This window comes from Aggregatibacter actinomycetemcomitans DSM 8324, assembly GCF_000372365.1.
GTDB lineage: Bacteria > Pseudomonadota > Gammaproteobacteria > Enterobacterales > Pasteurellaceae > Aggregatibacter > Aggregatibacter actinomycetemcomitans.
In genome coordinates this window covers 1-57,671 of sequence record NZ_AQUU01000012.1, presented here as the reverse complement: position 1 = coordinate 57,671, position 57,671 = coordinate 1, and the positions used below count along the sequence as shown (strand labels likewise).

General features: G+C 44.2%; 48 protein-coding genes, 3 tRNA genes and 2 rRNA genes (1 of these 53 running past the window's edge). 36 read left to right on the top strand and 17 right to left on the bottom strand.

The window, feature by feature from the left end:
• A protein-coding gene (locus A3CS_RS0107875; RefSeq protein WP_005541015.1) for a TerC family protein crosses the window boundary here: on the top strand, positions 1–110 show its 3' portion. Its footprint begins 616 nt before the window's first position; only the last 110 of its 726 coding nucleotides appear in the window; its start codon lies off the left edge, out of view; it ends in the stop codon at positions 108–110.
• A 108-nt stretch (positions 111–218) separates the two neighbouring features.
• Here the strand turns inward: A3CS_RS0107875 and glnA are convergent, their stop codons facing one another.
• Positions 219–1,628, bottom strand: a complete 1,410-nt coding sequence (gene glnA, locus A3CS_RS0107870) for a type I glutamate--ammonia ligase (RefSeq protein ID WP_005548387.1) — start codon at positions 1,626–1,628, stop codon at positions 219–221.
• Positions 1,629–2,014: 386 nt separating this feature from the next.
• Here glnA and typA point away from each other — a divergent pair, with 386 nt between their 5' ends.
• Both typA and A3CS_RS1000000112095 read left to right on the top strand, forming a co-directional pair.
• Positions 2,015–3,868: a translational GTPase TypA gene (gene typA / locus A3CS_RS0107865; RefSeq protein WP_005548389.1), complete on the top strand. Its 1,854-nt coding sequence runs from the start codon at positions 2,015–2,017 to the stop codon at positions 3,866–3,868.
• A 225-nt stretch (positions 3,869–4,093) separates the two neighbouring features.
• A complete protein-coding gene (locus A3CS_RS1000000112095; protein ID WP_012821039.1) occupies positions 4,094–6,604 on the top strand; it encodes an autotransporter adhesin in 2,511 nt (836 codons plus the stop codon).
• A gap of 63 nt (positions 6,605–6,667) precedes the next feature.
• Here A3CS_RS1000000112095 and bcp read toward each other — a convergent pair whose 3' ends face one another.
• Complete coding sequence (bcp, locus tag A3CS_RS0107850) at positions 6,668–7,132, bottom strand: thioredoxin-dependent thiol peroxidase (protein ID WP_005538088.1); 465 nt, start codon at positions 7,130–7,132, stop codon at positions 6,668–6,670.
• Between the two features lie 157 nt (positions 7,133–7,289).
• Between bcp and dapA the strand changes: the two genes are divergently transcribed.
• The 4 genes from dapA to A3CS_RS0107830 all read left to right on the top strand — a co-directional run bounded on the left by dapA (position 7,290) and on the right by A3CS_RS0107830 (position 12,097).
• Positions 7,290–8,183 carry a 4-hydroxy-tetrahydrodipicolinate synthase gene (gene dapA, locus A3CS_RS0107845; protein ID WP_005538090.1) on the top strand — a complete coding sequence of 298 codons (894 nt, stop codon included), beginning with the start codon at positions 7,290–7,292 and terminating at the stop codon, positions 8,181–8,183.
• A gap of 112 nt (positions 8,184–8,295) precedes the next feature.
• The gene (gene bamC, locus A3CS_RS0107840; RefSeq protein WP_019518387.1) at positions 8,296–9,300 is read left to right on the top strand and encodes an outer membrane protein assembly factor BamC; all 1,005 of its coding nucleotides are present in this window, start codon (positions 8,296–8,298) and stop codon (positions 9,298–9,300) included.
• Positions 9,301–9,434: 134 nt separating this feature from the next.
• Positions 9,435–10,946, top strand: coding sequence for an ABC transporter permease/substrate-binding protein (locus A3CS_RS0107835; RefSeq protein WP_005538097.1), 1,512 nt, complete (start codon positions 9,435–9,437; stop codon positions 10,944–10,946).
• Positions 10,947–11,260: 314 nt separating this feature from the next.
• A complete protein-coding gene (locus A3CS_RS0107830) occupies positions 11,261–12,097 on the top strand; it encodes an ABC transporter ATP-binding protein (RefSeq protein ID WP_005548400.1) in 837 nt (278 codons plus the stop codon).
• A 52-nt stretch (positions 12,098–12,149) separates the two neighbouring features.
• Here the strand turns inward: A3CS_RS0107830 and A3CS_RS0107825 are convergent, their stop codons facing one another.
• Positions 12,150–12,845, bottom strand: coding sequence for a YggS family pyridoxal phosphate-dependent enzyme (locus A3CS_RS0107825; protein WP_005548402.1), 696 nt, complete (start codon positions 12,843–12,845; stop codon positions 12,150–12,152).
• Positions 12,838–14,226 carry a nicotinate phosphoribosyltransferase gene (locus A3CS_RS0107820; RefSeq protein ID WP_019518386.1) on the bottom strand — a complete coding sequence of 463 codons (1,389 nt, stop codon included), beginning with the start codon at positions 14,224–14,226 and terminating at the stop codon, positions 12,838–12,840. The genes A3CS_RS0107825 and A3CS_RS0107820 overlap by 8 nt, the downstream gene beginning before the upstream one ends.
• Positions 14,227–14,584: 358 nt before the next feature.
• On the opposite strand from A3CS_RS0107820, the gene thrA reads away from it, so the two are divergent.
• The 21 genes from thrA to A3CS_RS0107715 all read left to right on the top strand — a co-directional run bounded on the left by thrA (position 14,585) and on the right by A3CS_RS0107715 (position 36,481).
• Positions 14,585–17,032: a bifunctional aspartate kinase/homoserine dehydrogenase I gene (gene thrA, locus A3CS_RS0107815; RefSeq protein WP_005538110.1), complete on the top strand. Its 2,448-nt coding sequence runs from the start codon at positions 14,585–14,587 to the stop codon at positions 17,030–17,032.
• Positions 17,033–17,044: 12 nt separating this feature from the next.
• Positions 17,045–17,989, top strand: coding sequence for a homoserine kinase (gene thrB / locus A3CS_RS0107810; protein ID WP_005538111.1), 945 nt, complete (start codon positions 17,045–17,047; stop codon positions 17,987–17,989).
• A 27-nt stretch (positions 17,990–18,016) separates the two neighbouring features.
• A complete protein-coding gene (locus A3CS_RS0107805) occupies positions 18,017–18,457 on the top strand; it encodes a hypothetical protein (protein ID WP_005538113.1) in 441 nt (146 codons plus the stop codon).
• Positions 18,458–18,512: 55 nt separating this feature from the next.
• Positions 18,513–19,787: a threonine synthase gene (gene thrC, locus A3CS_RS0107800; protein ID WP_019518385.1), complete on the top strand. Its 1,275-nt coding sequence runs from the start codon at positions 18,513–18,515 to the stop codon at positions 19,785–19,787.
• Positions 19,788–19,845: 58 nt separating this feature from the next.
• Positions 19,846–20,565, top strand: a complete 720-nt coding sequence (locus A3CS_RS0107795; RefSeq protein WP_005548412.1) for a 4'-phosphopantetheinyl transferase family protein — start codon at positions 19,846–19,848, stop codon at positions 20,563–20,565.
• 95 nt (positions 20,566–20,660) lie between these two features.
• Positions 20,661–21,914, top strand: a complete 1,254-nt coding sequence (gene hflK / locus A3CS_RS0107790) for an FtsH protease activity modulator HflK (protein WP_005548415.1) — start codon at positions 20,661–20,663, stop codon at positions 21,912–21,914.
• The gene (gene hflC / locus A3CS_RS0107785) at positions 21,914–22,801 is read left to right on the top strand and encodes a protease modulator HflC (protein ID WP_005548417.1); all 888 of its coding nucleotides are present in this window, start codon (positions 21,914–21,916) and stop codon (positions 22,799–22,801) included. The genes hflK and hflC overlap by 1 nt, the downstream gene beginning before the upstream one ends.
• A gap of 289 nt (positions 22,802–23,090) precedes the next feature.
• Positions 23,091–23,420, top strand: coding sequence for a ComEA family DNA-binding protein (locus A3CS_RS0107780; RefSeq protein ID WP_005548420.1), 330 nt, complete (start codon positions 23,091–23,093; stop codon positions 23,418–23,420).
• 112 nt (positions 23,421–23,532) lie between these two features.
• Entirely contained in the window at positions 23,533–24,126 is a 594-nt protein-coding gene (locus A3CS_RS0107775; protein ID WP_005548422.1) for an XTP/dITP diphosphatase, read from the top strand.
• A gap of 38 nt (positions 24,127–24,164) precedes the next feature.
• Entirely contained in the window at positions 24,165–24,488 is a 324-nt protein-coding gene (locus A3CS_RS0107770) for a YbjQ family protein (RefSeq protein WP_005548424.1), read from the top strand.
• Positions 24,488–25,657 carry a radical SAM family heme chaperone HemW gene (hemW, locus tag A3CS_RS0107765; RefSeq protein WP_005573619.1) on the top strand — a complete coding sequence of 390 codons (1,170 nt, stop codon included), beginning with the start codon at positions 24,488–24,490 and terminating at the stop codon, positions 25,655–25,657. The genes A3CS_RS0107770 and hemW overlap by 1 nt, the downstream gene beginning before the upstream one ends.
• 98 nt (positions 25,658–25,755) lie before the next feature.
• Positions 25,756–26,412, top strand: a complete 657-nt coding sequence (gene rpiA, locus A3CS_RS0107760; protein WP_005548427.1) for a ribose-5-phosphate isomerase RpiA — start codon at positions 25,756–25,758, stop codon at positions 26,410–26,412.
• Between the two features lie 19 nt (positions 26,413–26,431).
• The gene (gene serA, locus A3CS_RS0107755) at positions 26,432–27,664 is read left to right on the top strand and encodes a phosphoglycerate dehydrogenase (protein WP_005573617.1); all 1,233 of its coding nucleotides are present in this window, start codon (positions 26,432–26,434) and stop codon (positions 27,662–27,664) included.
• Positions 27,665–27,973: 309 nt separating this feature from the next.
• Positions 27,974–29,020 (top strand): ABC transporter substrate-binding protein, encoded by a 1,047-nt coding sequence (locus A3CS_RS0107750; RefSeq protein WP_005568412.1) that lies wholly within the window; start codon positions 27,974–27,976, stop codon positions 29,018–29,020.
• Positions 29,021–29,119: 99 nt separating this feature from the next.
• The gene (locus tag A3CS_RS0107745; RefSeq protein WP_026161189.1) at positions 29,120–30,193 is read left to right on the top strand and encodes a TRAP transporter large permease; all 1,074 of its coding nucleotides are present in this window, start codon (positions 29,120–29,122) and stop codon (positions 30,191–30,193) included.
• A gap of 23 nt (positions 30,194–30,216) precedes the next feature.
• Entirely contained in the window at positions 30,217–32,592 is a 2,376-nt protein-coding gene (locus tag A3CS_RS0107740; RefSeq protein ID WP_019518383.1) for a glycoside hydrolase family 31 protein, read from the top strand.
• 14 nt (positions 32,593–32,606) lie between these two features.
• Entirely contained in the window at positions 32,607–33,362 is a 756-nt protein-coding gene (locus tag A3CS_RS0107735; RefSeq protein ID WP_019518382.1) for an FCD domain-containing protein, read from the top strand.
• A 19-nt stretch (positions 33,363–33,381) separates the two neighbouring features.
• Entirely contained in the window at positions 33,382–34,566 is a 1,185-nt protein-coding gene (uxuA, locus tag A3CS_RS0107730; protein WP_019518381.1) for a mannonate dehydratase, read from the top strand.
• A 37-nt stretch (positions 34,567–34,603) separates the two neighbouring features.
• Positions 34,604–35,161, top strand: coding sequence for a hypothetical protein (locus tag A3CS_RS1000000112295; protein WP_005568396.1), 558 nt, complete (start codon positions 34,604–34,606; stop codon positions 35,159–35,161).
• Between the two features lie 49 nt (positions 35,162–35,210).
• Entirely contained in the window at positions 35,211–35,534 is a 324-nt protein-coding gene (locus tag A3CS_RS1000000112290) for a hypothetical protein (RefSeq protein ID WP_005588308.1), read from the top strand.
• Positions 35,535–35,590: 56 nt separating this feature from the next.
• Positions 35,591–36,481, top strand: a complete 891-nt coding sequence (locus A3CS_RS0107715; RefSeq protein WP_012821044.1) for a DMT family transporter — start codon at positions 35,591–35,593, stop codon at positions 36,479–36,481.
• A gap of 25 nt (positions 36,482–36,506) precedes the next feature.
• Here the strand turns inward: A3CS_RS0107715 and dauA are convergent, their stop codons facing one another.
• Entirely contained in the window at positions 36,507–38,261 is a 1,755-nt protein-coding gene (gene dauA / locus A3CS_RS0107710; protein ID WP_005548445.1) for a C4-dicarboxylic acid transporter DauA, read from the bottom strand.
• 154 nt (positions 38,262–38,415) lie between these two features.
• Between dauA and A3CS_RS0107705 the strand changes: the two genes are divergently transcribed.
• Positions 38,416–38,505: transfer RNA gene (locus tag A3CS_RS0107705), tRNA-Ser, on the top strand.
• A 189-nt stretch (positions 38,506–38,694) separates the two neighbouring features.
• Complete coding sequence (lon, locus tag A3CS_RS0107700) at positions 38,695–41,109, top strand: endopeptidase La (protein ID WP_032998420.1); 2,415 nt, start codon at positions 38,695–38,697, stop codon at positions 41,107–41,109.
• A 61-nt stretch (positions 41,110–41,170) separates the two neighbouring features.
• On the opposite strand, the gene rpoD is transcribed toward lon, so the two are convergent.
• The 3 genes from rpoD to rpsU all read right to left on the bottom strand — a co-directional run bounded on the left by rpoD (position 41,171) and on the right by rpsU (position 45,191).
• Complete coding sequence (gene rpoD / locus A3CS_RS0107695; RefSeq protein ID WP_005548449.1) at positions 41,171–43,021, bottom strand: RNA polymerase sigma factor RpoD; 1,851 nt, start codon at positions 43,019–43,021, stop codon at positions 41,171–41,173.
• A gap of 75 nt (positions 43,022–43,096) precedes the next feature.
• Entirely contained in the window at positions 43,097–44,854 is a 1,758-nt protein-coding gene (dnaG, locus tag A3CS_RS0107690; RefSeq protein ID WP_019518380.1) for a DNA primase, read from the bottom strand.
• A 121-nt stretch (positions 44,855–44,975) separates the two neighbouring features.
• On the bottom strand, positions 44,976–45,191 hold the full coding sequence (gene rpsU, locus A3CS_RS0107685; RefSeq protein WP_005537983.1) for a 30S ribosomal protein S21: 216 nt from the start codon (positions 45,189–45,191) through the stop codon (positions 44,976–44,978).
• Positions 45,192–45,415: 224 nt separating this feature from the next.
• Between rpsU and tsaD the strand changes: the two genes are divergently transcribed.
• From tsaD to A3CS_RS0107665, 3 genes are all read left to right on the top strand, one after another.
• Positions 45,416–46,444 (top strand): tRNA (adenosine(37)-N6)-threonylcarbamoyltransferase complex transferase subunit TsaD, encoded by a 1,029-nt coding sequence (tsaD, locus tag A3CS_RS0107675; RefSeq protein ID WP_005548458.1) that lies wholly within the window; start codon positions 45,416–45,418, stop codon positions 46,442–46,444.
• A gap of 64 nt (positions 46,445–46,508) precedes the next feature.
• Entirely contained in the window at positions 46,509–46,742 is a 234-nt protein-coding gene (locus A3CS_RS0107670; RefSeq protein WP_005548460.1) for a hypothetical protein, read from the top strand.
• 2 nt (positions 46,743–46,744) lie between these two features.
• Positions 46,745–47,323 carry a thymidine kinase gene (locus tag A3CS_RS0107665; protein WP_005548462.1) on the top strand — a complete coding sequence of 193 codons (579 nt, stop codon included), beginning with the start codon at positions 46,745–46,747 and terminating at the stop codon, positions 47,321–47,323.
• Positions 47,324–47,390: 67 nt separating this feature from the next.
• Here the strand turns inward: A3CS_RS0107665 and ligA are convergent, their stop codons facing one another.
• Both ligA and zipA read right to left on the bottom strand, forming a co-directional pair.
• Positions 47,391–49,403, bottom strand: coding sequence for an NAD-dependent DNA ligase LigA (gene ligA / locus A3CS_RS0107660; protein WP_005548464.1), 2,013 nt, complete (start codon positions 49,401–49,403; stop codon positions 47,391–47,393).
• 101 nt (positions 49,404–49,504) lie between these two features.
• Positions 49,505–50,542 (bottom strand): cell division protein ZipA, encoded by a 1,038-nt coding sequence (gene zipA, locus A3CS_RS0107655; protein ID WP_019518378.1) that lies wholly within the window; start codon positions 50,540–50,542, stop codon positions 49,505–49,507.
• A gap of 139 nt (positions 50,543–50,681) precedes the next feature.
• Here zipA and cysZ point away from each other — a divergent pair, with 139 nt between their 5' ends.
• A complete protein-coding gene (gene cysZ, locus A3CS_RS0107650; RefSeq protein WP_005548469.1) occupies positions 50,682–51,506 on the top strand; it encodes a sulfate transporter CysZ in 825 nt (274 codons plus the stop codon).
• Between the two features lie 100 nt (positions 51,507–51,606).
• Positions 51,607–52,554 (top strand): cysteine synthase A, encoded by a 948-nt coding sequence (gene cysK / locus A3CS_RS0107645; protein WP_005538010.1) that lies wholly within the window; start codon positions 51,607–51,609, stop codon positions 52,552–52,554.
• Positions 52,555–52,995: 441 nt separating this feature from the next.
• Here cysK and A3CS_RS0107635 read toward each other — a convergent pair whose 3' ends face one another.
• From A3CS_RS0107635 to pth, 3 genes are all read right to left on the bottom strand, one after another.
• Complete coding sequence (locus tag A3CS_RS0107635) at positions 52,996–53,577, bottom strand: uracil-DNA glycosylase family protein (protein WP_019518377.1); 582 nt, start codon at positions 53,575–53,577, stop codon at positions 52,996–52,998.
• A gap of 308 nt (positions 53,578–53,885) precedes the next feature.
• Positions 53,886–54,977 carry a redox-regulated ATPase YchF gene (gene ychF, locus A3CS_RS0107630; RefSeq protein WP_005548478.1) on the bottom strand — a complete coding sequence of 364 codons (1,092 nt, stop codon included), beginning with the start codon at positions 54,975–54,977 and terminating at the stop codon, positions 53,886–53,888.
• A gap of 188 nt (positions 54,978–55,165) precedes the next feature.
• Positions 55,166–55,750 carry an aminoacyl-tRNA hydrolase gene (gene pth / locus A3CS_RS0107625; protein ID WP_005548480.1) on the bottom strand — a complete coding sequence of 195 codons (585 nt, stop codon included), beginning with the start codon at positions 55,748–55,750 and terminating at the stop codon, positions 55,166–55,168.
• Between the two features lie 701 nt (positions 55,751–56,451).
• On the opposite strand from pth, the gene A3CS_RS1000000111890 reads away from it, so the two are divergent.
• Entirely contained in the window at positions 56,452–56,757 is a 306-nt protein-coding gene (locus A3CS_RS1000000111890) for a DDE-type integrase/transposase/recombinase (RefSeq protein ID WP_148342053.1), read from the top strand.
• Between the two features lie 288 nt (positions 56,758–57,045).
• Here A3CS_RS1000000111890 and A3CS_RS0107615 read toward each other — a convergent pair.
• The 4 genes from A3CS_RS0107615 to rrf (A3CS_RS0107600) form a co-directional block, all read right to left on the bottom strand.
• A tRNA-Trp gene (locus A3CS_RS0107615) sits at positions 57,046–57,121 on the bottom strand.
• Positions 57,122–57,155: 34 nt separating this feature from the next.
• A tRNA-Asp gene (locus tag A3CS_RS0107610) sits at positions 57,156–57,232 on the bottom strand.
• An 8-nt stretch (positions 57,233–57,240) separates the two neighbouring features.
• Positions 57,241–57,356: ribosomal RNA gene (gene rrf, locus A3CS_RS0107605) — 5S ribosomal RNA — on the bottom strand.
• Positions 57,357–57,406: 50 nt separating this feature from the next.
• Positions 57,407–57,522 (bottom strand): 5S ribosomal RNA (rrf, locus tag A3CS_RS0107600).
• Between the last annotated feature and the right edge of the window lie 149 nt (positions 57,523–57,671).

Here is a 57,671-nt window from a genome sequence, read left to right as displayed (position 1 = left end):
GCTTCAGCATTCATGTGCCGAAAGCGTATATTTACTTCGCTATGGGCTTTTCCGTATTTGTGGAAATTCTCAATACCCAAATGCGTAAACGCTTGGGCGCTAAAATTTAGAGAAACAAAAGTGCGGTCGAAAAACACATTAAATTTCAACCGCACTTTTCTATGATAAAACAGCGATAAAAAAGGCGGTCTAAAACCGCCTTTTCTGTTTGACGCAACTTAATAATACATTTCAAATTCTACCGGGTGTGGTGTCATATTTAAACGTTCCACTTCTTTGCGTTTAATATCGATAAAGGCATAAATAAAGTCTTTGGTGAACACATTGCTTTGTGTTAAGAATTCAAAATCATTCTCCAGCGCATTCAATGCTTCTTCCAAAGAACCTGCAACAGCCGGAATATCTTTTAATTCTTCTGGCGGTAAATCGTACAGATTTTTATCCATGGCATCACCCGGATGAATTTTATTTACGACACCATCCAAACCTGCCATTAATAATGCGGCAAATGCCAAATACGGGTTGGCAAGCGGATCCGGGAAGCGGGCTTCTATACGAATGGCTTTCGGACTGGTCACTGCCGGAATACGAATGGAGGCGGAACGGTTACTGGCGGAATAAGCCAACAACACCGGTGCTTCAAAGCCCGGCACCAAACGCTTGTAAGAGTTGGTACTTGGGTTGGTGAAGGCGTTTAAGGCTTTGGCATGTTTAATAATCCCACCGATGTAATAAAGTGCGGTTTCGGAAAGACCGGCATATTTATCCCCTTGGAAAATATTTTTGCCGTCTTTACTCAAAGACATATTACAGTGCATCCCCGAACCATTATCACCGGTAATCGGTTTTGGCATGAAGCAGGCGGTTTTGCCGTGTTCATACGCTACGTTACGCACAATATATTTATAAATTTGCGTTTCGTCCGCTTTTAAAGTGAGGCTGTTGAATTTAGTTGCGATTTCATTTTGCCCGGCTGTTGCCACTTCATGGTGGTGCGCTTCAATGACCAAGCCCATTTCTTCCATTAATAAGCACATTTCAGAACGAATATCATGCGCCGTATCATTCGGCGCCACGGCGCAGTAACCGCCTTTTTTCAACGGACGATAAGCGTTATTACCGTCCTCATAACGTTTGTTACTGTTCCATGCGGCTTCAATATCATCCACTTGGTAAGAATTGCCGTTCATAGACACATCAAAACGGACGTCATCAAATAAGAAGAATTCCGGCTCAGGTCCGAAGAACACTTGATCCGCCACGCCGGTAGAACGCATATAATTTTCCGCACGAATAGCGATAGAACGCGGGTCACGGTCATAGCTTTGCATGGTGGTCGGTTCAAAAATACTACAACGAAGAGAAAGTGTCGGGATTTGTGCAAAAGGGTCAACTACGGCGGTTTCGGCGATCGGCATCAATAACATATCCGCTTTATTAATCGCTTTCCAACCTTCCACAGAAGAACCGTCAAACATTTTGCCGTCTTCAAATAAATCTTCATCAATCAAATTCACCGGCAGAGATACGCCATGTTCTTTGCCTTGAATATCGGTAAAACGCAGTAATACAAATTTAATGTCATTTTCTTCAATGAGTTTAAATACATTCTCAATCGCGCTGGGCATAAGTAAATCCTCTATAATAGACATGAGTAAAATGAAAAAGAGACGCTATAAAAATAGCATACTATTCATAAAATTCAAGTTATTTTTAAACAAAAATTAATGATAAAAATAAATAATTAGATAAAATTCAATAAAATTGTAATTTTACAATATAAAAAATCAAAAACAACCTTATTCTTTATATACGCGTTATTTAATTTCATGAATCTTTAATGTGATCACGATCACCATTTTTGTCTCTTTTCTTCTGATTTCGTTCAAATTTTCCACCACTATTTAATAGCTGATCATGTTAAAAAGTTGTATAATCTGCGCCCTTCCGCCTTCCACAGGACAAAAGTGCGGTCGAAAAACACAGAATTTTTAACTCACTCCAAGAATTTTCAATGACAGATCAAATCGATATTAACAAATTACGCAACATCGCAATTATCGCGCATGTTGACCATGGCAAAACCACCTTAGTGGATAAATTATTACAACAATCCGGCACATTAGAAGCCTCCCGCAGCGGCGATGCCGATGAGCGTGTCATGGATTCCAACGATTTAGAAAAAGAGCGTGGCATCACTATTTTAGCGAAAAATACTGCCATTAACTGGAATAGCTACCGTATTAACATTGTAGACACCCCGGGGCACGCGGACTTCGGTGGCGAAGTGGAACGCGTACTTTCCATGGTGGATTCCGTATTATTGGTGGTGGATGCCTTCGACGGCCCGATGCCGCAAACCCGTTTTGTTACGCAAAAAGCCTTCTCTCACGGTTTAAAACCTATCGTAGTCATCAACAAAGTTGACCGCCCGGGCGCCCGCCCTGATTGGGTTGTGGATCAAGTCTTCGATTTATTCGTGAACCTTGGCGCCACCGACGAACAACTAGACTTTCCGATTATTTATACTTCCGCGTTAAACGGTGTAGCCGGCTTGGATCACGAAGATCTGGTAGCCGACATGACGCCGTTATTTGAAGCCATCGTAGAACACGTTGAACCGCCAAAAGTCGAACTCAACGCGCCATTCCAAATGCAAATTTCACAGTTGGATTACAACAGCTACGTGGGTGTTATCGGCATCGGTCGCATTAAGCGCGGTACGGTGAAACCGAACAAAAGCGTCACCATCATCGACAGTTTCGGTAAAACCCGCAACGGTAAAATCGGGCAAGTGTTAGGGCATTTAGGCTTACAACGTTACGAAGAAGACATCGCAAGCGCCGGCGACATCGTAGCGATTACCGGTTTAGGCGAGCTAAATATTTCCGATACCATCTGCGACATCAATAATGTAGAAGCCTTGCCGGCATTAAGCGTTGATGAACCGACCGTCACCATGTTCTTCTGCGTCAACACCTCGCCGTTCTGCGGCAAAGAAGGCAAATATGTGACTTCCCGCCAAATTTTAGAGCGTTTGAACAAAGAACTTGTACACAACGTGGCATTGCGCGTAGAAGAAACCCCTAACCCGGATGAATTCCGCGTTTCCGGTCGCGGCGAATTGCATTTATCCGTGTTAATCGAGAACATGCGGCGCGAAGGCTACGAATTAGCCGTGTCCCGCCCGAAAGTTATCTTCAAACAAGTTGATGGTCATAAACAAGAACCCTTTGAACAAGTGACGATTGACATTGAAGAACAACATCAGGGCGCGGTCATGGAAGCCCTAGGTATCCGTAAGGGCGAAGTGAAAGACATGGTTCCGGACGGCAAAGGTCGCACTCGTTTGGAATACGTGATCCCAAGCCGTGGCTTAATCGGTTTCCGTAACGAATTTATGACCATGACTTCCGGCACCGGACTGCTCTACTCCAGTTTCAGTCATTACGATGATGTAAAACCGGGCGAAATCGGGCAGCGTAAAAACGGCGTATTAATTTCCAACGCTACCGGCAAAGCCTTGGCTTATGCCTTATGGGGCTTACAAGAACGCGGCAAATTGATGATCGATCATGGTACCGAAGTCTATGAAGGGCAAATTATCGGTATTCACAGCCGCTCCAACGACTTAACTGTAAACTGCCTGCAAGGGAAAAAACTTACCAATATGCGCGCCTCCGGTAAAGATGATGCTATTGCATTAACCACACCGATTAAATTCAGTCTTGAACAAGCTATTGAATTTATTGATGACGACGAATTGGTTGAGATTACCCCGCAATCTATCCGCATTCGTAAAAAATTATTAACGGAAACGGATCGCAAACGTGCGAACAGAACCACAACCAGTACCAGCACACATTAATTAATTTTGATAGAGAAAAAGTGCGGTGTGTTTTGTAAAAGTTTTGTAAAACATACCGCACTTTTATATCTATAATTTACATTTCTATTTCCTATTAAAAATATATTCAAAAAAAAGAATATTGAGGATATAATGAAGAAAGTTTAATTGTGTTCTTTTTCAAAAAAGTACTGCATTGTAATATATTTAACATCTTATTTTTATATAACTATAAATCCTAACTCTATGAAAATTTTACTGAAACCTTTCCGCTATTCTGTTATAGCAACAACCATCGCATTGGTATTTAATCAACCGGCATTTGCGTCAGAGTTTAATGCTCAAATAAATAATCAACCGTCTTCTCAGGCTAAAACAAAAAGTAAAACCAATATTAAAAAAAATATGCAGAACAACATATCTAATTCTGCAAAAGAATCCGTTAATACTTATCAAACGGAAATTCAGCGTATCACTGCCGCACAAAAACTTGCCCGTCAAAAAGCTGAGATGGCACAAAAAGAAGCGGAAGCCCGTGCAATAGCACAAGTAAAAGAGAAACGTCAACAAAGCCAAATTAAAGCACAAGAATTAGAACAGAAAAAGGCGGAACTTGTTCAACGTGAGTATTTAGAAGCTAAGCGTCAAGTCCGTGAACAAGAAATGGCACGCCAGAAGGCAGAAGAAGATCGTAAAGTAGCAGAGGCACTTGCGGCCGTCAAACTAAAGAATTCCACCCAACAACGTTTAACTAAAGAGCAGCTGGCAGCACAGAAAGAAGCGGAACGTTTGGCTAATGAACAAGAAATCGCCCGCCAAAAAATTAAAGCAAATGAGCTTCAACGTGCCATTAACGAACAAAGTAAATTAGCCGAAGTTGCCCGAGTAAAGCGCACTCTTATTGAGCAAAAACAAGTAATTTCACCTCAAAAAGAAGATGAAATACTTCGCCAACAAGCGATTGAAGAACAGCGCAAAAAAGAAGCATTGGCGAATGCAGAACGCAAGCGTTTAGAAGCGGAACGTCTTGCCCGCGAGGAAGAAATTGCAAATCAAAAGGCAGAAGAAGCCCGCAAAAAATCTGAAGAACTTGCCCGCCGTGAGCGTGATCGTTTGGCACGCGAACAGGAAATTGCCCGTCAAAAAGCAGTGGAAGAAGAACGTCAACGCGCTATTGAAGCGCAACGTCAGCAGGAAGAAAATGCCCGTATTGAACGCGAACGTGCNAAACGTGAAGAAGCCGACCGTCTAGCCCGTGAACAGGAAATCGCCCGTCAAAAAGCAGTGGAAGAAGAACGTCAACGCGCGATTGAAGCACAACGTCAGCAGGAAGAAAATGCCCGTATTGAACGCGAACGTGCCGAACGTGAAGAAGCCGACCGTCTAGCCCGTGAGCAAGAAATTGCAGCTCAACAAGTTGAAGAAAAATCGGAAGAAAGCCCTGTTATTCTTGTTCGCTCTACTGCCCCTACGGATTTACCTAGTGATATGGCACCATTAGATCTTGAGGACATTCAAGGAGAAAACAGTGATGTCGAAAAAACCATTACTGTAGCGCCTAAAGAACACATTGAGATGATTCATGATGAAACGAACTCGGAAACTAAAACTGAAGACGTTGCGCTAAAAGTAGATAGCACACTTGAATCGCAGGAAGTCAGTAACAGTCAGCCTGAAGTAGCTGAACAAGTTGTCGCTTCTCACGAAGAAACAGCCCATCAACTAAATGCTGAAGAAACCATTTCTGTGGTTAAACGTTTAACTACAGAAATCGCATCGGCAATACCTGCCAATCTTGAACCTAGTGTGGCTGACGCTGAGGTTGTCGCTAATTCGGAAGTTAGGGAATCTGAGGAAACAGAAGTAGCACCACAGGCACCAACGGTATATAACCCAAATGAAATTCTCGTTGCCAATGCGATCGTTTCCAATGTAGCAATCTTGAATACATTAAATTTAGATCTTTCCGGGCGCTTAGACAGAAAATTAGACAGAACAAGTTTCTACCGCACTCTTGGTGGTGTTTGGGTTGAATACGTTAATAGCGATATGCACGGTCACGGTGGTGATACCAATAATTACCGCGCTAAAAGTAACCAAATTACGTTAGGTAATGATGAAGCCCAATTGGATAACGGCGTGGTTTTAGGCGGCACATTTACTCATGCCAAAACCGATAATCAATACGGTCCATTGAGTGGAAAAGATACCCTCACTAAAATCACAGCCTACGCTAAACAAAACTTTGATCAATACAGTAAAGCACTTGATATTGGTTATGGTTGGTCAAGCAGTAAAATTGGCAATAGCAAATTGAAACGTAAAATCATTAGTGTCGGTATGAATTTTGCCTACGACTTCGAACTTGAAGATTTCAAAGTGACGCCAATTTGGGGACTTCGTTATCACCATCTAAGCTCTACCGGTGGTGAAATCAACGGGTTAAACGTGAGAAGTCCCGGCTTTAGTCTGGTCGCTTACCATACAGGCTTAAAATTCAGTAATACCTACAATGTTGATGGTATTGAAGTGACGCCGGCATTCTCAACCTATTATGTAACAACATTAGGAAAATCTTATAGCCAAAATATTAATGGTAAAGAGTTTGGTGTCGCTATTGGTCCTTATTGGCATAATAACGCAAGTTTAAGCATTGGTTTGCGAGATTGGAAAATATCTGCCTACGCAGCTGTGAACCAAGGTAAACATGGGGAACGCCAAAATCAACTTGGTGTAAAACTGAATTATTACTGGTAGTAAAAACACCGAAAAAAACGACCGCACTTTTGTGCGGTCTTTCGTTTTAGTTCGATGAATAACTCACTTCTGCAAATAACCCAGCACCATTTGATGGTGATCCGTCGTTTTAAATTTATCAAATACCTGTTCGACTTTTCCCAGCTCATCAATTAAAAAACTGATACGGTGAATACCGTCAAACGTTCGGCCCATAAATTTCTTTTCACCCCACACACCGAATTGTTCGGCAACCTGATGATTTTCATCAGATAATAAAGTGAAATTCAGCGCTTTCTTTTCCGCAAATTGGGCTAATTTTTTCGGACTGTCCGGGCTGATGCCGAGAACAACCACACCTAATCTGTCCAATTCCGCTTTACTATCGCGTAAACCGCAGGCTTGTGTGGTACAGCCAGGTGTTAAGACTTTCGGATAAAAATAAACCAATACTTTTTTACCTTGAAATTGGGTTAAAGAAACCGATTGGTTATGTTGATCCAACAAGGTAAAGTGCGGTGCATTTTCACCGACTTTTAATGTTTCCATTTGAAATCCTTCTTAAAATACAAAAAAATAAAAAAATCTCTTGCAAATTAAGGCTATTTTAGCGATCTTAAATAGCTATTAGCAAGCAAAAACAACGGTTTTCGATCCTTTTTATTCGAATCGTTATGACAAAATAACAAATAAAACGGAGGCTTTTATGTCAAATCATCCTTTATTTCAAGGCAGTATTGTTGCATTAGTGACACCAATGGACAGCCATGGTGAAGTCGATTTTGAAACCTTAAAAAAATTAGTGGAATTTCACATCAAGAGCGGCACCGATGCTATCGTTTCCGTCGGAACCACCGGTGAGTCTGCCACCTTGAGCATTGATGAAAATGTAAAAGCCATTTTAAAAACCGTTGAATTTGCCGATGGACGTATTCCGGTTATTGCCGGCACCGGTGCTAATGCCACCAGCGAGGCCATCACCATGACCAAATTACTCAACAACAGTGGCATTGCCGGTTGTTTATCCGTTGTGCCTTACTACAACAAGCCGACTCAAGAAGGCATGTATCAACACTTCAAAGCCATCGCCGAATGCACCGATATTCCACAAATTCTTTATAATGTACCGGGACGCACCGGCAGTGATTTATTGCCTGAAACCATCGGTCGTTTGGCAAAAATCAGCAATATTGTGGGGATTAAAGAAGCCACCGGCGATGTAAGTCGTGTACAAAAGATCAAACAACTTGCCGGCGAAGATTTCATCATTTTAAGCGGCGACGATGCTACCGGTTTGGAAGCCATGAAACTGGGCGCGCAAGGCGTGATTTCCGTCACGAACAACGTGGCAGCCGCCGATATGGCAAAAATGTGCCATCTTGCCCGCGCGGGTAAATTTGATGAGGCGGAACAAATCAACCAACGCTTAATGCCGCTACACAAAAATCTGTTCGTCGAATCAAATCCAATTCCGGTGAAATGGGCGTGTTACAAATTAGGCTTGATTCAGGAGCCGGTATTACGTCTGCCGCTCACCACATTAAGCGAACAGGCACAGCCAAAAGTCGTAGACGCATTAAAAGCCGCCGGCTTGCTTTAAACGCAGTATTCATCAGGACCTATTCATATAGGCCCTGAACTGTTCACACATTTTCCTGTCGAAAAAAACAATTTTTACGCAACATCCTAATCATGAAGCAAAAGGGTAATTTATGAAAAAATGGCTATTAACCGTAGCAATCGTCACCGCACTCAGCGCCTGCTCCACCGGTAACGAAAGTAAACAACAAGCAGGTGATACCTATCAAAAATCCAACAGCGAATTACCATATTTTACTCCGTTAGCCAGTGGCGGCGTGAATCTGCCGGCACAAAGCGCGGAATATCAATTACCACCAGTTAAAATCAGCAGAACCGACGGTGTAGATATTCGTCCGCCATCCTTGCCATTGGCAATCATCAGTAATTCCGTAACACAATTTGACGGTGAACGTGCACTGATCGCTTATACGCCGGACAAACAAAGCGTTTACAACTTAACCCAAGTAGAGCGCCTGCTCAAAGAACAAGACATTAGCTACACCGTGGAAGGCAATAAATTATTAACCGACTGGGCGAATACCGGTCGTGCCGACGATTTGGAAAACACCAAAATCCGCTATCAGATTGAAGAAGTCAACGCGCAGCACGCCAGCGCCTTAGTTATTTCCGTGTTGCAAATGAAACGTGATGACACCATTTTCACGCCTAATTTTACGGATAAGCAACGTTATGCCTCCGATCGCTTAAATCAATTGGTGGGGGAGCTAAATTCCGCTTACCAAAAACAGCAACAAGCCCTTAACGGCGCCACTTTCTCACCAATTCAGTCCGCTATTGCCACCGACGCCAACGGCAGAACCGCATTAGTGTTGGCGACATCATTTGATAACGCCTGGCAGCGTTTAGGTTCCGCTCTGCCAAAACTAGGCTTTGAAATTCAGGAAGAAACCGGTAGCCGAGGCATTCGTGAGTTAGAGTACAAACCTTTATCACAAGAAGAATGGCGCCGCGTAGGAATGCAGCTGCCGGACTTGGGAAAAGGCACTTACCAAATGCAGCTTGCCGCTGTAGGTAAACAAAGTGCGGTGGTTATTTCCGACGAAAATAAAACCGCCCTCTCCGGCGAACAGGCACAGCTTATTTATCAAGCGTTGCAGAATGTATTGGCAAAATAATTTGATTTAAACTCCAAACGCCATTTTCAAAGGAAAGTGGCGTTTTGCTTTGTTATATCTTATTGCGAAGCCTATTTTCCTTATTGGTTAACACCCGATATAATAGTTCCATTATCGATTCAAAGGACTAACTGATGCTTGAAATGCTTCCTTTCACCTTGCCTGAAGTAGGAGCAATGTTACTTACCCACCTATGGCTCTCTTTATCGGCATTGCTAATTGCAGTAGTAATTGCTGTACCTATTGCAGTATTATTGTCACGCAAACGCCACATGGCGGAAATAGTGTTACAATTTACTAATGTGCTGCAAACCATTCCATCTCTCGCTCTGCTTGGCTTATTGATTCCCTTTGTCGGCATTGGTTCACCACCGGTACTAATTGCCCTAACACTCTATGCTCTGTTACCGATCTTCCAAAATACCTATTTGGGATTAAGCCAAATCGATCAATCTATTCAAGATGCTTACACCGCTTTCGGCTTATCTCGGTGGCAATCGTTATGGCGAATTGAACTGCCGATGGCCTTGCCGGCAATGATGTCGGGCATCCGTACGGCGGCAGTATTAATTATCGGGACTGCAACCCTGGCGGCATTAATCGGGGCGGGCGGGTTAGGCAGTCTTATTTTACTCGGTATCGATCGCAATAATATGGTGATGATTTTTACCGGTGCCTTACTTTCTGCATTATTGGCAGTCGGAGTAAGCGGTTTGATTGCTATTTTACAAAAAGTACGATGCAAACGTCCCCTTGCTATCGTTTTGATTTTAGGGCTAAGTGCGGTTGGTTTTTCGCAAATTTCTCTCACATCCCAAACTCAAAAAGTGGTGATTGCGGGTAAACTTGGCAGTGAACCTGATATTCTTATCAATATGTACAAACTGTTGATTGAGCAGGAAAACAAAACTATTCAAGTAGAGCTTAAACCGAATTTCGGCAAAACCTCTTTTTTATTCAATGCTCTCAACAGCGGTGAAATTGATATTTATCCTGAATTTACCGGCACAGTGCTGGAAGCCTTAGTACAAGTGTTACCCGAACAAAAAAATCATCACCGCTCTCCTGAAACCACTTATCAGCTGAGTAAACAATTACTGGCGGAACAGTTCCGGCTTGAATTTTTACCGCCGATGGCATATCAAAATACCTATGCATTAGCAGTGAAAGAAGCCTATGGAGCAACACATGGGCTTGCAACAATCAGCGATTTACATCATGTGGCAGGGGACATTCGCGCCGGCTTCACATTGGAATTTCTCGATCGAGTCGATGGCTATAAAGGAATAAAATCACAAGGCATTACTTTAGTTCATATTGTCACCCTTGAACCTGCTTTGCGTTATACGGCGTTACTCAACAATAAAATTGATTTAATCGAAGCATTTTCTACTGACGCAGAACTCAAACAACATCAGCTCCGCTTACTGAAAGACGACATTAATTTATTCCCTGCCTATCAAGGTGCGCCACTAATGAAAGCCGATTTTGCAGCAAAAAATCCGCAGGTTCTGACCGCACTTAACCGCCTCGCCAACCGTATTTCCGAACAAGAAATGAGTGAAATGAATTATCAAGTTAAAGTACTGGGCGAAAGCCCGGAGAAAGTAGCGAGGGAGTATTTGAAGAAAATGAAATTGCTATAGCCTTAGACAAACGGTACCGGGCCAGATTATCTAAGCCATACTACAACTTATAATGAACTTAAAAAGGCTGAGGAATATATAATCCTGTATGACTCATACGGGAGAATACAGAGAGATCAAATAAATGAACATAACAGAAAAAATCACGGAACGTGGTATTACAAACTCAATCGGCAATATGGCCACACGCTGTTTAATCGAACGAAAAGGGATACCGGTTTTATCAGTACGCGGTTCTATAATGCTCTCCCCCGATTCAGCACAATTACTTGGAAGCGCGCCATGTACCTTTAAAGCGGTTATGAAGGTAGAATATGAAAAGTAATCGCACACCTTTTATCGAATTTCGCGGCGTAAGCAAATATTATGACGGACAACACGCAGTGCAAATGCTAAATCTGACCATCTATCAAGGCGAATTCTTCGTATTGGTCGGAGGTTCAGGTAGCGGTAAATCCACAACATTGCGCATGATCAACGCCCTCACCGAACCTACAGATGGAGATGTATATTTTCAAGGTAAACGGATCAAAGATTACAACATCCATACCTTACGTCATCGCATCGGTTATGTATTACAACAAATCGCCCTATTCCCCACCATGACAGTAGCGCAAAACATTGCCTTAATGCCCGATATTCTTGGGTGGCACAAAAATGAGCGAAAATCCCGTGTGAATACATTACTTGAATTAGTGAATTTGCCACCTGCGCAATATCAGGATCGCTATCCGCGCGAACTTTCCGGTGGAGAACAACAACGGATAGGCATTTTACGGGCTATTGCTGCTAATCCCCATTTATTGCTCATGGATGAACCATTTTCTGCACTTGATCCACTGGTGCGGGCTGCCTTACAAGATCAAATTTCGTTGATCCATAAAAAATTCGGCACAACTATCGTGTTCGTTACTCATGACATGCAAGAAGCCTTAAAACTTGCTTGTCGCATTGGCGTCATGCAGAATGGGAAGCTGGTACAAGTAGGTACACCAAACGAAATCCAGCAACAGCCTGCCAATAGTTACGTAAAATCGCTATTCGCTTCGTCTGAGCAGGCGTTAACGGTAGAGAAAGTAATTATGCAATATGAGCAATTAAGTAAGACTGAACAAGCAAGTGTACGGAAATGGCTAGCACGTAATGGTTAACAATACAGTTAGATTTTTATATTTTTACTGTCTGATCATACTGTTATATAAGTTAAACCCGTTTTCCAAAAATTGCTGTACCTACGCGAACCATGGTGGAACCACATTTGATTGCCATTTGCATATCATCGGTCATGCCCATGGATAAGGTGTCGATTTGGGCGTTCGGCAAAGCTTGTTGTAATTGTTCAAACAACACACGCATTTGATAAAACACTTGCTCCTGCCGAGTCACATCATTGGTAGGTTCGGGAATCGCCATTAAGCCACGCAGGCATAAGTGCGGTAAGTTTTCCAGGTGTTTTGCAAGGTCTAAAATTTCACAGGGCTGAATGCCGGATTTACTGGCTTCATTGCTGATATTCACCTGAATTAAGACATTGAGCGGCGCTTTATGCGGAGAACGTTGTTCATTTAAACGATCGGCGATTTTGGCGCGATCAAGGGTTTGCATCCAGTCAAAATATTCCGCCACCAAACGGGTTTTATTGGATTGCAACGGGCCGATAAAATGCCATTCCAAGTTAATATTGTGCTGTTGGCAGAATTGAATTTTTTCCACTCCCTCCTGTACATAATTTTCTCCGAATGCCTCCTGTCCCGCTTCATACGCTGTTAAAATATCTTCAACAGGCTTGGTTTTAGAAACAGCCAGTAAAGTAACCGCACTTGGTGAGGACCCAACCATCTGGCAGATTTGGGTTATTTTTTGCTGAACCAGCTGTAAATTACGTCGAATATTATCCATTGGTACGCCGCCTGATTTGTTCAAGTGTTTCAATATGTAATAGTTTTCCATTTAAATATACTGTACGCAATAGATTTTCTTGCTTATCCACTTCTTCTTCGCGCAAAGTCAGATATTCGCCATTTCTTCTGACTAAGGCAAGCCGTCCTTTTTTCGAACGTTTTTCCGCACCGGTAACGGGATCTTTATATACATCACGCCATTTGCCTGCAACACTCACCGCACTTGCCTTCATCGCCCAGCTCATCATGTCACGGTTAACCTGTTGCAACAAGCCGCCTCCCATACCGAAATTCACATTATCCACGCTGAATCCATGTGCCATGACAGCATCCAGTATGTGTGTCAATGAAGTATAATTAATTCCATCCCCCTGAATGACACGAATGCAATCCGGCAATACTTTATAGCCCTTACTATTTATTCTTGTTCCGAACTTTTCAGCCAAAATATCCAGTACGCGACAAATTACCGTGCCCGGTTCACCGCTGTCAGGACGAATTATCAAAGTTCCCGACATTTGTGAAATCTGCTGCTTAAATCGTTCCCCCCAAACTTCATTAACCACCTGCCATAAATCATAGCTGTCAGACACAATGGCAAATGCAGGATATTTACCGGCAAATTGCTGAAATATATTTTCATAGGCTGCGATCTCATGTTCTTTTCCCCAACTGGTAATTGTACTGTGTTCTGCCGCAGGAATTGAAAATGCCGGCATGTTTTCGACCTCATACCAACGGGCTGCACCAATAATACCGCTGAGACTATCTGTTCCGCAAAAATTTACCAAATGCGCCAAGCTGCCAAGAGCCACCGACTCCAAACTACTGGCTCCGCGTGCACCGAAATCATGTAATTTAAACGGCAAACCACTCAGATCATCAGCAGATCTTTCCAATGCGCGTTTAAGTATTTGTTTACAATAGTAAGATAGACTTGCTACCGTAGCAGGGTAATAAATACCACGCAGAAGTGCCGTTTCCAAATAACTTGGTAACCAGAAAAATTCCGGATCTGTATTAACAACCTGGCACACCACGTTACCGGCAGGCAATACTAACCCCTCTGCCACAGCCTGAATTCGAAGCGGAAGATAACCTTTATATTTTTCCAAAATAGCAAGCCACCCTTGTCGATTGAAAGGTAAGCCATGTGCAATCAATAAATTTTCAGCTTCATTTATATCTTGTAGAGTAATCGGTTTAGTTAGGTATTCCTTGAGAAAGGCCTGCAATCCGAAGAAAACAACATCAAACTCACTTTTACGGGCTTCGATATAAAAAGAGACATATTCGCTATCAGGCGGATATTGCAGCCAATGAGATGCTTTATAACTATCTGTATTCAGAATTAAATTCGTTAGATTTGAAGTATACATTTTACACCTATAGAAATAATACATACATAACCACTCGAATTGTAGCATATACTTTTCAGTATTAACACCATCTTTCAAAATTTAATACGCTAATCTATCCCAATAACATTCAATTCATTAATTTTATTTAGAAACATATTGACAATAAAAGTAAATTTCGGTATTTCTAAGCACATTCTTTTTTCACACAAAAACACCATGAAAAACAACCGCACTTTTATTATGATGCCAACCACTATGACCATGATTATGATCAATGGGGCGGGCTAGTGCGTTAAAGAATAGAATTCATGAACCCGCATTTCCCGAGAGCGGGTTTTTTTATGCAAATTCAAACATCATTTATCAGGAGAATATCATGCGCGTACTTAAATTTGGGGGCACTTCCTTAGCCAATCCGGAACGGTTTTTGCAAGCGGCGGAGCTTATCGAAAAGGCCCATTTGGAAGAACAGGCTGCAGGCGTTTTATCGGCACCTGCAAAAATCACCAATCACCTTGTCGCCCTTTCCGAAAAAGCCAGTTTAAATCAACCTACCGATTCTCATTTCAACGAAGCATTAGATATTTTCTACACCATCATTAACGGTTTACACGCCAAAAATAACCATTTTGATCTTGCCGGCACCAAACAAATCATCGATCAAGAATTCCAACAAATTGCGTCATTATTAGAAAAAATCCGTCAGGAAGACAAAGTAGACGATGCGCTCAAAGCGACCATCGATTGCCGCGGTGAAAAACTTTCCATCGCCATGATGAAAGCCTGGTTTGAAGCCAACGATTATGAAGTGCATGTGGTTGATCCGGTGAAACAATTGTTAGCTCAAGGCAGCTATTTGGAATCTTCCGTGGATATTGAAGAATCCACCAAACGGGTGGATGCCAAATCCATCGGCAAAAATAAAGTGGTGTTAATGGCAGGCTTTACCGCTTGTAACGATCAAGACGAACTCGTGTTATTAGGACGTAATGGTTCCGACTACTCCGCCGCTTGTTTAGCCGCCTGTTTGGGCGCCAGCGTATGCGAAATCTGGACCGACGTTGACGGCGTTTACACTTGCGACCCGCGTTTAGTGCCGGATGCGCGTTTATTACCGAGCCTGTCTTATCGTGAAGCCATGGAGCTTTCCTACTTCGGCGCCAAGGTCATCCATCCGCGCACCATCGGTCCGTTAGTACGCCCGAACATTCCGTGTTTAATTAAAAACACCGGTAATCCGAGCGCACCGGGTTCGGTTATCGCCGGCGACATCAAATCCGAAGGCTTACAGGTGAAAGGCATTACCAATTTAGATAATGTGGCGATGTTCAATGTTTCCGGCCCGGGTATGCAAGGCATGGTAGGCATGGCTTCCCGCGTATTTTCCGCTATGTCTAATGCGAAAGTTTCGGTGATTTTAATCACCCAATCCTCCTCCGAATACAGCATCAGCTTCTGCGTGCCGGTAAAATCCGTTGATGTGGCGTTAAAAGCCTTAGAAGCGGAATTTGCGCAGGAATTAAAAGCCCATCAATTGGATCCGATTGAAGTGATTAAAGATTTATCCATTATTTCCGTAGTAGGCGATGGTATGCGCCAAGCTAAAGGCATTGCCGCGCGCTTCTTCTCTGCGCTGGCACAGGCAAACATCAGCATTAACGCCATTGCCCAAGGTTCTTCTGAACGTTCAATTTCCGCTGTGGTGGCGCAAAATAAAGCCATTGAGGCCGTAAAAGCAACGCACCAAGCGTTATTTAACAACAAAAAGATCGTTGAAGTGTTTCTTGTGGGTGTCGGCGGTGTCGGTGGCGAATTAATTGAGCAAATCAAACACCAAAAAGAGTATTTAGCAAGGAAAGACATTGAAATTCGCGTTTGCGCCCTCGCGAATTCCAACAAAATGTTGCTCAATGAAAACGGCTTAAATTTAGATCATTGGCAAACGGACTTAGAAAACGCCACCCAACCGTCAGATTTCGACGTACTGCTCTCTTTCATTAAATTGCATCATGTGGTAAACCCGGTTTTCGTGGATTGCACGTCGGCGGAATCCTTGGCCGGTTTATACGAACGCGCCTTAGCGGAAGGGTTCCATGTGGTGACTCCGAATAAAAAAGCCAATACCCGCGCGTTGGGTTATTATCACAAATTACGTGAACTGGCACATAAAAACCAACGTAAATTCCTGTATGAAACCAATGTCGGCGCAGGCTTGCCGGTCATTGAAAATTTACAGAATCTATTGGCGGCAGGCGATGAAGTAGAACGCTTTGACGGGATTTTATCCGGTTCACTTTCCTTTATTTTCGGTAAACTGGAAGAAGGCTTAACCCTTTCCCAAGCCACCGCACTTGCCCGTGAAAAAGGCTTCACCGAACCGGATCCACGCGACGATCTTTCGGGTCAGGATGTTGCCCGTAAATTACTGATTTTAGCCCGTGAAAGCGGATTAGAATTGGAGCTGGAAGATGTAGACGTGGAAGGCGTGTTACCAAAAGGCTTTGCCGAAGGGAAATCGGCTGAAGAATTCATGGCATTATTGCCGCAGTTGGATGACGAATTCAATGCTCGCATCGAAAAAGCGCAGGCAGAAGAAAAAGTATTACGTTATGTGGGGCAAATCGAAAACGGCAAATGCAAAGTTTCTATTGTTGAAGTAGGCAAAGAAGATCCGCTATACAAAGTGAAAAACGGTGAAAACGCCCTTGCATTTTATACTCGTTATTACCAGCCAATTCCGTTATTATTACGCGGTTACGGCGCCGGTAATGCAGTGACTGCCGCCGGTATTTTCGCCGACATTTTAAGAACCTTGAAACACTAAACGGGTGTCCCCATGTTACGAATCTATGCGCCCGCTTCCAGTGCCAATATCAGTGTCGGTTTCGACACGCTGGGCGTGGCAATTTCGCCGATTGACGGTTCACTGTTGGGCGATGTGGTACAAATTGAACCTATCGCCGACGGTTTTGAACTGGAAAGTGCGGGCTATTTTGTGCGCAAATTACCGAAAGAACCGCAAAAAAACATCGTTTATCAGGCATATGTGCTATTCACCGAACGGCTCAAATTACGCAATGTGAAGGTGAAGTCCTTACGCCTAACCTTAGAAAAGAATATGCCGATCGGTTCCGGTTTAGGTTCCAGCGCCTGCTCTATCGTTGCGGCTCTGGTGGCGCTGAACAAATACCATAATGAGCCTTTTTCCAAAATGGAATTATTAGAAATGATGGGCGAATTGGAAGGTCGGATTTCCGGTTCCATTCATTATGATAATGTTGCACCTTGCTATTTAGGCGGTGTACAGTTTATGGTGCAATCCCTCGGCAATATTTGCCAGAAATTGCCATTTTTTGACCACTGGTATTGGGTGTTGGCATACCCCGGCATTGAAGTTTCCACGGCAGAAGCCCGTGCCATTTTGCCCAAAAGCTACACCCGTCAGGATGTGATTGCACACGGTCGCCACCTTGGCGGATTTGTGCACGCTTGCCATACGCAGCAGGAAAATCTAGCGGCAATGATGATGAAAGATGTCATCGCGGAACCTTATCGTGAAGCTTTGCTGCCGAACTACCCGGAAGTCAAACAGGCAACCCGTGATTTAGGCGCACTAGCCACCGGGATTTCCGGTTCCGGACCGACAATTTTCGCTATCGCACCGGATTTAATTTATGCTACCAAACTGGCAACTTATTTAGAGAACCACTATTTACAAAACAATGAAGGCTTTGTACATATCTGCAAAGTCGATAATGCCGGTACCAGAGAACTGGGCTAACCGGCAAATATAACCAAGGATAAAAAAATGAAAAAAATTCTTACCGCACTTTTTTGCAGTTGTCTCATTTCCCCTCTCACAAACGCTGAAGCCTTGTCTGATGGTTTACCACCACAGGCAGCTGGTGATTATGTGTTCTTGGACCCGCATCAAAACAATACGGATATACAATTTCGTTTAAAACTTAAAGGCAAACAATGGTTGGAAGATGGTTCCCAAAATGCCGGCAAAAGCTGGTCGCCTGTGTGCGAAGTCAGTGGCGAATGCAAACTGGAGACATCCTCCAAAGCGGAAATCGAACGCTTCTTTGAGCAATATCCGCAAGTACTAAACCGAACAAATGTCAGCTGCATTCACAATATGGCGTTCGCTTTCTGCGGGTTAACTTTAGATAAAAAAACCGATTATGTGATGGTCGCATTAGTGACCAATCCGCCACAAGTCACATCGTATAACCGAATTAAGTAATTTTCCTGCAACGGCAGTACAGGCTGCCGTTCATTTTCATAGCACGGAATTAACCATGAATTTATACAACATCAAACACCCCGAAGAACAAGTCAATTTCGCTCAAGCAGTGCGCCAAGGGTTAGGCAAAGATCAAGGCTTATTTTTCCCGCAAAACATACCGCACTTAACGAATATCGACGAACTATTGGCATTGCCGTTGATTGAACGCAGCCAAAAAATTCTCGGTGCGTTAATCGGTGAAGAAATCCCGCCGGCACAGCTTGAACAAGTGGTGCGCAACGCCTTCACCTTCCCCGCGCCGGTGGTGAAAGTGGAAGACAATATTTATGCGCTAGAATTATTCCACGGACCGACACTCGCCTTTAAAGATTTCGGCGGACGCTTCATGGCGCAAGCTTTAGCCACCGTACGCGGTGATGGCAAAATCACCATTTTAACCGCCACTTCCGGCGACACCGGCGCGGCGGTAGCGCATGCCTTCTACGGTTTAGACAATATTGAAGTGGTGATTTTATATCCGAAAGGCAAAATCAGCCCGTTACAGGAAAAACTCTTCTGCACCTTTGGCGGCAATATTCGCACCGTCGCTATCAACGCCGATTTCGACGCCTGCCAAGCGTTAGTGAAACAAGCCTTTGATGACGCCGAATTGCGCCAAGCCATCAGTTTAAACTCCGCCAACTCCATCAATATCAGCCGTTTATTGGCGCAAGTGTGCTATTACTTTGAAGCGGCAGCGCAATTACCGAAAAAACAGCGTGAAAATCTCGTAGTCTCCGTGCCAAGCGGCAACTTCGGCAACCTCACCGCCGGCTTAATCGCCAAAACCCTTGGCTTGCCGATCAAACGCTTTATCGCCGCCACCAACGCAAACGACACCGTGCCGCGCTATTTACACAGCGGCAATTGGTCACCGAACGCCACCGTTGCCACCCTTTCCAACGCCATGGACGTTTCCCGCCCGAATAACTGGCCGCGCGTGGAAGAATTGTTCAAACGTAACGGCTGGGCGTTAACCGAATTACATTCGGCGGCAATTTCCGATGGGCAAACGGAAGAAACATTACGCGCAATGCACAAACTCGGCTATTTATGCGAGCCACATGGTGCGGTGGCGTATGAGGTGCTTAAACAGGATTTACAAACGGGTGAAACCGGTTTATTCCTTTGCACCGCCCACCCGGCGAAATTCAAGGAATCCGTTGAGCGCATTCTGGATTTAACCCTGCCATTGCCGGAAGCCTTGGATAAACATAACAAACTGCCGTTGTTATCCGATGAAATGGAAAACGATTTTGCGCAGTTAAGAGCTTATTTATTGAAATAAAGATAAAAAGTGCGGTGAAAAAACGCCACGGATTTTTACCGCACTTTTCTTACTGCCTATGACTACCCTCATCGCTTGGGGAAATATTCAAACGTCCTTCCCTTTTCAAGATATACCGTCGACGCTCGTTCCGCCAAATTTATTCGCCTTAAACAATGAGAACCCGCGTGTGCAACAACGTTGGCAATGCCGTCGCCTGGCGCATTTTCTGTTGTGGCAGTTATTAAAAACGTCGGGAAAAACAACCGCACTTTTAGGACAAATTGCCCGCACGGCAAGTGGTCGTCCCTACTTTCCCGTTCCCGGCACTGATTTTAATATCAGCCATTCCGGCGATTGGGTCGCGGTGATTTTGCATATTAACGACAACGGCAAAAAAAGTGCGGTCGGAATCGACATTGAATCGCCGCGTAAAGAACGCCCGTATTTAGCCCTTTTGGCTCATTTTGCGTCGGCTGAAGAAATCCGCTGGTTTCAACAACAACCCGATGAAAAATCTGCATTTTATCGCATTTGGTGTTTGCGTGAAGCGGTGCTGAAATCCCAAGGCACAGGCATTGTCAAATTGTCGGAAGTGACCCATTTGCCCGATACACAAGAGATTTATTCCCGTTACTGCCCGCGCGGGCAATTGATTTTTAGTGACGAATTGCCTTTTTATTTAGCGTTTTTCGTCAATCAAAATCGGCCGCATTCATTGCATTATTTTCTCTGGAATGGCAAACAATTCGAAACACAAATGCTTTTGCAAAAAATTCATTACGATGTGAACATTTAGCCCTTTAAAATCCGCGCATTACCCCCATTAATGATTAGACTTAACACTCGATTTTGTTTAGACTTGTAACAATTTTTTGACAAACGGAGAAAGCAATGTCGTTAAACGGTTCAGATCAAGATCCTTGGGGCAAACCAACGCAAAACGGACAATCGTCAGGAAACTCCTCTTCCGATAAAAACGAAGGTCAGTCCAATTGGGATCGTTCTTCCAATTCACAAAAAAAGAACGAGCAATCACCGCCCGATTTAGAAGAAGTTTTCAATAATTTATTGAACAAAATGGGCGGGAAAGGCGCCAAAAATAACAATTCCAATCATGCCAATTTGCCTTCCGGCTTAGGTAAATTATTGCCGATTGCCATTGCGGCAGGCGTGATTTTATGGGGCGCCAGCGGTTTTTATACCATCAAAGAAGCGGAGCGCGGCGTGGTGTTGCGTTTGGGGCAGTTCCATTCCATCGAACAACCGGGTTTAAACTGGAAACCGACCTTCATTGATCGCGTCATTCCGGTCAATGTGGAACGCGTACAGGAATTAAAAACTCAAGGCTCCATGCTGACACAAGATGAAAACATGGTGAAAGTGGAAATGACCGTGCAATATCGCGTGCAAAACCCTGAAAAATATTTATTCAGTGCCGTAAATGCCAACGACAGTTTAAACCAAGCCACCGACAGTGCATTGCGTTATGTTATTGGTCACATGACTATGAACGATATTTTGACTACCGGTCGTTCCGTGGTGCGTGAAAATACCTGGAAGGCACTGAATCAAATTATCGAGCCGTATGATATGGGCTTGGAAGTGATTGATGTGAACTTCCAATCCGCCCGTCCGCCGGAAGAAGTAAAAGACGCCTTCGACGACGCCATTAAAGCACAGGAAGACGAACAACGTTATATTCGTGAAGCGGAAGCCTATGCCCGTGAGAAAGAACCGATTGCACGCGGTAACGCCCAACGCATTTTGGAAGAAGCGACGGCCTATAAAGATCGTGTCGTGCTGGATGCCAAAGGGGAAGTGGAACGTTTCCAACCGCTGTTACCTGAATTTAAAGCCGCACCGGATGTTTTCCGTGAGCGTTTGTATATTCAATCGATGGAAAAAGTTATGGCGAATACACCGAAAGTGATGCTGGATGCCGCTAACGGCAATAACCTCACCGTACTACCGTTGGAACAGTTACTCAAAGGCAAAAAAACCTATTCCGCCAACGCCAATGGTGAAGAAATCCAACAAAGTGTGGTCAATTCTGCGCCTGTTTCCCGCAGCGAAAATCGGGCAAACACCCCGAACCGTCCATCAGAAATCGGAAATGAAAGTAGTCGTCAAGGGAGATTTAACTAATGCGTAAACTGTTATTACCTGTCATTTTAGTTATCATCGCTATCATCTACTCCAGTATCGTGGTGGTCACCGAAGGCACACGCGGTATTATGTTGCGTTTCGGCAAAGTACAACGCGATGCCGACAATAAAATTGCCATTTACACGCCGGGACTGCATTTTAAAATCCCGTTTATTGATAACCTGAAAGTGCTTGATGCACGTATTCAAACCTTAGACGGGCAAGCGGATCGTTTCGTTACTGTTGAGAAAAAAGACCTCTTGGTGGATTCCTACGTGAAATGGCGTATCAATGATTTAGGTCGTTTCTTCACCACGACCGGTGGTGGCGATTATGCACAAGCAGCCAACTTATTACGTCGTAAAGTCAATGACCGTTTGCGTTCCGAAATCGGTTCCCGCACCATTAAAGACATCGTTTCCGGTACACGAGGCGAACTCATGGTAGGCACGAAAAAAGCGCTCAACAGTGGGCAAGACAGCACCGCCGAACTGGGGATTGAAGTGCTCGACGTACGGATTAAACAAATTAACTTGCCGGATGAAGTGTCTTCCTCCATTTACCAGCGTATGCGCGCCGAACGGGATGCGGTAGCCCGTGAACACCGCTCTCAAGGTAAAGAAAAAGCGGCATTTATTCAGGCGGATGTAGATCGTAAAGTCACCTTAATTATCGCCAATGCGGAAAAAACCGCACAGGAATTACGCGGTGACGGCGACGCGACCGCAGCCAAAATCTTTGCCGATGCCTTTGGTAAAGAGCCTGAATTTTACAGCTTCATTCGTAGCCTGAAAGCCTATGAAAGCAGCTTCGCCAACTCGGACAATTTGTTGATTTTAAAACCGGACAGTGACTTCTTCCGTTTTATGCAATCACCAAGTAAATAATTGATTAAACATGAAAAGGGTATCTTCAGATGCCTTTTTTATTGCCGCCAAAATTACTTGGTATACCAGAAAATTAATTGGTAAAAAGTGGGTTAAGACCTTATAGTACGAGGCATTAACCCACTTTATGCCTCAAAACACCCCCAAATTCCCACCGCACTTTTCTTGATTTTGCGACCGAGATCCCAAAAGTGCGGTCACTTTCTCGCGCGTTTTTTCGCTTTTCGGCAAAGTATGCCCGTTGATTGATTCAACGTTTGTTTTAACTTTAGTCAGAAAAGGAATCACTATGAAAGCAATGAAACATCTTTTGGCTTCGCTGTTCGTGTTAGGTTCGGTGTTTGCGGGTTCTGCCGTGGCGGCGGAAAAAGCGGCTGAACCGGCGGTACAAACGGAGCAGCCGGCGGCAACGGCAGCGGTCGGTGAGAAAGTGAATATTAACACCGCCAGTGCTGCGGAAATTCAAAAAGCCCTTGTAGGCATCGGTGCGAAAAAAGCGGAAGCGGTGGTGCAGTATCGTGAAAAACACGGTAATTTCAGCGCCGTGGAGCAGTTGCTGGAAGTGCAGGGCATCGGCAAAGCGACCTTAGAAAAAAATCGCGACCGTATCGCCTTATAATCTTTTCCCTTTAGTTGTTGTTTTAATGCAAGACGAGGCAATGTTCCTCGTCTTTTTTATTGGGCGCAGTTATAATACGGGGCATTTTTCAACCGCACTTGAGAGAACAAACATGAAGCAAAAAATTGTATTGGCGACCGCCAACCAAGGCAAGGTCAGAGAAATGGCGGATGTGTTGGCGGATTTCGGTTTTGACGTGATTGCGCAGACGGATTTGGGTATCGACAGCCCGGAAGAAACGGGGCTGACGTTCGTTGAAAATGCCATTTTAAAAGCGCGTTATGCCGCCGAAAAATCCGGTTTACCTGCCATTGCCGACGATTCCGGGTTGGTGGTTGACGCGTTGAACGGCGCGCCGGGGTTATATTCCGCACGCTATGCCGGCGAAGAGGGCAATGACGCGAAAAATCGCGCCAAATTATTGGCGGAATTAGCCCATGTGCCGGCTGAACAGCGCAAAGCCAAATTCGTCAGCACCATCGTGTTGTTGCAGCATCCAACGGATCCGTCACCGATTATCGCGCAAGGCGAATGCCATGGCGTCATTGCTTTTGAAGAAAAAGGCGAAAACGGGTTCGGTTACGACGCATTATTTTTCAGCCCGCAGCAGGGTTGTACCTTCGCCGAACTGGATACCGTCGAGAAAAAGAAAATTTCCCACCGCGCCCGCGCGTTAGCGGTGCTTAAAACGAAGTTGAGCGCATAAAGTGCGGTCGTTTTTCGCAATGAATTTAAGGAAGCAACATGATTATCACCACTACACCTCACATTGAAGGCAAGCAAATCGTGGAATACAAACAACTGGTTTTCGGCGAAGTGGTCGCCGGATCGAATTTTATCCGTGATTTTTTTGCCGGCATCACCGACATTATCGGCGGACGTTCCGGTATGTATGAATCGCGTATCACCAAATCGCGCAAAGACGCTTTGGATGAAATGGAGAAAAATGCCAAAGCCTTGGGCGCCAATGCGGTTGTGGGGGTAGAAGTGAATTACACCACCATCACCTCCGATTCCAAAAGTATGTTCATGATCGTGGCAAGCGGCACCGCCGTGGTTGTGCGTTAATGTCGGCGATGACTTTAAATCCCTTGGTGTTGCCTCCGCTGAGTTTATACGTTCATATTCCGTGGTGCGTGCAGAAATGCCCGTACTGCGATTTCAATTCGCACGCGCAAAAAGGCGTGATTCCCGAACAGGATTATGTGCAGCATTTGCTGGCGGATTTAACGGCGGATTTGGCGCGTTATCAGGAAAGCGTGCAACAACGTCCGCTTCATTCCATTTTCATCGGCGGCGGCACGCCGAGCCTGTTTTCCCCGGATACCATCGCGTATTTGTTAGCGCAGATCGAACAACACATTCCTTTTGCGCCGAATATCGAAATCACCTTGGAAGCTAACCCCGGCACGGCGGAAGCGGCGCGTTTTCGCGGTTACGTGCAGGCGGGCGTGAATCGAATTTCCATGGGCATTCAAAGTTTTTCCGATGAAAAATTGCAAAAGCTGGGACGCATTCATAACGCCGAAGAAGCCAAAAGTGCGGTGGGTTTTGCCGGCGTTTCTCATCTACGCAGTTTCAATCTGGATTTAATGCACGGTTTGCCGAATCAAACCTTAAACGAGGCGCTGGATGATTTACGCCAAGCCATTGTGCTTGCGCCGCCGCATTTGTCTTGGTATCAGCTCACCATCGAACCGAATACCATGTTTGCCTATCGCCCACCGACGCTGCCCGACGATGACGAACTGTGGGACATTTTTGAGCAAGGGCATCAATTACTCACTGCCGCCGGTTACCAACAATACGAAACCTCCGCTTACGCCAAAGCGGGCTTTCAGTGCCAACATAATTTAAATTATTGGCGATTCGGTGATTATCTTGCCATCGGTTGCGGCGCACACGGCAAGCTCAGTTTTCCTAATGGCAATATTCTGCGTTACAGCAAAACCAAGCACCCAAAAGGCTATATGCGCGGAGAGTATTTGTATGAGGAGCAACAAGTGAGTGTGAAAGATCGTCCGTTCGAGTTCTTTATGAATCGCTTCCGCTTGTTGGAACCCGTCCCGAAAAGCGACTTTGAGCAGCTTACCGGCTTGCCTTTAAGTGCGGTAGAAAATGCCATCGTGTGGGCGCAGGAGCAAAAATTCATCACGGAAACCGACCGCACTTGGCAGATCACCGAGCACGGTAAATTATTTTTAAATGAACTGTTGGAACGCTTTTTGCCGGAATAAATTTGCCTGCCACTTGTTTATCCCCGGAAAACTGATTAAAGTAAATGCAAACGTTTACGCGAGATAACCTCGCGTAATTTTGTTATTAAGGAGCAAAAATGGATCAGCTTGAAATGAAAAAAATCGCCGCGCAAGCGGCTTTGCAATTTGTGAAGCCGGAGATGATCGTGGGCGTAGGCAGCGGTTCTACCGTCAATTGTTTTATTGAAGCCTTGGGCGCGTTAAAAAATCAAATTAAAGGCGCGGTTGCAGCATCCAAAAAATCGGAAGAATTATTGCGCCAACAAGGCATTGAGGTGTTCAGCACCAATGATGTTTCCGGTTTGGATATTTATGTGGACGGTGCCGATGAAATCAATCCGCAAAAAATGATGATTAAAGGCGGCGGCGCGGCGTTGACACGTGAAAAAATTGTGGCTGCACTAGCAAAAAATTTCATCTGCATTGTGGATAGTAGCAAGCAGGTTGATGTGTTAGGCTCTACTTTCCCGTTGCCAATCGAAGTGATTCCTATGGCACGTTCGCAGGTGGCACGTAAATTAGTGGCGTTAGGCGGTGCACCGGAATATCGCGAAGGTGTGGTGACCGATAACGGCAACATTATTTTGGATGTGCATAATTTTGAGATTATGAATCCGGTGGCGATGGAAAAAGAATTAAACGATATTGCGGGGGTGGTCACCAACGGCATCTTCGCGTTACGCTCGGCGGACACGGTGATTGTCGGCACCCCGAGCGGCGCAAAAATAATTTAAAAATAACCGGAGAGCAAACATGACAATCAAAGTTTCATTGGATAAATCCAAAATCAAATTCGTGTTATTAGAAGGCGTTCACCAAAGAGCCTTGGACACCTTGCATGCCGCAGGTTACACCAATATCGATTATCATAAAAAAGCCTTGGACGGCGATGAGTTGAAAGAGGCTATTAAAGACGCACATTTCATCGGTTTGCGTTCGCGCACCAATCTTACCGCCGACATGATTGCCGCCGCGCCGAAACTTATTGCGGTGGGCTGTTTCTGTATCGGTACCAACCAAGTGGATTTAAACGCCGCCAAAGCGCGCGGCATTCCGGTGTTTAACGCACCGTTCTCCAACACCCGTTCCGTAGCGGAGTTGGTGCTGGGCGAAATTTTGTTATTAATGCGCAACATCCCGCAAGCCAATGCCGAAGTGCATCGTGGGTTATGGAATAAATCCGCCGTGGGGTCACACGAAGTGCGCGGCAAAAAACTGGGCATTGTGGGTTATGGTCATATCGGTTCCCAGCTGAGCATCATTGCGGAATCCTTGGGCATGGATGTGCATTTCTACGACATTGAAAACAAACTTCCGCTCGGTAATGCCAAACAAGTGCGTAGCCTGGAGGAATTGCTCGGATCCTGTGATGTGATTTCTCTACACGTGCCGGATTTGCCTTCCACCCGTAATTTAATCAGTGCGGAGCGCATTGCGCAGTTAAAACAGGATTCCATTTTAATTAACGCGGCACGCGGCACAGTGGTGGATATTGACGCATTAGCAAACGCCTTGGAAGAAGGCAAAGTGCGCGGTGCGGCAATTGACGTGTTCCCGAAAGAGCCGGCGTCCATTAATGAAGAATTCGTTTCGCCGTTACGCAAATTCGACAACGTGCTATTAACCCCGCATATCGGCGGTTCAACTGCCGAAGCGCAGGAAAATATCGGTTTTGAAGTGGCAGGTAAATTCGTGAAATATTCCGACAACGGTTCAACCCTGTCCTCCGTCAACTTCCCGGAAGTTTCCCTGCCGGAACACGCAGGCTCCAAACGCTTGTTGCACATTCACGAAAACCGTCCGGGCGTGCTCAATCGCATCAACCAGATTTTCGTGGAAGCCAACGTGAATATCGCCGCACAATACTTACAAACCGACCCGAAAATCGGTTACGTCGTCATTGACGTGGAAACGGAAGATACCGCACCGTTATTGGCGAAATTACGCGAAATCGACGGCACCATTCGTGCACGGGTGTTGTTTTAATATTAGTCATGATAAAAAGTGCGGTGGAAATTCATTGTGTTTTTCCACCGCACTTTTTTAGTGCGCCTAATCAAAAACGACATATTCGATTCGCAAAATATTTCTTCTTTCTCAACATCACGTCCTGATGGCAATCGCGTTACCCATTCTATAACAAGATTGCTCCTATGAAATCCTGCTAATTATATTCAAAAATATATAGCGCTTTGATAGAATTCAGGGCGTTTAAAAAACATGATTTTTTATCACCGCACTTTCCCTTTGTTTTAGGTAATAAAGGTCTCTTTCACTTCGATTAAAGGATATTCTATGAAGTTTAAAACGCTACTTGGCGCGCTCTTATTGAGCGTGTTTTCCACTTCCGTTTGGGCTGATCGCGTGATTACCGATCAACTTGATCGACAAGTGACCATCCCCGACCATATTCATCGCGCTGTGATATTACAGCACCAGACCTTAAATCTCGCGGTGCAACTGGATGCCACCAAACAAATTGCGGGCGTGCTTTCCAACTGGCAAAAACAGCTGGGCAAAGACTTCGTGCGCCTTGCGCCGGAATTGGCAAATTTACCGATGCCCGGTGATTTGAATACGGTCAATATTGAAAGCCTAATGGAAATCAAACCGGATGTTGTTTTCGTGACCAATTACGCGCCGAAAGAAATGATTGAAAAAATCAGCCAAATGAACGTGCCGGTGATTGCCATTTCGTTACGCAGCGGCGATAAAACCGAACAAAGCAAACTCAACCCGACCCTTGCCGATGAAAACAATGCCTACAACGAAGGGTTAAAACGCGGGATTGAAATTATTGCCGATGTTTTTGATAAAAAAGCGCAAGGTGAGGAATTGATTAAAGCCACATTCGCCAATCGCGAAATGCTGGCGGCACGCTTGGGCAATATTCCGGCGGAAAAACGCGTACGCACTTATATTGCCAACCCGAATCTCGGGACTTACGGCTCAGGCAAATATACCGGTTTAATGCTGGAGCATGCGGGGGCATATAATGTGGCGGCGGAAAGCGTAAAAGGCTTTCAAACGGTTTCTATGGAAGAAGTTTTAAAATGGAATCCTGCCGTTATTTTGGTGCAGGATCGTTATCCGAAAGTGGTGGATGACATTGTAAACGACAACGTGTGGGAGACCATTGAGGCAGTAAAAAATCATCGCGTATTGTTAATGCCCGAATATGCCAAAGCCTGGGGCTATCCGATGCCTGAAGCGATTGCGTTGGGCGAAGTATGGCTTGCCAAAGAACTTTACCCGGCGCTTTTTCGCGATGTGGATTTAGATAAAATGGTTAACGACTATTATTTGAAATTCTATCGCCAGCCTTATAAAGCAGCAAAATAATAGCGCGTTATAAAAACGCAACGAAAAACCACCGCACTTTAACATTGATGTTGAAGTGCGGTTGAGTTTATTGATTAATTCATGATTAAGTGTTGATCCATTCCGCCACCTCTTTGGTTAATTGAATTTGCTAAAGTTATCGGAGGTCGCCTACCTGGTTCTCTTGCTCACGTAAACGTATTGGCTAACATGATGTTTGGTTCAATTTCAGGTTCCGCAGTAGCATCAGGTGCAGCGATGGGCGGGATTATGTCCCCATTACAAAAGAAAGAAGGTTATGACCCGTCTTTTTCTGCAGCTGTTAATATAGCGTCTTGCCCAACCGGATTATTAATTCCACCAAGTAATACCTTCATTGTGTATTCCTTGATTTCAGGTGGCACATCTATCGGCGCATTATTCCTTGCTGGTTACATTCCAGGTATTTTGATGGGACTATCGATCATGGTTATCGTCGCTGTTATTGCGAAAAAAAGAAAATACCCGGTTTCTCCAAAACCAACGCGTTCTGAAGCGATGAAAAAAACGCTGGATGCGTTACCAAGTCTTGGGTTGATCATTGTTATCATGGGAGGAATCATCGGCGGTATCTTCACTGCAACAGAAGCGTCTGCTTTCGCTGTTGTTTATACCTTAATTCTTGCCGTTGTTTTCTATCGTGAAGTAACCATCAAAGAATTACCAAAAATTATTTTAGATTCTGTTGTAACAACCGCCATTGTACTTCTCTTAATTGGTACATCAATGGGTATGTCTTGGGCAATGGCAAATGCGGATATTCCTTACACTATTAGTGATGCACTATTAAACATTTCTGACAATCCAATTGTTATCCTATTAATCATCAACATTATTCTATTAATTGTCGGCGTATTCATGGATATGACACCTGCATTACTTATTTTCACTCCAATTTTCTTACCTATCGTCACTGAATTAGGTATGGATCCGGTTCACTTTGGTGTATTAATGGCATTCAACCTTTCTATCGGTATCTGTACTCCACCGGTTGGTAGTGCATTATTCATCGGTTGTTCTGTTGGCGGCATAAAAATTAATCAGGTTATTAATCCATTGTTACCATTTTATTTTGCCCTCATTATGACGTTATTACTGGTGACTTATGTTCCATCATTAAGTTTAGCATTACCACGAATGTTATTAGGTTATTAATTTATTGACAGGGGAAAATAGAGATGAAAACGATTAAAAATTGGCTTTTTGTAGAAAATCATAATCATCGCATTTATATTTCTTGTGATCATGGCTACCCACTTCATATTTTCGTATTAGAAAATGACATGTTGCGAGTTGCTTTCACGAAAAATAATGAATTTAAAGTGCCACATACTTGGGCAATTACACCAAATCAAACCGATGTTGATTGGCAAGGTCGTGATAAATGGTCATTAGTTGGTTTCTCATGTCCTGATTATGAAATCAAACAAACAGAAAAAACACTTGAAATTTCAACCGCACTTTTAAGGGTAACTATTCATCAACCACTCTATTTAGAATGGGAATATAAACAAGATGGGGAGTGGAAAACACTCTTTGCTGATAGAAAAACCGGTGCTTATTTAATGGGCATTTCAAGTACAGAAGTCTCTCATTATTTACAAAGAAGTGTCCAAGATCACTATTATGGTCTTGGCGAAAAAGCCGGTAATCTCAACCGTCACGGTCGTCGATTTGAAATGCGTAACCTTGATGCGATGGGCTATAACGCAGAATATACCGATCCACTTTATAAACATATTCCGTTTTATATTACTCACACAGAAGATGTTAGTTATGGTCTATATTACGATAATCTTGCGCCATGTTGGTTTATTTTAGGTAGTGAAATTGATAACTACCACGCTTATTACCGCACTTACAAAGCAGAAGACGGAAATCTTGATTACTACGTCATTTTAGGTCCTAAAATTTTAGATGTGACGAAAAAATATTGCCAATTAACCGGTGGCACTATCTTCGGCCCCAAATGGAGCTTGGGTTATAGCGGTTCTACAATGTATTACACCGATGCACCTGATGCACAAGAGCAACTTAAAAAATTCGTAGATTTATGCGATGAACATAACATTCCCTGTGATTCATTCCAGCTCTCATCAGGTTATACATCTATTAATGGGAAACGTTATGTCTTTAACTGGAATTATGACAAAGTTCCACAACCAAAAGAAATGACAAAACATTTCCACCATGCTGGAATGAAATTAGCTGCAAATATTAAACCTTGTTTATTACAAGACCATCCACGCTATCAAGAAGTGGAAAAATTAGGACTATTTATTAAAGATTCTGAATCTGATAGCCCTGAAAGATCCATGTTTTGGGATGATGAAGGTTCACATTTAGATTTTACTAATATGGATACTGTCAATTGGTGGAAAACAAATGTAAAACAGCAATTACTGGATTATGGTATTGATTCTACATGGAATGACAATAATGAATTTGAAGTGTGGGATAACCAAGCCAAATGCGATTATTTTGGAAAAGGTATGCCAATTAACTTATTACGCCCATTACAACCACTATTGATGATGAAATCATCTTATGAAGCGCAATTAGAGTATGCACCAAATAAACGCCCATATTTAATTTCTCGTTCAGGTTCTCCAGGCATGAATCGCTATGTTCAAACTTGGTCTGGTGATAACCGTACAAGCTGGAATACATTACGCTATAACATCAAAATGGGATTAGGGATGAGTCTCTCAGCCCTTTATAACGTCGGTCATGATGTTGGTGGTTTTTCAGGCGAGAAGCCAGATCCGGAGTTATTTGTCCGCTGGGTTCAAAATGGCGTGATGCACCCACGTTTTACCATTCACTCTTGGAATGATGACAAAACCGTCAACGAACCTTGGATGTATCCACAAGTGACAAATATTATTCGTGATGCAATTGAACTACGTTATGTATTAATGCCTTATTTATACAATACACTTTGGAAAGCACATCAAGATAACGAACCTATATTGCGTCCAACTTTCCTTGATCATGAACATGATAAAAACACATTTGCAGAAAATGATGATTATCTTCTTGGTGAAGATTTATTAGTCGCATCTGTGGTAGAACCAAATCAAAGAGTACGGGATGTTTATCTTCCACAAAATTTTGCAGGCTGGTATGACTTTTACTCTCATAAATGGTTTAATGGCGGCGAAAAAATCACGGTAGATACGCCATTAGAAAGGATCCCTTTATTTTTAAGAGCTGGAAGTGTCATTCCAATGGCGAGAAAAGGTCATAAAAATACATTATCTGATGATTATCGAGAATTATTAATTATGCCTTTTATTAATCAAGGAGAAAGAAATATCACAGTGTTTGATGATGATGGCGAAAGTTTTGATTATCTCAAAGGTAAATATTTAGAGCTTCACATTCATCTAAAATGCACGAACCAAACAATAGAACTCAATTTAGAAAAATCAGGTGATTATTTACCTAAATACACAGAAATTAATTTCCGTCTTCCTGAAAATGAAAGAAGAAAATTAATCATTAATGGTAAATTAGCTAATCAAAACTATAAATTGAGTTTATCAAACTAAATTTAGGAAAAATTATGAATTTAGATGACTTACGATCCTATAAAAAAATAGGAAATGAATTAAAAGAACAACTTGCCAATCATCAATATCAAATAGGTGGTAAATTACCTGCTGAGCGAGATCTAGCTGAATATTTTAATGTTAGTCGTACAGTCATCAGAGAAGCACTCATCATGCTTGAAATTGAAAATCTTATCGAAGTACGAAAAGGTTCTGGTGTATATGTCATCGCCTTACTTCAGCGTGCTGCAAGCAATGATGATTTTTTGGATAAAGTGGATGTAGGCCCTTTTGAATTATTACAAGCCCGTCAGTTATTAGAAAGCAGTATGGCTGAATTTGCTGCATTACAAGCAACAAGAGCAGATATTACAAAATTGAAAGATATTCTAGCAACAGAACGAGCAACACTTGAGCAGGGTAATGAAGACTATGTTGCCGATGAAGATTTTCATCGCACCATTGCTGAAATTACTCAAAATGAAGTGATTGTACAAATGCAAAAAGCGCTCTGGGATCTCCGTGTTAATAGCCAAATGTGGAAAGGGCTTCATCTCCATATTCCAAATCAAAGTTATCGACATCTCTGGTTGCAAGATCATGAGAATATTATTACAGCATTGCAAAGAAAAGATCCTGCAATGGCTAAAAAAGCAATGTGGCAACATTTAGAAAATGTTAAACAAAAGCTCTTTGAATTATCAGATGTAGATGATCCTAATTTTGATGGCTATTTGTTTAACATGAGTCCAATTGTTGTTGAACGTTAGAAATAAATAGGAGTTAAATATGGAACAAGCATGGCGTTGGTATGGCCCTAAAGATCCCGTTTCTTTATCAGATATTCGACAAGCCGGAGCAACCGGTATTGTCACCGCACTTCATCATATCCCTAACGGTGAAATTTGGAGCATTGAAGAAATCGAAAAACGTAAAAAAGAGGTTGAAAATGCCGGCTTAACATGGTCGGTGGTCGAAAGCGTGCCAGTTCACGAAGAAATCAAAACCCAAACCGGCAATTATCAAAAATGGATTGATAACTACAAACAAACCTTACGCAATTTAGCAAAATGCGGCATTGATACAGTTTGTTATAACTTTATGCCGGTTTTGGACTGGACAAGAACCGACTTAGCTTATGAGCTCCCTGACGGCTCAAAAGCGTTACGTTTTGATCAAATCGCCTTTGCAGCCTTTGAGCTTCATATTTTAAAACGCCCAGGTGCAGAACAAACCTATAACAAAGACGAAATAGCCGCAGCAAAAGCCTATTACGAAAAAATGAGTGATCAAGATATTCAACAGTTTACTCGTAATATTATTGCAGGCTTACCGGGGGCAGAAGAAGGCTATACCTTAGATGAATTTCAAGGTCAGTTAGATCGCTATAAAGATATTTCACCTGAAGTGTTCCGCACTCACTTAGCTTATTTTTTAAATGAAATTGTACCGGTCGCTCAAGAAGTCGGTATTAAAATGGCGATTCACCCTGATGATCCACCACGTCCAATTTTAGGTTTACCACGTATTGTATCCACCATTGAAGATATGCAATGGTTTGTCGAAACTCAACCATTACCGGCTAATGGCTTTACAATGTGTACCGGTTCTTATGGGGTGCGTTCTGATAATGATTTAGTGAAAATGACGGAACAATTTTCCGACCGAATTTATTTCGCACACTTACGTTCGACTCAACGTGAAGATAACCCATTAAGTTTCCATGAAGCCGCCCATTTAGAAGGTGATGTGGATATGTTCAACGTGGTAAAAGCCTTATTAACTGAAGAATATCGCCGATTAGATAACGGCGAAACTCGTTTAATCCCAATGCGTCCTGACCATGGTCATCAAATGTTGGATGATTTACATAAAAAAAACAATCCTGGCTATTCTGCTATCGGTCGATTAAAAGGTTTAGCTGAATTTCGTGGTTTAGAAATGGCATTAAAAAAAATGTATTTCAATAAATAACATTGTTTCTATCAAGGAGGAAACTATAAAAAAAGCGTTGTTTATTCTCCCACTTCTGCCGTTAGCCGCTTTAGCACAGGATAATCTGACTTATGATAAACCTGTCCAAAGCATAATTAAAAGTGGCTCTATTGATTATTTTATCCAAGGGAAAGGTGGTCCTGGAGAGAAAAATAATCAAATTTGTGAAGATGGGTTGTTTTTTAACGATCATTATCTTGCCGTTTTTGATGGTGCTACTGATAAATCAGGCAAAAAATATGATAGTAAAAAAAGTGGACGCGTTAGTCGTGATATTATTCAAGATGTTTTTCAATCGTTACCTCCTAATACTGATAAAAAAGTAGTATTGCAAAAAATCAATGAGAAATTCAGAGAGTTTTATAACAAAAACTCCGATATGGATTTTGAGAAAAATCCTTTATTTAGACCAACGGCAACATTAATTTGGTACAACCTAGATTCAAATGAATTGGTTGCAATTGGTGATTCAAAAGCCAGAATTGATGGCGTGAATTACAATGATGAGGCTAAATATGTAGATGTTTTAAATAGTGCATTAAGAGTAAAAATTCTGAAATCTGAAAGATCTTAAATTTACACCTGAACAAATAGAAGAAAATGACCTCGGTCGTTTCTATATTATGCCATTATTACAAAGACAATCAGAATTTCAAAACAACCCAAATGCGCCAAAAGCATTTCAATATTGGGCTATCGATGGTTTTAACATCTCTGAAAATGAACTAAAAACTTGGAAGTTTGATAAAAAACCAAAAGTAATTGAATTATCTTCAGATGGATATGAAACCTATGCTAAAGAAGCAACGATTGAAAGCTATGAAAATCAACTAAAATCTGAATTACAGTCAGATCCATTGCGTATTGAAAACCCATCGACGAAAGGTGTTATGAAAGGGAACTACACCTTTGATGATCGTGCAATTTTAATTTATAGATCAAAATAATAAGATGGAGAGGAAATCAGCACTTTGAGGAGTGCTGATTTTATTTGGTGGACACAATGAAAAAATACACCGGCGAGCTTCTCCTTTTTATCGTCACATTCATTGCTGCATCAGGCTGGTTCTTTTCTAAATATTCTTTAGAAGGCATGCCTACAATGGGATTTATTGGCCTGCGTTTCACGTTGGCATGTCTAATTTTTCTGCCATTATCTTTTAAAGCAATAATTAAACTCACTACTTCTCAAAAATTAAAAGCGGCATCTGTAGGTTTGGCTTATATTGTCAATATGGTTCTATGGATTACCGGATTAATTTATAGTGAAGATTTGGGAGAAGGTGCTTTTTTATATAGTTTGGCAATGCTGATTGCGCCAGTGATATCTTGGATATTGTTTCAATATCAGCCTAAATATGTTTTTTGGTTTTGTTTACCACTTGCAATTTCTGGTTTATATTTGCTTTCAAATGAAGACGGAAAGGGACTACATCTCTCGTATGGTAATATACTCTTTTTACTAGCTTCATGTTCTGCAGCCTTATATTTTGTTTTAAATAATCAATTTTCTAAAAATATCCCAACCTTATCTTTAACTACGATTCAATTAGGTGTTATTAGTTTCTTAGCTGGAAGTTACTCGTTAATTTTTGAAAAATGGTATTTTCCTATTCCTGAAAATACTTGGTTTTGGTTTGTTGGCAGTACTCTTATAGCTACCAATCTGCGAGTGTTTTTACAAACAGTCGCGCAAAAGCATTGTGATATTAATAATGCAGCTATTATCATGTTATTAGAACTTATTTGGACAATGGTTTTTAGTACGATTATATTGAATGAGTCTATGAGCAGGCAAAAAATGTTAGGTTGTATTCTGATTTTAAGTGCACTTATTGTTTATTGTTTTCCTGGGATGTTAAAACGAAGAACAAATAAAGGTATGTTTTATTAAAAGCACTCTCGTTTTAACCAATCATTTAACTCTCACTCTTCACCTCGATTCCCTCAAACTCCCGAATCTTATTCAATGCTTCCGGCAAATCGGTGGCGAAGTTGATTTTTTTGATTTCCGGCAGGCTACCGGATTTGACAATCGTCCGCAGCGGTTGGAATTGCATATTGCACATATAAAGTTGTTGATGCGGAAGCATATGCTGCACAAAGCGGGTGAGGGCATGGATGCCCCCGGTATCTAACACGGTCACGGCATCGCATTGTAAAACGATATGTTTGATTTCGTGATCCGTGTGCACGGTTTTATCGTGCAAATCGGCGAAGAGATTATCTGCCGCCGCGAAAAAGAGCGGTCCGCTGATACGATAAATTAACACGTCGTCTAAATCCTCTGGCACGGCAATGCTGATGGATTTGGTCATTTCGGCAATGGTGCGGATAAATAATAAACTCGCCAGTAAGACGCCTACCGAGATGGCGATAACCATGTCGAAAAGCACCGTGAGCACCAAGCAAACCAATAACACGGTGATTTCATTGCGTCCGGAGCGGCGGATGAGCTGAATGATTTGCGGTAAATCCGCCATGTGCCAGGCGACGACTAATAATAACGCCGCCATGGAGGATAACGGTAAATAGGAAAGTGCCGGTGCGAAGAATAACAGGGCGAAAAGCACCAATAACGCATGCACTACACCGGAAAGCGGCGAGACCGCACCGGATTTGACGTTCACCACCGAACGGGCGATGGCGGCAGTGGCGGTGATCCCGCCGAAGAACGGGGAGGCGATATTGCCCAAACCTTGCGCCAACAGTTCGTTATTGGAATGGTGTTTGGTGTCGGTCATATTGTCTAATACGACCGCACATAATAAGGATTCGATAGCACCCAATACCGCCATGGAAAATGCGGCAGGAAGCAAACTTTGAATGGTGTCGAAGTTCCAGTTAATCAGATTACCTTGTGCATCGGGAATGTTCCACGGCAAGACAAATTCCGGCAGAACGCTTGGAATGCCAAAACCGGTGCTACCATCGGATAGGGTGTATTGAAATTGAGATCCGATGGTTACGACGGAAAAGCCGAAATGGGTTAGCCCTAGCGATAACAAGGTGGCGATAATGACCGCAGGCAAATGCCCCGGAATCGGCAGGCGTAGTTTGTGCCATTGGGTTAAGACAAACAGCGTGACGACGCCGACGGCGGTATCCGCCCAGTTGATGCTTGGAAGTGCGGTCAAAATTACTTGTATTTTTTCAAGGTAATGAGAGGGCATTTGGACAATGTCTAAACCGAGAAAATCCTTGATTTGCAAGGTGGCGATAACAATGCCGATACCCGATGTGAAGCCGAGCGTGACCGGCAACGGAATATATTCGATTAATCGCCCTAAACGGAACAGCGCCATGAGTACCAGAATAATGCCCGACAGCAGGGTTGCCATCAATAAGCCGCTTAGCCCGAATTGTTGGGTGACGGGATATAAAATCACCACAAAGGCGGCGGTCGGTCCGGAAATATTAAAGCGGGAACCGCCGGCGAGGGCGATAATAATCCCCGCCACAATGGCCGTATATAACCCATGCTGTGGCGGCACACCGCTGGCGATTGCCAATGCCATGGAAAGCGGAATGGCGATAATCCCGACGGTGAGACCGGCGATAATGTCTTTGACCAAATGACGGGAGCTGTAGCCCGCACGAAAACTGTCTTTTAGCGCGCTGAAAGGTTTAACCGCCAAGAACACATTTTTAGAAAGAAACCATTTTTTTAACATAATGAAAATCAGATGTGAGAGTGAATGGAATAGCCCTTTAAATCGCGCTTATTTTACCCGATTGTTGGTGAAATTTTTATCTTCTAATCATACAAATTACAAAAATACTTGACGAGGCTCAATGAAATCCTTATAGTGCGCAAGTCCTAATCACGGTGAGATGTCCGAGTGGTTGAAGGAGCACGCCTGGAAAGCGTGTATGCGGGAAACTGCATCGGGGGTTCGAATCCCCCTCTCACCGCCATTCTTAATGAATTTTATTTTGCCTTACACCAATCAATTTCAGTTATACTGACAGCCGTTTCAATAATAAAAAACACTGAAAAAAACGACCGCACTTTTCTGTGCCGGCATATCTGTTTTAGGTCTTGAATTAACATAATCCATCCCAATATAGAACCAAGCCAGCGGAATTTAGATAAGAGAGTACATGATGAGAGCAAAAAAATCAGAATTACAAACCATACCGGTATTGCCATTGCGCGATGTTGTCGTGTTTCCTTACATGGTGATGCCGTTATTTGTCGGCAGACCGCGATCCATTAGCAGTCTTGACGAAGCCATGAATAATGAAAAACAGCTGTTGTTGGTTTCGCAAAAACAGGCGGAATTGGAAGAGCCGGGCATTGAAGATTTATATGATGTGGGCACTATTGCCAACATTATTCAGCTGCTAAAGTTGCCGGACGGCACAGTAAAAGTGTTGGTAGAAGGGCAACAACGCGCCAAAATTCATCATATTGAAGATTCCGGAGTGCATTTTCAGGCACAGATTGAGCCGTTGAACAGTACGCTTGGCAATAAGAAAGAATTGCAGGTCGTCCACAAAGCAGCGTTGGATGAATTTCAAAACTATTTGAATTTAAACAAAAAAGTTCAGCCTGATATTCTTTCCGCATTACAGCAAATTGAAAATCTTGAACAATTAAGTGATACCTTGGCGTCTCATTTGCCGGTTTCCGTCGCACAAAAACAGACCGTGCTGGAAATGAACAACGTAGTGGAACGTTTTGAATATTTGCTTGGTTTGATGCAATCGGAAGCGGATTTATTGCAGGTCGAAAAACGCATTCGCGGTCGCGTTAAGAAACAAATGGAAAAAAGCCAGCGCGATTATTATTTGAATGAGCAAATTAAAGCAATTCAAAAAGAGCTCGGTGAAGTAGAAAATACCGTGAGTGAAATTGAGCACCTGCGCCAAAAAATTGAACAGGCGAAAATGCCGTTGGAAGCGCACGAGAAAACCGAAGCCGAATTACAAAAATTAAAAATGATGTCGCCGATGTCGGCGGAAGCAACGGTGGTGCGCAGTTATATTGATTGGATGTTACAAGTGCCTTGGCACAAACGTAGTAAAGTGAAAAAAGATCTTGCCAAAGCGCAGGAAATTTTAGATGCCGATCATTACGGTTTGGAGCGGGTGAAAGAACGTATTCTGGAGTACCTTGCGGTGCAAACCCGTTTAAATCAGTTGAAAGGCCCGATTCTTTGTTTGGTGGGACCACCGGGGGTAGGTAAAACTTCTTTAGGACAGTCTATCGCCAATGCAACAGGGCGTAAATATGTGCGTATGGCGCTGGGGGGCGTGCGTGACGAAGCGGAAATTCGCGGTCACCGTAAAACTTACATTGGATCACTGCCGGGCAAACTTATTCAGAAAATGGCGAAAGTCGGTGTGAAAAACCCGCTCTTCCTGTTAGATGAAATTGATAAAATGTCTTCCGATATGCGCGGTGATCCGGCGTCTGCTTTGTTGGAAGTATTGGATCCGGAACAAAATGCCCACTTTAACGATCATTATCTGGAAGTGGATTATGATTTATCCGACGTAATGTTTGTGGCGACGTCCAACTCCATGCATATTCCGACCCCATTGTTGGATCGTATGGAAGTGATTCGTTTATCCGGTTATACGGAAGATGAAAAATTAAATATCGCCACCCGTCATTTAATCGCCAAACAAATGGAGCGTAATGGCTTAAAAACGGGTGAATTAACCATTGATGAAAGTGCGATTGTGGATATTATCCGCTACTATACCCGTGAAGCCGGAGTGCGTAATCTGGAACGTGAGATTTCGAAAATCTGTCGTAAGGCAGTAAAAACCTTACTGTTAGATAAGAAATTAAAATCCATCAAAGTGAATGCGAAGAACCTGCATGATTACCTTGGGGTAAAACGCTTTGAATTCGGTCGTGCCGATACGCAAAATCGCGTCGGTGAAGTCACCGGCTTGGCATGGACGGAAGTAGGTGGTGATTTACTCACCATTGAAACCGCGTCGGTGCCGGGCAAAGGCAAACTCAGCTATACCGGTTCTCTTGGTGATGTGATGAAAGAATCCATTCAAGCGGCGATGACCGTAGTGCGCTCCCGTGCGGATAAACTGGGCATTAACCCTGAATTCCACGAAAAACGTGATATTCACATCCATGTGCCGGACGGCGCCACACCGAAAGATGGCCCGAGCGCAGGGATTGCAATGTGCACCGCATTGGTTTCCTGTTTAACCGGCAATCCGGTGAAATCAGAGGTGGCGATGACCGGTGAAATCAGTCTGCGCGGCAAAGTGTTGCCGATTGGCGGTTTAAAAGAGAAGTTGCTGGCGGCACACCGTGGCGGAATTAAAACCGTGATTATTCCGAAAGATAACGTGAAGGATTTGGAAGATATTCCGGAAAATGCAAAACGTGATCTGAAGATTCATGCGGTGGAGACCATCGACGAAGTGCTAGGCCTTGCACTGGAAAATCCGCCGTTAGGCGTTGAGTTTGTCAAGCTGGATCCAATTTCGGCAGTGAAAAGCGGTCGTCGTAAGAAAACCGTTTCCAGAAGTGCGGTCAATTAATTCAGTGTTTTTCAAAAGCCAATTATCATCGAATAATTTGGCTTTTTTATTGTATTATGAATTACTCATCCAGAAAGCTGCGTAAAGTTTCGGAACGGCTTGGATGGCGCAGTTTACGTAACGCTTTGGCTTCGATTTGGCGAATACGTTCACGGGTTACGTCAAATTGTTTACCCACCTCTTCTAAAGTATGATCGGTATTCATGTCGATACCAAAGCGCATACGCAAGACTTTAGCCTCCCGTGGGGTTAAACCTTCCAGTACTTCATGCGTTGCTGCTTTCAGGCTTTGTACGGTCGCGGAATCTAACGGAAGCTCTAAAGTGGAATCCTCGATAAAATCGCCTAAATGGGAATCATCGTCATCGCCAATTGGGGTTTCCATCGAAATCGGCTCTTTCGCAATCTTCAGCACTTTACGGATTTTATCTTCCGGCATGCCCATGCGTTCTGCCAGTTCTTCCGGCGAGGCTTCGCGTCCCATTTCCTGCAGCATTTGACGGGAAATACGATTGAGTTTATTAATAGTTTCAATCATATGTACCGGAATACGAATGGTGCGGGCTTGATCGGCAATAGAACGGGTAATTGCCTGACGAATCCACCAAGTGGCATAAGTAGAGAATTTATAGCCGCGCCGGTATTCAAATTTATCCACTGCTTTCATTAAGCCGATATTACCCTCTTGAATAAGATCAAGAAATTGTAATCCGCGATTGGTGTATTTTTTAGCAATAGAAATTACTAAGCGCAGATTTGCTTCTACCATTTCTTTTTTTGCACGACGGGCTTTTAATTCACCTTGTGTGATGCGCTCACCGATTTCTCGGATTTGTGGAATCGTCAGATGGGTATCTTGTTCGATTTGCACCAAATTGGTGATGGCTTGGCGTAATTGGTTTTCATATTGTACCAATTTTTCCGACCAGGATTTACCGGCAGACAAGGCTTTCACTAACCACGTATCAGTTGTTTCATGTCCTATAAAGCTTTTTTGGAAACCGGATTTTGGCATTTTGGCATTGTCCACCACAATCCGCTGAATGAAACGTTCCTGACCGCGAACACGTTTCATAATACCACGTATAGATAGCACTAGCATATCGAATTGTTTTGGTACTAAGCGGAATTGAGTGAAGATGTCTGATAACACTTGAATTTCATCTTTTGCTTTTTTCGCCGTACGACCATGTTTGGCAATGCTCTCTAAGGTCTTTTGATGTTGCTGCTTAAGTGCGGTAAATTTTTCCCGTGCAATTTCAGGATCAACACTGTTATCACTATCACTGTCATCGCTACTTCCCCCTTCGTTATCTTCTTCCTCCTCGCTTTCACTATCAATATCGCCACCTTCTTCGGAATTAAAATCTTCTGCCAATCCTTCAGTCTCGGATTCGGTTAGCACATTAGGATCAACGAAACCGGTAATTAAGTCGGCTAAGCGTACACCGCCATTTTCTACCAAATCATATTGCTCAATTAAGTAAGTGATGGCTTCAGGGTAAGCGGCAATGGCGCTTTGTACTTCGTTAATACCTTCTTCAATGCGTTTGGCAATATCAATTTCGCCTTCACGGGTAAGCAATTCTACGCTACCCATTTCACGCATATACATACGTACAGGGTCGGTAGTCCGCCCTAATTCTGCTTCCACGCTGGATAATACTTGGGTTGCTTCTTCAACGACATCTTCATCGGTGATATTTTCATTGAGCATCAGATCATCGGCATCCGGTGCGGTCTCCAACACCTGAATCCCCATATCATTAATCATCTGAATAATATCTTCAATTTGATCTGCATCGACTAATTCTTCGGGGAGGCTGTCATTGACCTCGGCGTAGGTTAAATAACCTTGCTCTTTCCCTTGTACGATGAGTAGTTTCAATTGAGACTGTGGATTTTGATCCATATTTAATATCCGCCTTGCTTGCTTATTTGGAAAAGATAAAATGCTGGGGATTTTATCATCGTTAACATGGTTTAACTATCTCTTTTCTTGTTTTTTTACTAACAAATGTGAAAGTTCTTTTTTCTCGTTCAGATCCAAGCCTTCCGCGCGATCTTTAGCGATGAGCCAGTTTATTCGTTTATCAACGAGTTGCAGGTAGAAATAACGTAATGTTTCGCGGAACGTGTCTTCAATCTTATCGTCTTCAATCAAATGGTTCCACGCGAGCAATTTTTCAAGCGTACTTTGCTGTGTTGTATCGCGCCAATATTCCAATAATTGCCCCGAGCTAATCCCCACTTTTTCACGACAAAGTGCGGTCAATTCCGCGAGCAAATCGTAACCCGGTTCATTAAGATTTCTTAAAGGTTCCAAATCCGGCACAAACTTCACCAATTCCGGATTTTGTAACAATAATGCAATCAGAATACGCATTGGAGTGCGTTTGAATTGCGTGGTTGGCGCGACGGGCCCTTCCGCTTTTACCTGATTCGGGAGCATGCTTTCCAATTGCGCGGGATCCAAAATCCCCAATTTTTTAGCGAGCGTATTGCGTAAATCCAAACGCAACACATCGCCGGGAATTTGTTTAATTAACGGAATTGCTAACGCAGCGAGTTTGGCTTTGCCTTCTTTTGAGGAAAAATCCACTTGCGGCGTTAAATGGGCAAATAAAAATTCGCTTAAAGACTGCGCGTTGTCGAGATATTCCTCAAACCCTTGTTTGCCATATTGGCGAATAAACGTATCAGGATCTTCGCCGTCGGGTAAAAAGATAAATTTCAGCTGACGACCGTCTTCCAAATACGGCAGCGCATTTTCTAAGGCACGCCAAGCCGCATCGCGTCCTGCTCGGTCGCCGTCATAACAGCACACCACCTGTTCTGTGGAACGGAAAAGCAGCTGAATTTGCTCCGAAGTTGTGGACGTGCCGAGAGACGCCACCGCATAATTTACGCCGAACTGCGCCAACGCCACCACATCCATATAGCCTTCGACGACCAGCAATTTTTGCGGTGAATCGTCCGCTTGAAGCGCTTCATATAAACCGTAAAGTTCGCTCCCTTTGTGATAGGTCACGGTTTCCGGCGAGTTCAGGTATTTTGGTTTTTCATCGGTTAAAACCCGTCCGCCAAAAGCAACGGTGCGACCGCGCCGATCGCGAATGGGAAACATAATTCGATTGCGGAATTTATCGTACACATTGCCGCGATCGTTACGCGACAGCATCCCCAAATCGAACAGTTTTTGTTGCTCCTCGCGGTTTTTACCGAATTGGCGATAAACGGAATCCATGGCGTTCGGCACATAGCCGATTTGAAAGCGTTCAATCACCTCCGCCGACAGTCCGCGTTGTTGCAGATAACTTTGCGCGGGAATATTTAACGGCAGCTGCTGTTGGTAGAATTTGGCGATTTCCTGCATTAATTCATACAGATTTCGCTTGGTTTGGAAATTAACCTGCTTGCCGCCATCATTAAAGTGCGGTCGTTTCTCGTAGGGAATTTCCAAACCGAGAAAGCCCGCCAGTTCCTCCACCGCTTCCACAAATTCCAGCTTGTCATATTCCATCAAAAAGGAAATGGCGTTACCGTGCGCGCCGCAACCGAAACAATGATAAAACTGCTTTTTGTCGCTCACCGTAAAAGACGGTGTTTTCTCGTGATGAAACGGGCAACAGGCTTGATAATCGCGACCGGCTTTTTTCAGTTTTACGCGGGAATTGATTAAATCGACGATGTTAATTTTGGTTAAAATATCGTCTATGAAGGTGCGTGGAATGGAGCCTTTCATCGAGTATTCTGCCTCTTATTGTGAACGAAATATGAGTCTAACTGATAAGATTGAGAGAAAATAAAACCGTGAGCCTGGGAAGATTCACGGTTTTTATAACTCGAGTTAAAAATGCTGTTAATTAGTATAAACGTGTGTTGCGTGCGTTTTCACGAGCTAAGCGTTTTGCGTGACGTTTTGCACGAGTTGCATTTTCACGTTTACGAATAGTTGTTGGTTTTTCGTAGAATTCACGCGCACGAACTTCTGCTAAAATACCAGCTTTTTCGCAAGAGCGTTTGAAACGACGTAATGCTACGTCAAAGGATTCATTTTCACGAACTTTAATTACAGGCATAAGCCAATCACCTCAATGAGTTTAATTAATTTAATTGCAATTTAAATTTTTATTTGTTGCCGCGCCTGCGGCAGATTCAATAAAGGACGCAATTTTAATCCAAATCACGCATGAAAGTAAAGGGCAGATTGACCTTTTCCTGAAATCCGCATCGGAAAACTGGTTAAAATCGTGTAAAGCGGGTAAAATTCAGCGCCAATAAAACCCATAAAAAGAGAACTCAAATGCGAATTTTAGGCATTGAAACGTCCTGCGATGAAACGGGCGTTGCCATTTATGACGAAGAAAAAGGCTTAGTCGCCAATCAACTCCACACCCAAATTGCGCTGCACGCAGATTACGGCGGTGTAGTGCCGGAACTGGCGTCGCGCGATCATATCCGCAAACTGGCGCCACTATTACAAGCCGCATTAAAAGAAGCGAATTTAACTCCCGAAGACATCAACGGCGTGGCTTATACCAGCGGTCCGGGCTTGGTCGGCGCGTTGTTGGTGGGCGCCACCGTTGCGCGCGCCTTGGCTTATGCGTGGAATGTACCGGCAATCGGCATACATCATATGGAAGGGCATTTGTTGGCGCCCATGCTTGAGGAAAATCCACCGCACTTTCCTTTCATGGCTTTGCTGGTATCCGGCGGGCATACCCAATTGGTGCGGGTGGACGGCGTAGGGCGTTATGAATTGCTGGGTGAATCCATTGATGACGCGGCGGGTGAAGCTTTTGATAAAACCGCCAAATTGCTCGGTTTGGATTACCCGGGCGGTGCGGCACTAGCGCGTTTAGCGCTTAACGGCACGCCGAATCTTTTTGCTTTTCCGCGCCCGATGACCGATCGTCCCGGTTTGGATTTCAGTTTTTCCGGTTTAAAAACTTTCGCCGCCAACACCCTTCATCAGGTATTACAAGAAGAGGGCAATCTGAGCGAACAAAGCAAGGCGGATATTGCCCATGCTTTCCAGGAAGCGGTGGTGGACACACTGGCAATAAAATGTAAGCGTGCGTTAAAACAAACCGGTTTGAAACGCTTGGTGATTGCGGGCGGCGTGAGCGCCAACACACAGTTGCGCCAAACCTTGGCGGAGCTTATGCAACAACTGGGCGGCGAGGTATTTTACCCGCAGCCGCAATTTTGCACGGACAACGGCGCCATGATCGCCTATACCGGTTTCTTACGTTTAAAACAGGGGCAACAACAGGGGTTGGCAATTGAAGTCCGTCCGCGTTGGGCGATGACCGAATTAACCACGATTTAACCCAAAAGTGCGGTGGAAAAAACACATAAATTTTTCACCGCACTTTCAATAAAAAGGAAAACACATGGACAAAATCAAATTCAGAGCAATGCGTGCCGCCGGCATCGGCTGTTTCGTTATGTTAGCGATTATCGCCTTTTTCGTGTTTACCACGCCCACGGACGTGCTGATCGATTTCTTAACGGAAGTCGGCAAAATGGCAGGCGGGCGCACCACCATCGGCGTGCTTATTTTAGCCGCGCTGCCACCGGTGACCGGCTTCATTTGCTACCATTTCTGGCGCTGGGTGCTTAAATAAACATGGCTAAATTGTATTTTTACTATTCCACCATGAATGCAGGAAAATCCACCACCTTGTTGCAATCTTCCTATAATTACCGCGAACGTAACATGAACACGCTGGTTTATACAGCGGCGATAGACGATCGTTTCGGCGTAGGGCAGGTGACTTCCCGCATCGGGATTAGCGAACGGGCGAATACCTTTACCCGCAATACGAATTTGTTCGCTGAAATTGAACAACATCTGGCGCAGGAGCCGCTTCATTGTATTTTGGTGGATGAGGCACAGTTTTTAACCAAAGAACAGGTTTATCAACTGAGCGATGTGGTGGATAAACTACATATTCCCGTGTTGTGCTACGGTTTGCGCACCGATTTCCAAGCGGAATTATTTGAAGGCAGTCGCTATTTACTGGCGTGGGCGGATCAGCTGGAAGAACTCAAAACCATTTGTTACTGCGGTCGCAAAGCCAATTTTGTGTTACGTCTTAACGAACAGGGCGAAGTGGTTAAACAAGGCGATCAAATCCAAATCGGCGGCAACGACAGCTATCTCTCTGTATGCCGTTTGCATTATAAGGAGAGAATGGCGGAGTAGCGGCGGAAAAGTGCGGTCGTTTTTTCAAATGTTTTTTATAAGGACAGACATCAAGTCTGTCCTGTTATTATCCGTTGATCCAGCCCAAAAATTCTTCCTCACTCAACACCTGCACCCCTAACTCCGCCGCTTTGCTTAGTTTTGAGCCGGCGGCTTCACCGGCGATAACATAGTCGGTTTTGGCGGAAACACTGCCGCTGACTTTGGCGCCGAGTTGTTGTAACAAGGCTTTGGCGTCGTTGCGTCCCATTTGCGAGAGGGTGCCGGTGAGCACCACAGTTTTGCCTTTGAACGGATTTTCCTTCACTTCCTGCACGTCAACGGTTTCCCAATGCACGCCTTGGGCGATGAGATCTTCCACCACGGCGACATTATGCGCTTCACGCCAGAACACAAAAATCCGATTTGCTACCACTTCGCCTACGTCGGGCACCTGTTGTAACTGTTCCAAATCGGCATTTTGCAACGCTTCCAAGGTCTTGAAATGATTTGCCAGATTTAACGCGGTGGCTTCGCCCACGTCACGAATGCCCAAGGCGAAAATGAAACGGGCAAGGGTGGTATTTTTCGCTTTTTCTAAGCTGGCTAAGGCATTTTCGGCGGATTTCGGTCCCATTCGTTCAAGGCGGGTGAGGGTGGTTAAATCCAACTTGAACAAATCTGCCGGGGTATGAATCAATTCGCGATCCACCAGCTGTTCAATGAGCTTGCCGCCCACACTGTCGATGTCCATGGCTTTGCGTGACACAAAGTGTTTTAACGCTTCTTTGCGTTGCGCCGCGCAGAATAATCCGCCGGTGCAGCGTGCGACGGCTTCACCTTCGATACGGATAATCAAAGAATCACAAACGGGGCAGTGTGTCGGAAACACAATTGGTTTATTCCCTTTTTTGGCTTTATGTACGAGTTTAATAACTTGAGGAATAACGTCTCCAGCGCGTCTTATTAAGACAATATCACCAATGGATATTCCTAATCTTTTTATTTCATCATTATTGTGTAAAGTTGCGTTACTTACGGTAACCCCTCCAACAGAAACAGGTTCTAGTTTAGCAACGGGAGTAACAGCTCCTGTTCTACCAATTTGGAATTCAACATCCAATAATCTTGTTCTAACTTCTTCTGCGGGGAATTTATAAGCAATCGCCCAACGTGGTGCTTTGGAAATAAAACCAAGGCGTTGTTGCAGCGCAATATCGTTGATTTTCAGCACCGCGCCGTCGATGTCATAACCGAGGGAACTGCGTTTCGCCATAATAGTGCGGTAGAAATTCAACACGTTTTCAATGCCGTCGCACAACTGAATTTCATTGTTTACCGGAATACCCACGGATTTCAGCCATTGCAGGCGTTCAAAATGGGTCGGCGGCAGTTCCACGCCTTCGGCAATGCCGATACTATACGCATTGAGCATTAACGGGCGTTGGCTGGTGATTTTCGGATCCAATTGACGTAGTGAGCCCGCCGCCGCATTGCGCGGATTGGCAAAGGTTTTCTCGCCGTGTTCCAATGCGCGTTCATTTAATCGCTCAAAGCCCGCGTGCGGCATGAACACCTCGCCGCGCACTTCCAAACGCGCCGGCGGATTATCCGTCAGCAGTTGCAACGGAATGTTGCGAATGGTGCGGATATTTTGCGTAATGTCTTCACCGGTGGTGCCGTCACCACGGGTTGCCGCTTGGGACAATACGCCGTTCACGTACAAAATGCTGACCGCCAAACCGTCCAGTTTCGGTTCGCAGCAAAAGGTCAGCGGTTCCGGCACGAGTGCCAGGCGATCTTGAATGCGTTTGACGAAGGAGAAAAATTCCTCATTGGAAAAGGCGTTATCCAAGGACAGCATGGGAATTTCATGGCGAATTTGTGCAAATTCGGACAACGGACGCGCACCCACGCGTTGGGTCGGCGAATCGGCGGTAACCAGTTCGGGATGTTGTTGTTCCAACGCTTTAAGCTGATGAAACAGGCGATCATACTCGCTGTCGGGAATCTGCGGATCGTCTAAAACGTGGTATTGATATTCGTGGTGGCGTAAGGTTTTTCTAAGGTCGTCGATTTGTTGTTGAATTGAGGTTGTCATTGTTATTCCGTAAAAATACCGAAAAAAATGACCGCACTTTGAGGTGCTCGGTGAGCGAAAAGTGCGGTCGTTTTTGAAAACGTTTTAAGCCGCCGTTATCATTAAGCCACTTTGGCTAAATATTCCTGTTCGGCATGGTCGTTGAAAATTTCCTGTTTGTCGGTCAACACAAAACCGCCTAATTCGTCCGCCAAATTGCGTGCAGCGCGAATCATAGTTTTTAAGTTGACGGTGTCGTTGCCCGGGGAAGGTAATTGCATAAACAGCGCAATGCCCACGGTGAACAGATTGTCCATGTCGTAAGGATCAAAGGTGCCGGGCTGTTGTAAATTGGCGATGCTGAATAACACCGGACTGGCGGAGGTTAAATCCAAATGGCGGTGATAAATGTGCTGATCGCCGAAAATAAAACCTAAATCGTCCAAGGCTTGTGCTAAGCGCCCACCGTTGAATTCACGGTTTTCCGGTGCTACCACATACAACATAATGAAAGACGGTTTCGCCGGATTTTCCCCCTTGCTTTCCGTCGGTTGCGGCGCTGCCTGCATTTCGGTGGTTGGTTCGTGGCTTTCCTGTTCCAACGGCGTCAAAGAAACCGTCGGTGTGGTGTATTCTTCTTCCATTTGCGTGATGGAAACGCGGTTCGGATCGGCGTAAGGCGAAGGCTCGCCGTAAGGTTGAAACGGCGTGTCGTTGGGTCTGCTTTGGGGCGCTTGCGGATATTGTGGTCGCTGTAGCCCTTGCTCATTCTGCGCGTATTGCGGTGCAGGTTCAGCCTGATGAAATGCGTTTGACACCCCACTCGGCAGCGTGATTTTAATTTCATCTACGGCGCGTTCGATAGATTGGTTTTCGGCCGCGCTTGGTGCCGCCGCTTCTTCAAAATCCAGTGCTTGTTGTTGCGGTGGCGGGGTTTCTTCGACAAAGGCGTGTTTTGGTTTTTCGGCGATAGGTGCGTCGGTGACGGGGCGCGCCGTTGGGTTCGGCGCATTAAAACGGTTTGGCTGCTGATTTTGTGCAAAGGTATTGGCGTTTTTGAAATATTGGGATTTTTCGCGACGGTTTGACCAAATTCCGTGCGCAACCAATGCCAATAATGCAATAACGCCCAAGATAATCAAAATTGTATTTAAATCCATTGCCGACTCTCCAATCATACAAAATTCACGCAAGCTGGGCGTAAGCTTATCATATTTTTGCAAAATTGATGATAGACAAAGTTTGATTTTTTTCACCGCACTTTGTATCCTGAACCTCTTTTTTCTTAGGGATAACGCTATGTTGAAACACGCGGAAATGAAATCCGGTTTTGAATATTTTGTGATGGGTTGGCATTTGATTTTACAGAAAGGGCTGCGCCGTTTTGTGATCATGCCGATCCTGTTAAATATGCTGTTATTAGGCGGTCTGTTTTGGCTTTTTGTGAACCAAATCGGCGGTTATATTGACGGCATTATTTCCTACATTCCCGATTGGCTGAGTTGGTTGAGCGGCGTTTTGCTGCTGCTTTCCATTCTTATGATTCTCGTTCTGTTTTACTTCGTCTTTACCACGCTGTCGGGCTTTATCGCCGCGCCTTTTAATGGCTTGCTGGCGGAAAAAGTGGAAAAAATGCTGACCGGAGAAAATTTGCAGGATATGTCCCTGTGGGATTTTATGAAAGATGTGCCGCGGATGCTGGTACGGGAATGGCAAAAGCTGGTTTACAGCTTGCCAAAAATCATCGCGTTGTTTTTATTGGGATTTGTGCCTTTGCTGGGGCAAACCATGATTCCCGTAGCGACCTTTTTATTCACCGCATGGATGATGGCGATTCAATATTGCGACTATCCTTTTGATAACCACAAAATCCCTTTCGGCATAATGAAAAACGAACTGGCGATTAAGCGCAATGTGACGATGACCTTCGGCAGTTTGGTGACGCTTTGTACTTTTGTGCCGGTGGTGAATCTGGTGATTATTCCCGTGGCAGTGTGTGGCGCAACGGCAATGTGGGTAACGGAATACCGTGCTTTATTTAAGCGCTCGCAACAAGGGCAAACCGGCACTGAAGTGAATGTGAATCGTCGCTCTTCCGGCGACGGTGTTATCGTCAGAAAATAGCTTTTGGTTATATGATTTATAAAAAATAGCTATTGTTTTATCGGCGGTTCTCATGCTAAAACTAACGCCACTTCATTATTTATCCTCAGGAGAACATATTATGACTATTTACAGTGACAATTCTTATTCTATCGGCAATACCCCGTTAGTACGTTTAAAACATTTCGGCAACGGCAATATTGTCGTGAAAATTGAAGGGCGCAACCCGAGTTTCAGCGTAAAATGTCGCATCGGTTCTAACATGATATGGCAGGCGGAAAAAGACGGCAGGCTGACGAAAGGCAAAGAAATCGTTGATGCTACCAGCGGTAATACCGGGATTGCATTGGCGTATGTCGCGGCAGCGCGTGGTTATAAAATCACCCTTACCATGCCGGAGACCATGAGTACCGAGCGTAAACGTTTGTTGCGTGGTCTCGGTGTAAATTTAGTGCTGACTGAAGGTGCCAAAGGAATGAAAGGTTCCATTGCTAAAGCAGAAGAAATCATGGCGTCCGATCCGAATCGTTATGTGATGTTAAAACAATTTGAAAACCCGGCGAACCCGGATATCCACCGCAAAACCACCGGTGAAGAAATCTGGAAAGGCACCGAGGGCAAAATTGACATATTGGTTGCCGGTGTAGGCACAGGCGGTACGATTACCGGCATTTCCCGCGCAATCAAATTAGATCACGGTAAACAAATCACTTCCGTTGCCGTAGAACCGGCAGAATCTCCGGTTATCACTCAAACGCTCGCGGGCGAAGAAGTGAAACCGGGACCACACAAAATTCAAGGTATCGGCGCAGGCTTTATTCCGAAAAACTTAGATCTTTCCTTAGTGGATCGTGTGGAAACTGTAGATAGCGACACCGCCATTGCCACCGCCCGCCGTTTGATGGCGGAAGAAGGGATTCTTGCCGGGATTTCTTCCGGCGCTGCTGTAGCGGCTGCTGACCGCTTGGCGAACCTGCCCGAATTTAAAGACAAACTGATCGTCGTTATCCTACCGTCTGCTGCCGAACGCTATTTAAGTACCGCACTTTTTAATGGAATTGAGGTTTAATACATTGTTAATTAACGACTTTGCCTGTTGAAAAACGTTCATGAAAATGACCGCACTTTTACTAGTGTAAAATAGCAAACCAATGCCATGTAATCTAGGGTAAAAATTACCCTGGATTACGAATAAGCCGGCCTCTTTGGGGAGAGGAAATGTTCCCTGATTCACATTCACTGCTGTTTATGGCTTCCCCCAAGCCCACCATGGACATATCGGAAATTTTTACGATCGCATACCGAGGAATAACATGGTAATGGCGGCATATAAATTTAATGCAATGGTGCTGCCCGGCACAGTTACCAAACCCACATCGCGTTTTTTTGGCGTGTGCAGATAACACAGGGCGGTCTCGCACCGGTGAACACCCATAACGTGATGAGCATAATGTTTTTTACTTGTTTGCTGACACGGTTAACGAAAGTACGCCATATTGCTTGCTTTAAATTAACGGAAGAGAATTTGTTTGACCAGTTGTTGCAGGGTTGGCACCACATCCTGCATAAACCACGGATTTTTAGCCAGCCAGAGCTGATTACGCGGTGAAGGGTGTACCAACGGCAAAAAGTGCGGTAGAAATTCACAGTAATTTTTCACCGTTTCGGTGACGTTGCGTTTATTCTGCGGCAGGTAATATTGTTGCGCATATTGTCCGATCACAATGGTCAGTTCGATATTGGGCAAACCTGTTAAAATCGATGGATGCCATTTTTCCGCAAAACCTTTCCGCGGCGGCAAATCCCCCGATTTACCTTTACCCGGATAATAAAAATCCATGGGGAGCACGGCAAATAGCCCGGAATGATAAAAGGTCTCACGATCTACGTCCAACCATTCACGCAATCGATCGCCGCTTTTATCGTTCCAGTACAAACGGGTTTGCTCCGCTTTCACTCCGGGCGCTTGTCCGACAACATTAATGCGCGCCCCTGTCGGTGCCGCAAACAGCGGTTCAATACCGCGCTCGGTAAAGGATTGATTTTGCAGATCAGACATGATGGCATGTTTAATTTGGGTGAAGGTAGCCATGGATTTCTCCTAAACAGTAGTTTTATCTCGGTACATAAATATCTGAAAAACATTCCCCTCTTTTGTAAAGAGGAGTTAGGGGGGGATTTGGTTCAATCATTCAAACGCTTCCGCCAACGCCGCAACCGTCGACAATGGTCGCGCCGTTGTCCATCTATTTTTACCCAGGCGGGATATTGCTACGGGTTGAGATCGTCCGGATGTTGTCTAAGCACCGTCGAGAATCGTAATATTTGACATATTTTGCTTTCCTCAAATGAAATAAAAAGATACCGCACTTAAAAAGTGCGATCGATTTTTGAAATGTTTTATACGTTGAAGCGGAAGTGCATCACATCGCCGTCCTGCACGATGTAATCTTTCCCTTCCAAACGCCATTTGCCTGCTTCTTTCGCGCCGTTTTCGCCTTTGTATTGAATAAAGTCTTCATAGGCGATCACTTCCGCACGGATAAAGCCTTTTTCGAAATCCGTGTGGATGACGGCGGCGGCTTTCGGTGCGGTGGCGCCGACGGAAACCGTCCACGCGCGTACTTCTTTCACGCCGGCGGTGAAGTAGGTTTGTAAATTCAATAAGGCGTAACCTGCGCGAATCACGCGGTTTAAGCCCGGTTCTTCAATGCCGAGGTCCTGTAAGAATTCCAGTTTCTCGTCATCGTCCAGTTCGGCGATTTCCGCCTCGATTGCGGCACATACCGGTACCACCACGGAACCTTCTTTTTCGGCGAATTCCCGTACTTTGTCGAGATACGGATTGTTTTCAAAACCGTCTTCGTTCACGTTGGCGATGTACATGGTCGGTTTTAAGGTTAAGAAATTGTAGCTTTTAATCGCCAATAATTCGTCTTTGTCTAACGGCACGGAACGAATCATGCCCGCTTCGGAAAGCACCGGCAGGATTTTTTCCATCACGGAAAGTTCAAATTTCGCGTCTTTGTCGCCGCCTTTGGCACGTTTTTGCAAACGTTGAATAGCGCGTTCGCAGCTGTCTAAATCGGCGAGCGCCAGTTCGGTGTTGATGGTGTCGATGTCATTTAACGGATCGATTTTGCCCGCAACGTGCACGATGTCGTCGTTTTCAAAGCAACGCACTACGTGACCGATCGCGTCGGTTTCGCGAATGTTCGCCAAGAATTTGTTCCCCAAGCCTTCTCCTTTGCTTGCGCCGGCAACCAAGCCCGCGATGTCCACAAATTCCATGGTGGTCGGCAACACACGTTCCGGCTTGACAATTTCTGCCAACGCGTCCAAACGCGGATCAGGCATCGGCACGACGCCGGTATTCGGTTCGATAGTACAAAACGGATAGTTCGCCGCTTCAATTCCGGCTTTGGTTAAAGCGTTGAAAAGCGTCGATTTGCCCACATTCGGCAAGCCCACGATGCCACATTTGAATCCCATAATTTTTCCTTATGTTTGGGGGCTGTGGACGTTTCATTTTGCATTTGAGCTAGCATTTATTTTTATGATAACAAGGCAAAATAAACCTAGCCCTTTGGGTTGTGCCTTTAGGCGACAATTCAAATGCAAAATGAAACGTCCACAGCCCCGAGTAAAACGATCGTAAAAACGACCGCACTTTTTGTTCATTAAATTTTAAAACTGTTTAGCCGATGGGTGGCTTTCACCATGCCGTCTTTAAAAAGCAACTCTACGCAATCCGTCGCTTCATCCAGGGCTTTGTCTAACGCGTCGCGTTCGCTTGGCGCGGGCTTATTTAACACATAACCCGCCACCAAATCGCGATGCCCGGGGTGACCAATGCCGATGCGTAAACGGTGAAAATTATTGCTATTGCCCAGCTGCGCCACGATGTCTTTCAGCCCGTTATGCCCGCCGTGTCCGCCACCCAATTTGAGTTTCGCCGTGCCGGGCGGTAAATCCAACTCATCGTGCAGAACCAAAATTTCTTCCGGCTTAATACGGTAAAAATTCGCCAGTGTGCCCACTGCTTTGCCGCTTAAATTCATAAATGTCGTCGGCACCAAAAAACGCACTTCTTTGCCGTTCACCACGGCACGCGCGGTGTAGCCGAAAAATTTGTTTTCCGGATTTAAGATAACGTTAAAACGGCGCGCTAAACGCTCCATTAACCACACACCTGCATTGTGACGGGTGTCCGCATATTTGTCACCGGGATTGCCAATCCCGACGATAAGTTTGATTTCTGACATAGTGCTTTGCTTGCTAAAAAGAATGGCGCGTATTGTAGCGGAAAGTCGGTTTTTTCTCAATGAAAGGGAAGACCAAACCGCACTTTGATCTGCCCCCAAAAGCTAGGCACCACAGCTCACCAATTAAGGTGCAGATTATTATGGGTAAACATTATTCAATCGAATTCAAAAATCACATCGTCAACCTAGCACAGCGAGAAAAATGAAAATACCAAGTGAACAGAAACGTCACCTTGCAATAATCCTCAAGATATTAAGGCATTACTTAAGGAACTGGAGTATTTAAGAGCGGAGAATACCACCTTGAAAAAGTTCAAGGAGCTGGACGAGCAAAAAGCCTGATAGAAAAAAGGAACATCGTTAACGCGTTAAAGGGTCAGCATTCAACACTGTTGTTATTGAAGATTATCGAGCTCTCCCGTTCGACCTTCTATTACACGCCGAAACCCAAAGACCACGGCGACATGCGCCAACGTATTTTAGCCCCTTATCAGCAAAACGAAGGGCGCAATGGGTATCGAATGATTCGAATAAAACTACGTAAAGAAGGGATATTCATCAGTGGTAAAACAGTGTTGGCATTGGGAATTCGTTCTTGTGTGAGAGTGAAAAAACGTAAGGAAGTGGGGAAAACGAGCCATATTGCGCTGAATTTGCTGCAATGCAACTTTACCGCTGCGAAGTTGAAGGAGAAATGGGTAATGCCCGGAGCTAAAACGGATGTGACCGAACTTCGGGTGGGGCGTGAGAAACTGTATCTTTCCCCCATGATGGACTTAGCCAATCAGGAGATTATCGCCTTTAGAACGGGACGACGCCCGATATTCGGTTTGGTCTCATCAATGTTGAAAAAGACATTAAGGCAATTAAAGGAAACGGATTTACCGATTATACACACCGACCGGGGCTACCTTTACGGACGTGCCCGTTGGCGTAAGATGTTGACACGGGATAACGGTTCGCCTTATGCCATCCAGAACATGGGCCGACGGAGGAGACGGTTATGATAATGCGGTGATAAAGAGTTTTTTCAGCACGTTGATTACCGTCAGTTTAAGGACATTGATGAATCAGAATGGATGATACATGATATATTCGTTATTATACCTAGGAGCAAATTAAGCTCGGGTTAGACGATTTAAACCCTGTGCAGTATAGAGCTCAATATTTAGTTATCTGTCCAACTTTTGGGGCTCAAATCACTTTTTTAATCTGATTTTAAAGTACAGTTTTCTTTTTTAAAGAAATTAGATTTAAAACGGATAGAGACAATTTTCAGTTTAGGATGAAGTAAATGGCAGGGGCGGAGAGTCTCGAACTCCCAACACCCGGTTTTGGAGACCGGTGCTCTACCAATTGAACTACGCCCCTATTGGTATGTATAACCTGAAAAGGTTACAAAAGTTGGCGGAATGGACGGGACTCGAACCCGCGACCCCCTGCGTGACAGGCAGGTATTCTAACCAGCTGAACTACCACTCCAGAATGAGAATTAGCAGTGACCTACTCTCACATAGGGATGCCCCACACTACCATTGGCGTAACAGCATTTCACTTCTGAGTTCGGTATGGATTCAGGTGGCTCTACTGCACTATAACTGCTAAAATTTTTATTACTTTAGCTTACTAACAAGACTGAATAAACTAAAGTAATAAATTTGGCGGTGACCTACTCTCACATGGGGATGCCCCACACTACCATCGGCATTACGGCCTTTCACTTCTGAGTTCGGTATGGTTTCAGGTGGTACCACCGCACTATCGCCGCCAATATTCTTTGATGACTATCCTCTCTCCTTTCCGCGCTTTCGCTTTCTTATTCCGCTCTTCGCTTCTCTCGTTCTTTCTCTTCTTACTTCCCTTCCCGCGTACTATACGCGTCATCTTCCAAAAACAAGCCTCAAACCAACTTCCTTCCCTC

Excerpts from the sequence above, each read along its gene's own strand:
- glnA (WP_005548387.1), bottom strand. The coding sequence starts at position 1,628 with ATGCCCAGCGCGATTGAGAATGTATTTAAACTCATTGAAGAAAATGAC.
- typA (WP_005548389.1), top strand. The coding sequence starts at position 2,015 with ATGACAGATCAAATCGATATTAACAAATTACGCAACATCGCAATTATC.
- bcp (WP_005538088.1), bottom strand. The coding sequence starts at position 7,132 with ATGGAAACATTAAAAGTCGGTGAAAATGCACCGCACTTTACCTTGTTG.
- dapA (WP_005538090.1), top strand. The coding sequence starts at position 7,290 with ATGTCAAATCATCCTTTATTTCAAGGCAGTATTGTTGCATTAGTGACA.
- bamC (WP_019518387.1), top strand. The coding sequence starts at position 8,296 with ATGAAAAAATGGCTATTAACCGTAGCAATCGTCACCGCACTCAGCGCC.
- A3CS_RS0107835 (WP_005538097.1), top strand. The coding sequence starts at position 9,435 with ATGCTTGAAATGCTTCCTTTCACCTTGCCTGAAGTAGGAGCAATGTTA.
- A3CS_RS0107830 (WP_005548400.1), top strand. The coding sequence starts at position 11,261 with ATGAAAAGTAATCGCACACCTTTTATCGAATTTCGCGGCGTAAGCAAA.
- A3CS_RS0107825 (WP_005548402.1), bottom strand. The coding sequence starts at position 12,845 with ATGGATAATATTCGACGTAATTTACAGCTGGTTCAGCAAAAAATAACC.
- A3CS_RS0107820 (WP_019518386.1), bottom strand. The coding sequence starts at position 14,226 with ATGTATACTTCAAATCTAACGAATTTAATTCTGAATACAGATAGTTAT.
- thrA (WP_005538110.1), top strand. The coding sequence starts at position 14,585 with ATGCGCGTACTTAAATTTGGGGGCACTTCCTTAGCCAATCCGGAACGG.
- thrB (WP_005538111.1), top strand. The coding sequence starts at position 17,045 with ATGTTACGAATCTATGCGCCCGCTTCCAGTGCCAATATCAGTGTCGGT.
- A3CS_RS0107805 (WP_005538113.1), top strand. The coding sequence starts at position 18,017 with ATGAAAAAAATTCTTACCGCACTTTTTTGCAGTTGTCTCATTTCCCCT.
- thrC (WP_019518385.1), top strand. The coding sequence starts at position 18,513 with ATGAATTTATACAACATCAAACACCCCGAAGAACAAGTCAATTTCGCT.
- A3CS_RS0107795 (WP_005548412.1), top strand. The coding sequence starts at position 19,846 with ATGACTACCCTCATCGCTTGGGGAAATATTCAAACGTCCTTCCCTTTT.
- hflK (WP_005548415.1), top strand. The coding sequence starts at position 20,661 with ATGTCGTTAAACGGTTCAGATCAAGATCCTTGGGGCAAACCAACGCAA.
- hflC (WP_005548417.1), top strand. The coding sequence starts at position 21,914 with ATGCGTAAACTGTTATTACCTGTCATTTTAGTTATCATCGCTATCATC.
- A3CS_RS0107780 (WP_005548420.1), top strand. The coding sequence starts at position 23,091 with ATGAAAGCAATGAAACATCTTTTGGCTTCGCTGTTCGTGTTAGGTTCG.
- A3CS_RS0107775 (WP_005548422.1), top strand. The coding sequence starts at position 23,533 with ATGAAGCAAAAAATTGTATTGGCGACCGCCAACCAAGGCAAGGTCAGA.
- A3CS_RS0107770 (WP_005548424.1), top strand. The coding sequence starts at position 24,165 with ATGATTATCACCACTACACCTCACATTGAAGGCAAGCAAATCGTGGAA.
- hemW (WP_005573619.1), top strand. The coding sequence starts at position 24,488 with ATGTCGGCGATGACTTTAAATCCCTTGGTGTTGCCTCCGCTGAGTTTA.
- rpiA (WP_005548427.1), top strand. The coding sequence starts at position 25,756 with ATGGATCAGCTTGAAATGAAAAAAATCGCCGCGCAAGCGGCTTTGCAA.
- serA (WP_005573617.1), top strand. The coding sequence starts at position 26,432 with ATGACAATCAAAGTTTCATTGGATAAATCCAAAATCAAATTCGTGTTA.
- A3CS_RS0107750 (WP_005568412.1), top strand. The coding sequence starts at position 27,974 with ATGAAGTTTAAAACGCTACTTGGCGCGCTCTTATTGAGCGTGTTTTCC.
- A3CS_RS0107740 (WP_019518383.1), top strand. The coding sequence starts at position 30,217 with ATGAAAACGATTAAAAATTGGCTTTTTGTAGAAAATCATAATCATCGC.
- A3CS_RS0107735 (WP_019518382.1), top strand. The coding sequence starts at position 32,607 with ATGAATTTAGATGACTTACGATCCTATAAAAAAATAGGAAATGAATTA.
- uxuA (WP_019518381.1), top strand. The coding sequence starts at position 33,382 with ATGGAACAAGCATGGCGTTGGTATGGCCCTAAAGATCCCGTTTCTTTA.
- A3CS_RS1000000112290 (WP_005588308.1), top strand. The coding sequence starts at position 35,211 with ATGCCATTATTACAAAGACAATCAGAATTTCAAAACAACCCAAATGCG.
- A3CS_RS0107715 (WP_012821044.1), top strand. The coding sequence starts at position 35,591 with ATGAAAAAATACACCGGCGAGCTTCTCCTTTTTATCGTCACATTCATT.
- dauA (WP_005548445.1), bottom strand. The coding sequence starts at position 38,261 with ATGTTAAAAAAATGGTTTCTTTCTAAAAATGTGTTCTTGGCGGTTAAA.
- lon (WP_032998420.1), top strand. The coding sequence starts at position 38,695 with ATGAGAGCAAAAAAATCAGAATTACAAACCATACCGGTATTGCCATTG.
- rpoD (WP_005548449.1), bottom strand. The coding sequence starts at position 43,021 with ATGGATCAAAATCCACAGTCTCAATTGAAACTACTCATCGTACAAGGG.
- dnaG (WP_019518380.1), bottom strand. The coding sequence starts at position 44,854 with ATGAAAGGCTCCATTCCACGCACCTTCATAGACGATATTTTAACCAAA.
- rpsU (WP_005537983.1), bottom strand. The coding sequence starts at position 45,191 with ATGCCTGTAATTAAAGTTCGTGAAAATGAATCCTTTGACGTAGCATTA.
- tsaD (WP_005548458.1), top strand. The coding sequence starts at position 45,416 with ATGCGAATTTTAGGCATTGAAACGTCCTGCGATGAAACGGGCGTTGCC.
- A3CS_RS0107670 (WP_005548460.1), top strand. The coding sequence starts at position 46,509 with ATGGACAAAATCAAATTCAGAGCAATGCGTGCCGCCGGCATCGGCTGT.
- A3CS_RS0107665 (WP_005548462.1), top strand. The coding sequence starts at position 46,745 with ATGGCTAAATTGTATTTTTACTATTCCACCATGAATGCAGGAAAATCC.
- ligA (WP_005548464.1), bottom strand. The coding sequence starts at position 49,403 with ATGACAACCTCAATTCAACAACAAATCGACGACCTTAGAAAAACCTTA.
- zipA (WP_019518378.1), bottom strand. The coding sequence starts at position 50,542 with ATGGATTTAAATACAATTTTGATTATCTTGGGCGTTATTGCATTATTG.
- cysZ (WP_005548469.1), top strand. The coding sequence starts at position 50,682 with ATGTTGAAACACGCGGAAATGAAATCCGGTTTTGAATATTTTGTGATG.
- cysK (WP_005538010.1), top strand. The coding sequence starts at position 51,607 with ATGACTATTTACAGTGACAATTCTTATTCTATCGGCAATACCCCGTTA.
- A3CS_RS0107635 (WP_019518377.1), bottom strand. The coding sequence starts at position 53,577 with ATGGCTACCTTCACCCAAATTAAACATGCCATCATGTCTGATCTGCAA.
- ychF (WP_005548478.1), bottom strand. The coding sequence starts at position 54,977 with ATGGGATTCAAATGTGGCATCGTGGGCTTGCCGAATGTGGGCAAATCG.
- pth (WP_005548480.1), bottom strand. The coding sequence starts at position 55,750 with ATGTCAGAAATCAAACTTATCGTCGGGATTGGCAATCCCGGTGACAAA.
- A3CS_RS1000000111890 (WP_148342053.1), top strand. The coding sequence starts at position 56,452 with ATGCCCGGAGCTAAAACGGATGTGACCGAACTTCGGGTGGGGCGTGAG.